Source organism: Methylobacterium symbioticum, assembly GCF_902141845.1.
GTDB lineage: Bacteria > Pseudomonadota > Alphaproteobacteria > Rhizobiales > Beijerinckiaceae > Methylobacterium > Methylobacterium symbioticum.
This window is the reverse complement of sequence record NZ_CABFPH010000036.1, coordinates 1-51754: the sequence shown is the minus strand read 5'-3', so window position 1 is coordinate 51754 and position 51754 is coordinate 1. Positions and strand designations below refer to the sequence as shown.

General features: G+C 71.6%; 49 protein-coding genes, 1 pseudogene and 1 riboswitch. Of the genes and pseudogenes, 32 read left to right on the top strand and 18 right to left on the bottom strand.

All coding sequences use genetic code 11. From position 1 onward, the window contains the following. Positions 1-132 precede the first annotated feature (132 nt). From MET9862_RS14035 to MET9862_RS14020, 4 genes are all read left to right on the top strand, one after another. On the top strand, positions 133-1296 hold the full coding sequence (locus MET9862_RS14035) for a glutathionylspermidine synthase family protein (protein WP_142583558.1): 1164 nt from the start codon (positions 133-135) through the stop codon (positions 1294-1296). 48 nt (positions 1297-1344) lie between these two features. Continuing rightward, entirely contained in the window at positions 1345-1797 is a 453-nt protein-coding gene (locus MET9862_RS14030; RefSeq protein WP_142583562.1) for a DNA polymerase III subunit chi, read from the top strand. Between the two features lie 172 nt (positions 1798-1969). Further along, entirely contained in the window at positions 1970-3607 is a 1638-nt protein-coding gene (locus MET9862_RS14025; protein WP_142583557.1) for a S10 family peptidase, read from the top strand. After that, positions 3604-3972, top strand: a complete 369-nt coding sequence (locus MET9862_RS14020) for a hypothetical protein (RefSeq protein WP_142583556.1) — start codon at positions 3604-3606, stop codon at positions 3970-3972. The genes MET9862_RS14025 and MET9862_RS14020 overlap by 4 nt, the downstream gene beginning before the upstream one ends. A 61-nt stretch (positions 3973-4033) precedes the next feature. Here the strand turns inward: MET9862_RS14020 and MET9862_RS14015 are convergent, their stop codons facing one another. Continuing rightward, complete coding sequence (locus tag MET9862_RS14015) at positions 4034-5818, bottom strand: hypothetical protein (protein ID WP_142583555.1); 1785 nt, start codon at positions 5816-5818, stop codon at positions 4034-4036. 154 nt (positions 5819-5972) lie between these two features. Here MET9862_RS14015 and MET9862_RS14010 point away from each other — a divergent pair, with 154 nt between their 5' ends. From MET9862_RS14010 to MET9862_RS13990, 5 genes are all read left to right on the top strand, one after another. Then, positions 5973-7253 carry a glycosyltransferase family 87 protein gene (locus tag MET9862_RS14010; protein WP_142583554.1) on the top strand — a complete coding sequence of 427 codons (1281 nt, stop codon included), beginning with the start codon at positions 5973-5975 and terminating at the stop codon, positions 7251-7253. Positions 7254-7261: 8 nt separating this feature from the next. After that, positions 7262-8296, top strand: coding sequence for an NAD-dependent epimerase/dehydratase family protein (locus tag MET9862_RS14005; RefSeq protein WP_142583553.1), 1035 nt, complete (start codon positions 7262-7264; stop codon positions 8294-8296). 220 nt (positions 8297-8516) lie between these two features. Further along, positions 8517-10019: an NAD(P)/FAD-dependent oxidoreductase gene (locus MET9862_RS14000; protein WP_142583552.1), complete on the top strand. Its 1503-nt coding sequence runs from the start codon at positions 8517-8519 to the stop codon at positions 10017-10019. 126 nt (positions 10020-10145) lie between these two features. Beyond that, positions 10146-11429 carry a PQQ-dependent sugar dehydrogenase gene (locus MET9862_RS13995; protein ID WP_142583551.1) on the top strand — a complete coding sequence of 428 codons (1284 nt, stop codon included), beginning with the start codon at positions 10146-10148 and terminating at the stop codon, positions 11427-11429. Beyond that, positions 11426-11761 carry a c-type cytochrome gene (locus tag MET9862_RS13990; RefSeq protein WP_142583550.1) on the top strand — a complete coding sequence of 112 codons (336 nt, stop codon included), beginning with the start codon at positions 11426-11428 and terminating at the stop codon, positions 11759-11761. The genes MET9862_RS13995 and MET9862_RS13990 overlap by 4 nt, the downstream gene beginning before the upstream one ends. Here MET9862_RS13990 and MET9862_RS13985 read toward each other — a convergent pair whose 3' ends face one another. Further along, positions 11762-12652: a LysR family transcriptional regulator gene (locus tag MET9862_RS13985; RefSeq protein WP_142583549.1), complete on the bottom strand. Its 891-nt coding sequence runs from the start codon at positions 12650-12652 to the stop codon at positions 11762-11764. A 160-nt stretch (positions 12653-12812) separates the two neighbouring features. Here MET9862_RS13985 and MET9862_RS13980 point away from each other — a divergent pair, with 160 nt between their 5' ends. The 3 genes from MET9862_RS13980 (at position 12813) to MET9862_RS13970 (ending at position 15611) form a co-directional block, all read left to right on the top strand. Continuing rightward, positions 12813-14126 (top strand): dicarboxylate/amino acid:cation symporter, encoded by a 1314-nt coding sequence (locus MET9862_RS13980; protein WP_142583548.1) that lies wholly within the window; start codon positions 12813-12815, stop codon positions 14124-14126. Positions 14127-14274: 148 nt separating this feature from the next. Beyond that, positions 14275-15114, top strand: coding sequence for a bifunctional allantoicase/(S)-ureidoglycine aminohydrolase (locus MET9862_RS13975; RefSeq protein WP_142583561.1), 840 nt, complete (start codon positions 14275-14277; stop codon positions 15112-15114). Next, a complete protein-coding gene (locus tag MET9862_RS13970) occupies positions 15111-15611 on the top strand; it encodes an ureidoglycolate lyase (RefSeq protein ID WP_142583547.1) in 501 nt (166 codons plus the stop codon). The genes MET9862_RS13975 and MET9862_RS13970 overlap by 4 nt, the downstream gene beginning before the upstream one ends. Before the next feature lie 113 nt (positions 15612-15724). Here the strand turns inward: MET9862_RS13970 and MET9862_RS13965 are convergent, their stop codons facing one another. Further along, positions 15725-16471 carry a YebC/PmpR family DNA-binding transcriptional regulator gene (locus MET9862_RS13965; protein ID WP_142583546.1) on the bottom strand — a complete coding sequence of 249 codons (747 nt, stop codon included), beginning with the start codon at positions 16469-16471 and terminating at the stop codon, positions 15725-15727. Positions 16472-16678: 207 nt separating this feature from the next. Here MET9862_RS13965 and MET9862_RS13960 point away from each other — a divergent pair, with 207 nt between their 5' ends. Continuing rightward, positions 16679-17734, top strand: coding sequence for an SDR family oxidoreductase (locus MET9862_RS13960; RefSeq protein ID WP_142583545.1), 1056 nt, complete (start codon positions 16679-16681; stop codon positions 17732-17734). Positions 17735-17850: 116 nt separating this feature from the next. Here the strand turns inward: MET9862_RS13960 and MET9862_RS13955 are convergent, their stop codons facing one another. The 4 genes from MET9862_RS13955 to MET9862_RS13940 form a co-directional block, all read right to left on the bottom strand. Beyond that, the gene (locus MET9862_RS13955; RefSeq protein ID WP_142583544.1) at positions 17851-18600 is read right to left on the bottom strand and encodes an HAD-IA family hydrolase; all 750 of its coding nucleotides are present in this window, start codon (positions 18598-18600) and stop codon (positions 17851-17853) included. After that, positions 18594-19286, bottom strand: a complete 693-nt coding sequence (gene rpe / locus MET9862_RS13950; RefSeq protein WP_142583543.1) for a ribulose-phosphate 3-epimerase — start codon at positions 19284-19286, stop codon at positions 18594-18596. The genes MET9862_RS13955 and rpe overlap by 7 nt, the downstream gene beginning before the upstream one ends. Positions 19287-19570: 284 nt before the next feature. Then, positions 19571-20431 carry a phosphoribulokinase gene (locus MET9862_RS13945; protein ID WP_142583542.1) on the bottom strand — a complete coding sequence of 287 codons (861 nt, stop codon included), beginning with the start codon at positions 20429-20431 and terminating at the stop codon, positions 19571-19573. A 23-nt stretch (positions 20432-20454) separates the two neighbouring features. Continuing rightward, a complete protein-coding gene (locus tag MET9862_RS13940; RefSeq protein WP_142583541.1) occupies positions 20455-21513 on the bottom strand; it encodes a class 1 fructose-bisphosphatase in 1059 nt (352 codons plus the stop codon). A gap of 190 nt (positions 21514-21703) precedes the next feature. Between MET9862_RS13940 and MET9862_RS13935 the strand changes: the two are divergent. From MET9862_RS13935 to MET9862_RS13920, 4 genes and pseudogenes are all read left to right on the top strand, one after another. Continuing rightward, a pseudogene (locus MET9862_RS13935) lies at positions 21704-22612 on the top strand (LysR family transcriptional regulator); the annotation flags it as partial. Positions 22613-22659: 47 nt separating this feature from the next. Beyond that, positions 22660-23904: an NAD(P)/FAD-dependent oxidoreductase gene (locus MET9862_RS13930; RefSeq protein ID WP_142583540.1), complete on the top strand. Its 1245-nt coding sequence runs from the start codon at positions 22660-22662 to the stop codon at positions 23902-23904. 177 nt (positions 23905-24081) lie between these two features. Then, entirely contained in the window at positions 24082-25269 is a 1188-nt protein-coding gene (locus MET9862_RS13925; protein ID WP_142583539.1) for a patatin-like phospholipase family protein, read from the top strand. 84 nt (positions 25270-25353) lie between these two features. Beyond that, positions 25354-26160 (top strand): TetR/AcrR family transcriptional regulator, encoded by an 807-nt coding sequence (locus MET9862_RS13920; RefSeq protein WP_244612712.1) that lies wholly within the window; start codon positions 25354-25356, stop codon positions 26158-26160. A 75-nt stretch (positions 26161-26235) separates the two neighbouring features. On the opposite strand, the gene MET9862_RS13915 is transcribed toward MET9862_RS13920, so the two are convergent. Beyond that, the gene (locus MET9862_RS13915; RefSeq protein ID WP_244612711.1) at positions 26236-26658 is read right to left on the bottom strand and encodes a response regulator; all 423 of its coding nucleotides are present in this window, start codon (positions 26656-26658) and stop codon (positions 26236-26238) included. Between the two features lie 289 nt (positions 26659-26947). Here MET9862_RS13915 and argJ point away from each other — a divergent pair, with 289 nt between their 5' ends. The 3 genes from argJ to MET9862_RS13900 are packed head-to-tail and all read left to right on the top strand — an operon-like array spanning position 26948 to position 29327. Then, positions 26948-28198 (top strand): bifunctional glutamate N-acetyltransferase/amino-acid acetyltransferase ArgJ, encoded by a 1251-nt coding sequence (gene argJ, locus MET9862_RS13910; RefSeq protein ID WP_142583536.1) that lies wholly within the window; start codon positions 26948-26950, stop codon positions 28196-28198. After that, the gene (locus MET9862_RS13905) at positions 28195-28902 is read left to right on the top strand and encodes an SIMPL domain-containing protein (protein ID WP_142583535.1); all 708 of its coding nucleotides are present in this window, start codon (positions 28195-28197) and stop codon (positions 28900-28902) included. The genes argJ and MET9862_RS13905 overlap by 4 nt, the downstream gene beginning before the upstream one ends. After that, a complete protein-coding gene (locus tag MET9862_RS13900; protein WP_142583534.1) occupies positions 28899-29327 on the top strand; it encodes a (deoxy)nucleoside triphosphate pyrophosphohydrolase in 429 nt (142 codons plus the stop codon). Before MET9862_RS13905 ends, MET9862_RS13900 begins: the two co-directional genes overlap by 4 nt. Before the next feature lie 79 nt (positions 29328-29406). Here the strand turns inward: MET9862_RS13900 and MET9862_RS13895 are convergent, their stop codons facing one another. Together MET9862_RS13895 and MET9862_RS13890 are read right to left on the bottom strand one after the other, a co-directional pair. Beyond that, on the bottom strand, positions 29407-29940 hold the full coding sequence (locus tag MET9862_RS13895; protein WP_142583533.1) for a Dps family protein: 534 nt from the start codon (positions 29938-29940) through the stop codon (positions 29407-29409). Positions 29941-30129: 189 nt separating this feature from the next. Then, positions 30130-31821 carry a L,D-transpeptidase family protein gene (locus MET9862_RS13890; protein WP_142583532.1) on the bottom strand — a complete coding sequence of 564 codons (1692 nt, stop codon included), beginning with the start codon at positions 31819-31821 and terminating at the stop codon, positions 30130-30132. Positions 31822-31994: 173 nt separating this feature from the next. Between MET9862_RS13890 and MET9862_RS13885 the strand changes: the two genes are divergently transcribed. Then, positions 31995-32837, top strand: coding sequence for an SDR family NAD(P)-dependent oxidoreductase (locus MET9862_RS13885; RefSeq protein ID WP_142583531.1), 843 nt, complete (start codon positions 31995-31997; stop codon positions 32835-32837). Between the two features lie 133 nt (positions 32838-32970). On the opposite strand, the gene MET9862_RS13880 is transcribed toward MET9862_RS13885, so the two are convergent. Beyond that, positions 32971-33357 (bottom strand): hypothetical protein, encoded by a 387-nt coding sequence (locus MET9862_RS13880; RefSeq protein WP_142583530.1) that lies wholly within the window; start codon positions 33355-33357, stop codon positions 32971-32973. 196 nt (positions 33358-33553) lie between these two features. On the opposite strand from MET9862_RS13880, the gene MET9862_RS13875 reads away from it, so the two are divergent. The 4 genes from MET9862_RS13875 to MET9862_RS13865 all read left to right on the top strand — a co-directional run bounded on the left by MET9862_RS13875 (position 33554) and on the right by MET9862_RS13865 (position 36160). Continuing rightward, complete coding sequence (locus tag MET9862_RS13875) at positions 33554-33796, top strand: hypothetical protein (RefSeq protein ID WP_142583529.1); 243 nt, start codon at positions 33554-33556, stop codon at positions 33794-33796. Next, positions 33786-34106: a contact-dependent growth inhibition system immunity protein gene (locus MET9862_RS29380; RefSeq protein ID WP_185156865.1), complete on the top strand. Its 321-nt coding sequence runs from the start codon at positions 33786-33788 to the stop codon at positions 34104-34106. The genes MET9862_RS13875 and MET9862_RS29380 overlap by 11 nt, the downstream gene beginning before the upstream one ends. A gap of 291 nt (positions 34107-34397) precedes the next feature. After that, entirely contained in the window at positions 34398-35870 is a 1473-nt protein-coding gene (gene zwf / locus MET9862_RS13870; protein WP_142583528.1) for a glucose-6-phosphate dehydrogenase, read from the top strand. After that, complete coding sequence (locus MET9862_RS13865; protein WP_142583527.1) at positions 35867-36160, top strand: hypothetical protein; 294 nt, start codon at positions 35867-35869, stop codon at positions 36158-36160. The genes zwf and MET9862_RS13865 overlap by 4 nt, the downstream gene beginning before the upstream one ends. 13 nt (positions 36161-36173) lie before the next feature. Here the strand turns inward: MET9862_RS13865 and MET9862_RS13860 are convergent, their stop codons facing one another. Beyond that, the gene (locus MET9862_RS13860; RefSeq protein ID WP_142583526.1) at positions 36174-37715 is read right to left on the bottom strand and encodes a sensor domain-containing diguanylate cyclase; all 1542 of its coding nucleotides are present in this window, start codon (positions 37713-37715) and stop codon (positions 36174-36176) included. Between the two features lie 359 nt (positions 37716-38074). On the opposite strand from MET9862_RS13860, the gene MET9862_RS13855 reads away from it, so the two are divergent. Beyond that, positions 38075-38254: a hypothetical protein gene (locus tag MET9862_RS13855; RefSeq protein ID WP_142583525.1), complete on the top strand. Its 180-nt coding sequence runs from the start codon at positions 38075-38077 to the stop codon at positions 38252-38254. Positions 38255-38324: 70 nt separating this feature from the next. Here the strand turns inward: MET9862_RS13855 and MET9862_RS13850 are convergent, their stop codons facing one another. Continuing rightward, positions 38325-39866, bottom strand: coding sequence for an OpgD/OpgG family glucan biosynthesis protein (locus MET9862_RS13850; protein ID WP_142583524.1), 1542 nt, complete (start codon positions 39864-39866; stop codon positions 38325-38327). A 270-nt stretch (positions 39867-40136) separates the two neighbouring features. Here MET9862_RS13850 and mdoH point away from each other — a divergent pair, with 270 nt between their 5' ends. Next, positions 40137-42101 (top strand): glucans biosynthesis glucosyltransferase MdoH, encoded by a 1965-nt coding sequence (mdoH, locus tag MET9862_RS13845; protein ID WP_142583523.1) that lies wholly within the window; start codon positions 40137-40139, stop codon positions 42099-42101. 13 nt (positions 42102-42114) lie between these two features. On the opposite strand, the gene MET9862_RS13840 is transcribed toward mdoH, so the two are convergent. Further along, positions 42115-42603 (bottom strand): hypothetical protein, encoded by a 489-nt coding sequence (locus MET9862_RS13840; protein ID WP_142583522.1) that lies wholly within the window; start codon positions 42601-42603, stop codon positions 42115-42117. Between the two features lie 220 nt (positions 42604-42823). On the opposite strand from MET9862_RS13840, the gene MET9862_RS13835 reads away from it, so the two are divergent. Further along, entirely contained in the window at positions 42824-43165 is a 342-nt protein-coding gene (locus MET9862_RS13835) for a lysozyme inhibitor LprI family protein (RefSeq protein WP_142583521.1), read from the top strand. A gap of 9 nt (positions 43166-43174) precedes the next feature. On the opposite strand, the gene hisG is transcribed toward MET9862_RS13835, so the two are convergent. From hisG to MET9862_RS13820, 3 genes are all read right to left on the bottom strand, one after another. After that, positions 43175-44164, bottom strand: a complete 990-nt coding sequence (hisG, locus tag MET9862_RS13830; RefSeq protein WP_142583520.1) for an ATP phosphoribosyltransferase — start codon at positions 44162-44164, stop codon at positions 43175-43177. Beyond that, complete coding sequence (locus MET9862_RS13825; protein ID WP_142583519.1) at positions 44161-45297, bottom strand: ATP phosphoribosyltransferase regulatory subunit; 1137 nt, start codon at positions 45295-45297, stop codon at positions 44161-44163. Before MET9862_RS13825 ends, hisG begins: the two co-directional genes overlap by 4 nt. 114 nt (positions 45298-45411) lie before the next feature. Further along, positions 45412-46803, bottom strand: a complete 1392-nt coding sequence (locus MET9862_RS13820) for a cytochrome P450 (protein WP_142583518.1) — start codon at positions 46801-46803, stop codon at positions 45412-45414. Between the two features lie 139 nt (positions 46804-46942). Between MET9862_RS13820 and fumC the strand changes: the two genes are divergently transcribed. The 4 genes from fumC to MET9862_RS13800 all read left to right on the top strand — a co-directional run bounded on the left by fumC (position 46943) and on the right by MET9862_RS13800 (position 51304). Beyond that, positions 46943-48355: a class II fumarate hydratase gene (gene fumC, locus MET9862_RS13815; protein ID WP_142583517.1), complete on the top strand. Its 1413-nt coding sequence runs from the start codon at positions 46943-46945 to the stop codon at positions 48353-48355. Positions 48356-48409: 54 nt separating this feature from the next. Continuing rightward, positions 48410-48601, top strand: a complete 192-nt coding sequence (locus MET9862_RS13810) for a DUF4169 family protein (protein ID WP_142583516.1) — start codon at positions 48410-48412, stop codon at positions 48599-48601. Continuing rightward, positions 48598-48858: a ribbon-helix-helix domain-containing protein gene (locus MET9862_RS13805; protein WP_280178968.1), complete on the top strand. Its 261-nt coding sequence runs from the start codon at positions 48598-48600 to the stop codon at positions 48856-48858. The genes MET9862_RS13810 and MET9862_RS13805 overlap by 4 nt, the downstream gene beginning before the upstream one ends. Before the next feature lie 17 nt (positions 48859-48875). Continuing rightward, positions 48876-49072, top strand: a riboswitch (cobalamin riboswitch). A gap of 150 nt (positions 49073-49222) precedes the next feature. Next, positions 49223-51304 (top strand): TonB-dependent receptor, encoded by a 2082-nt coding sequence (locus MET9862_RS13800; protein WP_438616616.1) that lies wholly within the window; start codon positions 49223-49225, stop codon positions 51302-51304. A 70-nt stretch (positions 51305-51374) separates the two neighbouring features. On the opposite strand, the gene MET9862_RS13795 is transcribed toward MET9862_RS13800, so the two are convergent. Then, positions 51375-51754, bottom strand: a 380-nt coding sequence (locus tag MET9862_RS13795) for a tetraacyldisaccharide 4'-kinase (protein ID WP_142583515.1), incomplete at its 5' end; no start/stop codon positions are given.

Below are 51754 nucleotides of genomic sequence, written 5' to 3'. Positions count from 1 at the left end.
CGGGCGCGCCTCGGCCGCGCGCGTCCAGACGGCCTCGCTGCGCGGCACCTCCTTCGGCGGGTTCGGGCAGACCGGGCGCTCCTTCTCCGCCGCCTCGCACGGCACGGCGCACGGCAGCTCCGGGGGCGGCTGATGCGCCGCGTCGCGACCGGCGAGCGGCCGGACTGGCGCGCGACCGCGCAGAGCCACGGCTTCGTCTTCCACACCCTCGACGGCGCGCCCTACTGGGACGAGAGCCACGCCTACGCCTTCAGCCTCGCCGAGATCGAGGACGGCATCGAGGGCCCGAGCGGCGACCTGCACGCCCTCTGCCTCGCCTTCGCGGGTCACGCCGCGGAAGACGAGCGCATCCTCGCCCGGCTCGCGATCCCCGAGACGGCCTGGGACGCGATCCGCACCAGCTGGCGCCGGGGCGATCCGAGCCTCTACGGGCGGCTCGACCTCGCCTATGGCGGGACCGGCCCGGCCAAGCTCCTCGAATACAACGCGGACACGCCCACCGCCCTGTACGAGACCGGGGTGTTCCAGTGGCTCTGGCTGGAAGCGGGTTTGCGCGACGGGCGCCTGCCGCCGGGCGCCGACCAGTACAACGCCGTGCACGAGCGGCTGATCGCGCGGTTCCGGGCGGTCGCCGGCCCGGGCCTCCTCGCCTTCAGCGCGGATGCGCAGGCGCCCGAGGACCGCGGCACCGTGGCCTATCTCGAGGATTGCGCCGTGCAGGCCGGCTGCCGGACCGCCTTCGCGGATCTGCCCGATCTCGGCCTGCGGCCGGATGACAGCCTGTGCACCCGCACGGGCGAGCCAATCGGGACCCTGTTCAAGCTCTACCCCTGGGAATGGGCCTTCCGGGACGTCTTCGGCGGCGCGGTCGGCCGGTCGCCGACCCGCTTCCTGGAACCGCCCTGGAAGGCTCTGCTGTCGAACAAGGGGCTGCTCCCCTGCCTCTGGGCCCTGGAGCCCGGCCACCCGAACCTGCTGCCGGCCTATTTCGAGGACGACCCGCGAGCTGCCGCGCTCGGGACCAGCTACGCCCGCAAGCCGCTGTTCTCGCGCGAGGGCGCCAATGTCAGCCTCGTGCGGGACGGCGCGGTGCTGGTGGCGAGGGACGGCCCCTACGGCGCCGAGGGCTTCATCCGGCAGGCGCTGGCGGATCTCCCGGACTTCGCCGGGCGCCGGCCCCTGGTCGGCTCGTGGATCGTCGGCGATGCGCCGGTTGGCCTGTGCATGCGCGAGGCCTCAGGGCTCGTCACCGGCAACGACGCGCTCTTCGTGCCCCACTTTATCGAGCCGGGCTGACGTGACGCGGTGGCGGCGCGCCGCCGCTGGTCCTATCTCGGAAGCGCCGTGACCGAGATCCTGTTCTACCACATGCAGCGCCAGCCCCTCGAACGGGTGCTGCCCAACCTCGTCGAGCGCTCGCTGGAGCGCGGCTGGCAGGCCGCGATCCAGGCGGTGAGCGAGGAGCGCCTCCAGGCCCTCGACGACGGGCTCTGGAGCTATACGGACGAGAGCTTCCTGCCCCACGGCACCGACCGTGAGCCCGATGCCGGCTCCCAGCCGGTGGTGCTGACGCTCCGCGACCTCAACCCGAACGGGGCCTCGATCCGCTTCCTGGTGGAGGGGGCCGACCTGCCCCCCGACGCCGCCGACTACGCACGCATCTGCATCCTGTTCGACGGCACCGACCAGGACGCCCTGCTGCGCGCCCGCGAGCAGTGGCGCCAGGCCAAGGCGGCGGGCCACGCGGTCGCCTACTGGCAGCAGGACGAATCCGGCCGCTGGAACAAGAAGGCGTAAGCTTTTGAGACACGCATCCCGGCTCCATCCGCGCCTGCCCTTGACCCTCTGCGCCGAAGGAAGGCCCGCGGACCAGCGCGGACCGGAAGAAGGGACCAGCGGTGCCGGAGACGGCGCGGGTCCCCTCTCCCGTTCGGGAGAGGGACAGGGTGAGGGTCGAGAACGTTCAGGAATGAGCAGAACCGGAGCCGCTTCGCCGTCGCGACATCTCCGGACAATTCTCAACCCTCACCCCAACCCACGCCCGAACGGGAGAGGGGGCCTGTCGCGGGTCTGGCTGGTGCTCGCCGCCCTCCTCGTCGGCCTCGCGCCGCTGCACGCCCAGGAGGCCAATCGCCGCCCGCCCGAACGGGCCGCGGCGGAATCCCGCGAGGGCCGCAAGCTGCCGCCCGATTCGGTGACGCAGCAGAGCATCGCCCTACCGGATGGCCGGACCCTCGCCTTCACGGCGACCGCCGGCAGCCTGCCCCTCGTCGACGAATCCGGGAAGCTCCAGGCCGAGATCGCCTTCATCGCCTATACGCGGCCGGCGGAGGCCGGGTCCGAGCGCCCCGTCACCTTCGCGATCAATGGCGGGCCCGGCGCGGCCTCGGCCTACCTGAACATCGGCGCGATCGGGCCCTGGCGCCTGCCCGCGGACGGGCCGAGCATCAGCCCCTCGCAAGGGGTGGCCCTGGTGCCGAACGACGGCACCTGGCTCGACCTCACCGACCTCGTCTTCATCGACCCGGTCGGCACCGGCTACAGCCGCGCGGCGGAGGGGGACGGCAAGTCCTACTGGAACGTCGAGGCGGATGCCTCCGTCCTCTCCGCCGCGATCGCCCGCTACCTGCGCGTCAACGACCGGATGGGAGCGCCGAAATTCTTCGTCGGCGAGAGCTATGGCGGCTTCCGCGGCCCGCTGATCGCGGCGAAGCTCCAGGAGGAGATCGGCGTCGGGCTCTCGGGGCTGGTGCTGCTCTCCCCGGTCCTCGACTTCGCCTGGCTGCAGCAGCCGCGGGCGAATCCCTGGAGCCACGTGCTGCGCCTGCCCTCCTACGCGGCCTCCGCCCTGGAGCGGGCCGGCACGGCGCCGACCGCCGCGCTGATGCGGGACGCGGAGGGCTACGCCACCGGCGACTACCTCGCCGATCTCCTCAAGGGCCCGGGCGACGCGCAGGCGGTCGCGCGCCTGACCGACCGCGTGGCGGCGCTGACCGGGCTCGACGCGGCCGTGGTGAAGGCGCAGGCCGGGCGCCTGTCGATGGGCAGCCTGCAGCGCGAGATCGACCGCAAGGCCGGCCGCGTCGCGAGCGCCTACGACACCGCGGTGAGCGGCTGGGACCCCGACCCCGCCGCCCCGCATGGCGGCTTCGACGACCCCCTGCTCACCGCGCTGCAGGCCCCGCTGACGAGCGCGATGATCGACCTCTACGCCAAGCGCCTGAACTGGCGCGTGCCGAACCTGCGCTACGAGCTCCTGAACGGCGCCGTGAACCGGGCCTGGGGCTGGAATTCCGGCCGCTCGGCACCGGAGGCGCTGGGGCAGCTGCGCAGCGTGCTGGCGCTCGACGGCAACCTGCGGGTGCTGGTGGCGCACGGCTACACCGACCTCGTCACCCCCTACTTCGCCTCGAAGCTGCTGATCGCGCAGATGCCGTCCTACGGGACCGAGCCGCGCCTGAACCTCGCTGTCTATCCGGGCGGGCACATGTTCTATTCCCGGCCCGATTCGCGCGCCGCCTTCAAGCGCGACGCCGCCGCCCTGTTCGCGGCGGCGCTGAAGGCGCGGAACGCCGACCGGGCCTCCGAGCCGAAGGAGACGCGGTGACCCGGTTCCTGATCCTGCTGCTGCCGGCGCTGCTCGCCGGCTGCACCTCCGCCGAGCGGACGCCGCCGGCGCCGAGCGCGATCGCGCCGGTGCCGCCGAAGCCCCCGGCCCCGCCGCAGAGCTTCACCGGCCCGGTCCTCGGGCCCGACGGCGCCTGCACCGGTCCCGTCCCGGGCACGGCCGCCGCGATCGAGCCCGGCATCGGCGAGTGCGATCTGGTGCGCCTGAAGGGCCGGCCGCCCACCGACGTGCTCGTCGGCGAAGGCCGCGCCGGGCGCGAGGTCCAGGTCCTCTATGCCGAGCCCGGCGCGAAGGAGCTGTACTTCTTCGTCAACAATCGGCTCGACCGGGTGGTGAAGTCCTGAAAGCGCCCGCGCGCCGAAGGGGAGGCCGGTTCGGCGTGAGGGCGCCTCACGGCTCTGACCCTCAGCGCACCCGCCAGACCCTGAGCACGCCCGGCAGGCTCACCGGCTCGAGCCAGGGCACGGTCACCTCGCCGCGCGTGAGCCGGGTGGCGAAGGCGGTCTCGGCCTGTAGGTCGTCCCCCGGGCGGGCCGGGCAGGTCACGAGGTAGCGGATCCCGTGCGCCACCACCTGGCGCCGGAGATCCGCCTCGCGACCGCCGAGCCCCTCGATGGCGGCGGTCAGGCCGGGGATCGCGCGGTGATAGGGCGCGGCCACCACGGAATGCGGCGTGCGCAGCAGGATCGACGGCCCGATGAAGATCGGCGCCAGCACCGTGCCGGCCGGCAGGGCGGCCAGCGGCGCCACGGCGGCGTCGGAGTGGCAGGCGATCGCGCCGTCCGGATCGCGGCCATTCGCGGCCGTCGGGGTCAGGGCGCCGGCGAGCAGGGCGAGCACGGTCCAGGTCGAGCTGATCAGGCCGGCCCCCACCGCGACCGCGCCCCAGAGCCGGGGGCCCCGCAGGGCGGGCGCGGCGGTCAGGATGCGGTCGATCGCCGGGCCGGCCACCAGGGGCACGAACCCGACCGCGACGTAGATGCCGCGCAGCTGGACGAAGCCGAGCACCGCCCCCGGCCACAGGAACAGGGCGACGATCCGGAAGATCCGCCGCTCCGGCCCCCGGATCGCGGCCCAGGTCGCCGTGCCCGCCGCGAGGACGAGAACCGGATAGAAGGCCAGGATCTCCCACTGCCCGGCGGCCAGGAACTTCGGCACCGAGGCCATCTCGTTGACGGTGTAGAGCCAGTGCTCCCGCACCAGCGGCGTCATCCCCGGGAAGGGGCCGCGCAGGCAGGCCGGGAACAGGACGGCGAAGCCGCCGAGGAGGAGCGCGCCGCAGGCGGCGGCGAGTGCGAGGCGGGCGCGGGAGGCGGCGAGATGCCGGTCGGCGCAAGCGCAGATCAGGGCGCTGGCGAGGCCGCCGCCCGCGAGCCAGAGCCAGGGCGGCGAGAGCGCGTCGCAATAGGTCGTGCCCCAGAGGGCGGGCGCGGTCTGGCCGGCGAAGAGGGGAAAGGCCGCGAGGCCCAGGCCGAGGCCGAAGCCGAGGAAGCCCGGCAGCGCCGGCTGCCCGCGCAGGATCCACTCGCCCGCCAGGTACAGGCCGGCGAGCGCGATATAGGGCACCGCCTCCAGCCCGATCGCCAGCGAGGCCGCGGCGAGCGCTCCGCCGAGGAGCCCCGCCCGCAACCCGCCGCGGATCATGCAGAGGGCGAGCCCGACCATCGCGATGATCTGCAGGTTGTGATGGTCGACCCGGCCCGCCTGGAACTGGACGATGATGCCGAAGGCCTGCGTCGCCACGAACACGGCGAGCACGGCCGCGCGGGGGCCGAAGCTGCGGCGCACGCCGCGATGGACCATCAGGCAGAACAGGCCGAGCAGCAGGAGCGGCCACAGCACGGCCGCCAGGCCCTCGGCCAGGGGCCGGCCGACGAGCGGGCCGAGCAGCAGGATGAGACCGGCGATCGGCGCGTCCACGAGGCGCGACCAGTGGCTCTGCACGCCCTCGGGCGGCAGGAACCGGTACTGGACAGTGTCGTACCAGCCCTGCCCGGCGAGGAGGTCGCGCACGCCGACGAGGCGCATCGCGTCGTCGGTGTCGGGCACGCGCAGGTGGTCGATCGTGCCCCAGAGGTCGGCGGGCGCGTTCAGGGTGAGCACCGAGAACGCCACGAGGATCCAGAGCAGCGCCTGCGGATCGATCCGCATCGCCGGGGCCGCCTCGGCACCGATCCCCGTCGTCGCCATCTCGGATCCCGCTCCGTGCCGCCGCGGATGCGGGATCCGCGGTGCCGGGACGATGGCGCGTCCGGCTTAACGCCGGGTCAAGCGGGGCCCGGGACGGCGTTAATCGGCCGGCAGGCAGGGCCGATTACGGTCGCGGGCTCGCGGAGCCCCCGTCATGGTCCCCCCTTCCCTCTCGACGCGGCAGCGCCTCATCGTCGCGCTGGGCGCCCTGATCTCGCTGCTGGCCTGGCTGAGCATCAGGCCGTGGGACTTCAAGGCCTGGATGATCGGCGCCCCGTTCGGGCGCGACTTCGTCAATTTCTGGCTGGCACCGCGCCTGTTCCTGGCGGGCCAGGGCGCCGTCGTGGCCGATATCGCCGCCTATCGCGACGCGGTGATGGCCACCTTCGGCATCACCGACGACCCGAAGCTGCTCTTCGTCTACCCGCCGCACGCGCTGCTCTTCCTGGCGCCTTTCGCGCCGCTGCCCTTCCTGCCGGGCGTCCTGGCCTGGACGGCTCTGAACCTCGCCGCGCTCGCCGCCACGACGCGGCTCTGGCTCGGGACGGCGGCGCGGCCGGGCCTCGTCCTCGTGATCTGCACCGCGCCGCCGGCCGGGGCGATGGTACTCTACGGCCATTTCGGCGGCCTCATCGCGCTGGCCTCCACCCTCGCGGTGCTCGAGAGCCGGCGCCGGCCCTGGATCGCCGGGCTCTGCCTCGCCTGCCTCTCGGTGAAGCCGCAATTCGCCCTGGCGCTCGGGCTGATCCTGCTCGGCGCCGGCCGCTGGCGCTGGGTCCCGGCCGCCGCCCTCGGCACGGCGGCCCTGGTGGCGCTCTCGGCCTCGATCTTCGGGATCGAGGCCTGGGAGCGCTTCGTCGGCGTGACCATGCCGATCCAGAGCGCCTTCATCACCGAGTTCCAGGCACGCTGGATCGCCCATTCCGTGACGCCCTATTTCGGGGCGCGCTTCTGGGGCATGCCCGCCGCCGGGGCCTGGGCGCTCCAGGCCGCGACGACCCTCCTCGCCCTGGCCGCGGCGGTCGCCGTGCTGCGCCGGATGGGGCCCGAGGCCGGCCCCGGCCCGGAGGCTGCGCCGCGGATGGACCCGACGGCGCTCCTCGTCGTCCTGCTGGCGCCGATCGTGATGCAGCCCTATGCGAGCCATTACGAGCTCGCCATCGTCGCGCCGGGCCTGACCCTGCTGGCGCTCGGCCGACCCGTCGCCCCCCTCGCGCTCGCCGTGTGGCTGCTGGTCCCGCTCGCGCGGATCCTGATCACCTTCGACCATCCGATCCTGTGCGTGCTCGTTCCTGGCGCCCTGTTCGCCGCCGCATGGCGCCTGCTCGCCCCGGGCGCGCGCGTCGCCGCGGTCGAGGCCGGTTCGGCGCGCGCGCGTGTCGCCCCCCCATCGCGCGCCGTTCCCGCCCCGGCCCGTGGCCCCGCCGCCTGTTGAGGACAGATATGGCCCGACTTCTCGTCACCGGCGGCTCCGGCTTCCTCGGCGGCCTTCTCGTCGAGGATCTCCTCGCTCAGGGACACACCGTCACCAGCATCGATCTGCTGCCCGCCCCGTCGCGCCATCCCCGGCTGCAGGGTGTCGTCGGCGACATCCGCGACCGGGCGCTCCTCGACGGGATCCTGTCCGGCGGCTTCGAGGGCGTGTTCCACTGCGCGGCGCTGCTGGCCCACGGCTCCGTGTCGGAAGCCGAGATGTGGGCCTCGAACGTCGAGGGCACGCGCAGCCTCGCGGCGGCGACCGCCGCGGCGGGCGTGCCGAGCCTCGTCTCCATCTCCAGCAACTGTCTCTGGGGCCGCGGCTTCGACCGGCCCGTGCACGAGGACGATCCGCCGGAGCCCTGCGAACCCTACGGCCTGAGCAAGTGGGAGGGCGAGAAGATCCTGGCAGACCATTCCGACGCCTTCGCGGCGACGGTGATCCGCTCGCCCACCATCATCGAGGAGGGACGCCTCGGTCTCCTGGCGATCCTGTTCGAGTTCATCGCCGAGGGCCGGCGGGTCTGGATGGTCGGCGACGGCTCCCACCGCTACCAGTTCATCTATGCCCGCGATCTCATCGCCGCCATGCTGCTGGCTTGGCGGCAGCGCCGCGCGGGCATCTTCGGCATCGGCTCGGACCGGGTCGACACCATGCGCGAGACCTTCGCCCACGTGATCGCCGAGGCCGGCAGCACCTCGCGGATCGTCGGCCTGCCGAAGGGACCCGCCGTGCTCGCCATGCGCGCGGCGCACGGCCTCAAGCTCTCGCCGCTCGGGCCCTACCACTACCGCATGATCGCGGCCGACTTCACCTTCGACACAACCCGGATCAAGGCGGCGCTGGGCTGGCGTCCGACCCTGTCGAACAGCGAGATGCTGGCACGCGCCTACCGCTACTACGCCGCGAACCAGGCCGAGATCGCCGCGCGGCGCAACGTCTCGGCCCATCGCCGCGCGGCGGATATGGGCGTCATCCGCGCGCTCAAGTGGATCTCCTGACCAGAGGGCGGTTCACCGGCCAAGAGCATCTTCCGCGGACGTGGATGCCGGCTCCGCGAAAGAAAATGCGTCACCCGCAACGCGATAGAGCATGTTCCACGATCCAGGGATCATGGACAATGCTCCAAGGCCCCGGAACAGCGTTCGTTAACCCTTCCCTGCGATCCTCCCGCGCATTCGGGCGTCCCTCGTGGAACGGGCCGCTCCGCCGGAGCCGCGCATGAGTCATCACACCGAGACGCTGGTCATCGGCGCCGGGCCGGCGGGCCTCACGGCCGGATACCTGCTGTCGAAGCACGGCCGCTCCGTCACGGTGCTGGAGCGCGATCCCGTCCAGGTCGGCGGTATCTCGCGCACCGTCTCCCACAACGGCTACCTGTTCGATATCGGCGGGCACCGCTTCTTCTCGAAGTCGAAGGCGGTGGTCGATCTCTGGGACGAGATCCTGCCGGACGACTTCATCGAGCGCCCGCGCCTGTCGCGGATCTATTATCAGGGCAAGTACTACGCCTATCCGCTCAAGGCCTTCGAGGCGCTGCGGAACCTCGGGGTCATCCGCAGCACGGCCTGCGTGCTCTCCTATCTCTACGCCCGCGCCCGGCCGATCGAGCAGCCCAAAAGCTTCCACGACTGGGTGCGCAACCAGTTCGGCGAGCGCCTGTTCTCGATCTTCTTCAAGACCTACACCGAGAAGGTCTGGGGCATGTCCTGCGACGCGATCTCCGCGGACTGGGCGGCCCAGCGCATCAAGGGCCTCGACCTCGGCGCCGCCATCCGCGACGCGCTCGGCCGCTCCCTCGGCCTGAAGCCGAAGCAGAAGGCCGGCGAGCCGGTGATCAAGACGCTGATCGAATCCTTCCGCTATCCCCGCCGCGGCCCCGGCATGATGTGGGAGGCCGCCGCCGCCAAGATCGCCGCCCAGGGCGGACGGATCCTCCACGACCGGAGCGTGGACGGGCTGAGCTTCGACGCCGCCACCGGCATCTGGACGGTGAGCGTGCTCCTCGGCGACGGCAGCCGCGAGACCCACACCGCCCGCCACGTGGTCTCCTCCGCGCCGGTGCGCGAATTGGTGGATTCGATCCGGCCGCGCCCCTTGAGCACCTTCAACGCCCGCGCGCTGCAATACCGCGACTTCCTCACCGTGGCGCTCATCGCCAAGTCGGACCGGACGTTTCCCGACAACTGGATCTACATCCACGATCCGTCCGTGAAGGTCGGCCGCGTGCAGAACTTCCTGTCCTGGTCGCCCGAGATGGTGCCCGACGCCGGCCATACCTGCCTCGGGCTCGAATATTTCTGCTTCGAGGGCGACGGTCTCTGGTCGAGCTCGGATGCCGACCTCGTGGCGCTGGCCAAGGCCGAGATCGGCAAGATCGGCCTGATCGACCCCGCCGACGTGGTCGATGCCTGCGTGGTGCGCCAGCCCAAGGCCTATCCGGTCTACGACGAATCCTACGCCGACAACGTCGCCACCGTGCGGCTGGAGCTGGAGCGGGACTTCCCGACCCTGCACCTCGTCGGCCGCAACGGCATGCACAAGTACAACAACCAGGACCACGCCATGATGACGGCCATGCTGACCGTCGAGAACATCCTGGCCGGGCAGCGCCGCCACGATGTCTGGCGGGTCAACGAGGATGCCGAGTACACCGAGGCCGGCGTCTCGGGTGCCGAGGCCGCGCTCGGCAGCGAGCGCCTGGTGCCGCGCAAGGTGGCCTGAGCGAGAGCGGCGCGGGGCGCGGACAGCCGCGCCCGGCCGTCACCCGGTCGCCTTGCCCGCTTCTCTCTCGCGCGCAACACTTCCCGCAACGCCCGGTCACGGGGCGGCCATCGGGAAGGAACATCCATGCGATCGCAGATCCTCGCCGCGCTCCTCGGGAGCGTGGTCCTCGTCACCGGTGCCCTGGCCCAGGGCGCAGCCCCGGCCGAGACCAAGTCCAAGACGGACGACCTCGAGAAGCTCCAGGCCTTCAAGAGCACCGGCACCGCCCCGGCCCCCGAGATCCCGCAGACGGGCCGGCGCGCGGACGCGATCCGCAAGACGCTCGCCAAGATCAAGCTGCCCGAGGGCTTCAAGATCGATCTCTACGCGGTGGTGCCCGATGCCCGCGCCATCGCGGTCGGCCCCAATGCGGGCGTGCTCTTCGTCGGCACCCGCAAGTCCAAGATCTACACGGTGACCGACCGCGACAAGGACCGCGTCGCCGACGAGGTGCGCGCCTTCGCGCCGGGCATCGACTTCAAGATCCCGAACGGCGTCTGCTTCTCGAAGGACGGCGTGCTCACCGTGGTCGAGCAGAACCGGGTGCTGGCCTTCCCGGCGGCCGAGTTCTTCTACGAGAACCCGGACGTCGCCGCCGGCATCGTGGTCAAGCAGGGTGAGCTGATCCCGCCTGGCGAGGAGAGCTACAACCACACCGCCCGGGTCTGCCGGGTGGGGCCGGACGGCAAGACCTACATCGCCCTCGGCCAGCCCTACAACGTGCCGCCCGCGGACAAGCTCGACCTCTATGCGAAGACCGGCATCGGCGGGATCATCCGCCTCGACGCGGACGGCAAGAACCGCGAGGTCTTCGCCACCGGCATCCGCAACTCGGTCGGGATCGATTTCGCCGCCGACAAGTCGCTCTGGTTCACCGACAACCAAGTCGACGGCATGGGCGACGACACGCCGCCGGGCGAATTGAACCGCGCGACCAAGGCCGGCGAGAATTTCGGCTTCCCCTGGTACGGCGGCGGCAGCGTCCGCACCACCGAGTACAAGGACCAGACCCCGCCCGCCGGCACGGTCGCCCCGCTGGCGGAGCTGCCGCCGCACGCGGCCGATCTCGGCCTGATCGTCTATAACGGCAAGCAGTTCCCCAAGACCTATCGCGGCGGCCTGTTCATCGCCGAGCACGGCTCGTGGAACCGCTCCGAGCCGGTCGGCGCGCGGATCATGTTCGCGAGCCTCGGCGCGGACGGCAAGGTCGCCGCGGTGAAGCCCTTCGCGGAGGGCTGGCTGACCAAGGACGGCGAGTATCTCGGCCGCCCCGTGGATGTGGCGATGCTGCTCGACGGCTCGCTCCTCGTCTCCGACGACACGGCGGGCGCGATCTACCGCATCTCCTACGAGGGCGACGCCCAATGAGGGGACGCGGCGGCGTCGCGGTCGCCCTGGCGGCCGCATCCCTCCTCGCGGGCCTGCCCGCGCGGGCCGGCGGGGACGCGGCGGCCGGGCGCAAGCGCGCGGCCGCCTGCCAGACCTGCCACGGCCTCGACGGGCTCTCGAAGATGCCGGAGGCACCGAACCTCGCCGGTCAGGTCGAGCCCTATCTCGTCAAGGCCCTCAAGGAGTACCGCGACGGCACGCGCAGCAACCCGATCATGAACGTCGTCGCCAAGGAGCTCGGCGACACCGATATCGACAACCTCGCGGCCTATTACGGCGGCCTGCAGATCGAGGTGATCCCGCCCGGCTGATCACGCAGCGGGACGGGGCTGACCGCCGTCCCGCAGCAGCGACAGGAAGTTCGTCACGACCGGACTCGGCGGCGCCCGGTAGAGGGCGCTGACATCGGCGCGCGGCGCGGGCTCGTCGAGGGGCCGGTAGGCGACGCCGGGATGGGGCAGGCGGCCGACCTGCTCGGGCACCAGCGCGACGCCGAGCCCGGCGGAGACCAGGCTCATCAGGGCCTGCGCCTCCACCACCTCGTGCGAGAGCTGCGGCACGAAGCCCTGCGCGAGGCAGGCCTCCCAGAGCAGGTTCGCGAAGCGGGAATCGGCGCGCCGCAGCGAGAGGTAGCGCTCGCCCGCGAGGTCCGTAAGCGACAGGCTCGCCTGGGCCGCGCGCGGATGGTCCTCCGGCAGCGCCACGCCGACCCGCTCGGGCCAGGCCGGCACCACGGTGAGGTCCGGATCCTCCGGCGGGCTGCGCAGGAAGCTGAGATCCGTCCGCCCCGCCCGCAAGGCCGCCTGCTGCGCCTCCGGCGAGGCCTGATGCAGACGGATCTCGACCTCCGGGTAGCGGGCCTCGAACACGCGGATCAGGCGCCCGAGCGGCCCGTTGAGGACCGAGCCGGTCAGGCCGATGGTCAGGATCCCCGTCCGGCCCTCGCCCACGGCGCGGGCGGCCTCGCTGGCTTGGCCGACCTGGGCCAGGATCGCCCGCGCGTGGCCGAGGAAGACCTGCCCCGCCTCGGTGAGCGCGACCCGCCGGCTGGTGCGCCGGAACAGCTCCGTGCGCAGCTCCGTCTCGAGGTCGCGGATCTGCTGGCTCAGCGGCGGCTGCGAGACGCCGAGATCCTCCGCCGCCGCGGTGAAGCTCAGCCGCTCGGCGACGGCCACGAAGTAGCGGAGATGCCGGAGTTCCATGGCCTACCGCTATCATGTCGCCGGGCGTCTTGATTCGAACGAACAAAATATTGGACGTACGAATTCGTGAGGCGCACCCTTCCTGCGAAGGTCCTGCACCCCCGTCGCTGACAGCCGGCCCCATGCCGCGGGAGCGGGGGCGGCGACCCGGGAGGGAGCGATGCCAGGATTCCTCAGATCGCTGTTCGGCCAGGTGGTGCTCGCGCTCGCGGCGGGCGTCGTCCTCGGGATCGTGTGGCCCGAATTCGCCGTGGCGCTGAAGCCGCTCGGCGACGGCTTCATCAAGCTCATCAAGATGGCGATCGCGCCCCTGGTCTTCGGCGTGGTGGTGCACGGCATCGTCGGGGCCGGCGACCTGCGCAAGGTCGGCCGCGTCGGGCTCAAGGCGCTGATCTACTTCGAGGTGGTGACCACCATCGCCCTCGTGCTCGGCATCGTGCTGGCCTACCTGTTCGCGCCGGGCCACGGCATGAACGTCGACACGGCGAGCCTCGATGCCAAGGCGCTCAGCCCCTACACCGACCGCGTCGGGCAGGTGACCGGCACGGTCGACTTCCTGATGAAGCTGATCCCGACCACGGTGGTGGACGCCTTCGCCAAGGGCGACATCCTGCAGGTGCTCCTGATCGCCATCCTGTTCGGCTCCGGCCTCGCACTGCTGGGCGAGCCGGGACGGCCGCTCGCCGAGAGCATCGAGCGCATCACCAACGTCCTGTTCAAGGTGATCGGCTTCATCGTGCGCCTCGCGCCGCTGGGCGTGCTCGGCGCGGTCGCCTTCACGGTGGGCAAGTACGGCGTCGGCTCGCTCAAGCAGCTCGGCCTGCTGGTGGGGCTGTTCTACGCGGGCGTCGCCTTCTTCGTCTTCGTGGTGCTCGGCGCCATCATGCGGGCGGCGGGGTTCAGCATCCTGAAGCTGCTGGCCTACCTGCGCGAGGAGCTGACGGTGGTGGCCGGCACCGCCTCGTCCGACAGCGTGCTGCCCCAGGTGATGCGCAAGCTGGAGCGGCTCGGCATCAAGGATTCGACCGTCGGCCTCGTGATCCCGACCGGCTACTCCTTCAACCTCGACGCCTTCTCGCTCTACCTGACGCTGGCCACCGTGTTCATCGCGCAGGCGACAAACACGCCGCTCTCCTTCGGCCACCTGCTCCTGATCCTCGGCATCGCGCTCCTGACCTCGAAGGGCGCGCACGGCATCCCGGGCTCGGCGATCGTGGTGCTGGCCGCGACCCTCTCGGCGGTGCCGGACATCCCGGTGATCGGCCTCGTCCTCGTCCTGTCGGTGGACTGGTTCGTCGGCATCGCCCGGGCGCTCGGCAACCTGATCGGCAATTGCGTGGCCACCGTGGTGATCGCCGCCTGGGAGGGCGACATCGACCGGGCGCAGGCGCACCGCGTCCTCGACGGCGAGGTCGCCCTCGACACCGAGGCGGCGCTGACCGTACCCGCGGCCGAGGCCCGCCCCGCCCGATGACGCCGCAATCCCGGGTTCCCAAAGGGATCATCCCTTTGGTGGGGTGCAGGGGCAAAGCCCTTGCGAATATCCACGGGCTCCGCCCGGACCCGCAAGAGGGATGATCCCTCTCGACACCCGGAACGCGCCGATGCACGAAGGTCCCGAGATGAGCGCTTCGCCCTACAACCCGCCCTGCGGGGGCCTGCCGCCCCAGACCGCCCTGATGACCGGCCGGGCCGTGTTCACCGAGGCCTACGCGGTCATCCCGAAGGGCGTGATGAGCGACATCGTCACCAGCGTCCTGCCCTTCTGGGAGAAGACCCGCGCCTGGATGCTGTCGCGGCCGCTGTCCGGCTTCTCCGAGACCTTCGCGCAGTACCTGATGGAGGTCGCCCCTGGCGGCGGCAGCGCGCGGCCGGAGCCCGATCCGGAGGCCGAGGGCGTGCTCTTCGTGGTGGAGGGCACTCCAAGCCTCACCCTGGACGGGCGCGAGAGCGCCCTGCGCCCCGGCGCCTATGCCTATCTCGCCCCCGGCGCCACGTGGTCGCTCCGCAACGCGGGCGCGGAGCCGGCCCGCTTCCACTGGATCCGCAAGGCCTACGAGCGGGTGCCGGGCGTCGACGCGCCCGAGTCCTTCCTGGCCCACGAATCCGAGATCGAGCCGGCGCCGATGCCGGGCACGGACGGGGCCTGGGCCACCACCCGCTTCGTCGCCTCGGACGACGTGCGCCACGACATGCACGTCAACCTCGTCACCTTCCGGCCCGGCGCCTCGATCCCCTTCGAGGAGACCCATGTGATGGAGCACGGCCTGTTCGTGCTGGAGGGCAAGGCGGTCTACAAGCTCAACCGCGACTGGGTCGAGGTCGAGGCCGGCGACTTCATGTGGCTGCGCGCCTTCTGCCCGCAGGCCTGCTACGCGGGCGGCCCCGGGCCGTTCCGCTACCTGCTCTACAAGGACGTGAACCGCCACGCCGCGCTGAAGCCCCGCGGGGGCGCCCGGTGAGCGGCCGCAGCGTCACCGCGCAGGCCCTGACGCGGGAGGCCTTCGCGCCCTTCGGGACCGTCATCGACAAGGACGGCGCCGCCCCCCGCCCGATGAATGCCGGCAAGGCCCGCCGCTTCCACGACCTCGCGCGGATCGACGTCGCGGGCGAGGGCGCGCAGGTGGTGATCGGCCTCGTGGAGGCCGAGCCCTATCCGGTGCCGCTGGCCTTGAGCCTGGTCGAGCGCCATCCGCTGGGCGCGCAGGCCTTCCTGCCGCTCGACGACGCGCCCTTCCTCGTCGTGGTCTGCCCGGACGAGGGCGGCCGCCCCGGGCGTCCGCAGGCCTTCGTCACGGCCCCGGGCCAGGGCGTCGCCTACGCCATGAACACCTGGCACGGCGTGCTGACCCCGTTCGGGGCGCCCCAGGCCTTCGCCGTGGTGGACCGGGGCGGCCCAGGCGTGAACCTCGAAGAGTACGTCTTCGAGGAGCCCTGGACGATCCATCTGCCGGGATGATCCGGGAGTCGAGAGGGGTCACCCCTCTCGCGGGTCCGGGCAGAGCCCGGGAAAGCGCCGGGGCGCTGCCCCGGCACCCCGCCAAAGGGATGATCCCTTTGGAAACCCTGAACTCAGTCTCCGAGCTTGGCCACCAGCGCCTCGGAGAGGGCGAAGTTCACGTAGACGTTCTGCACGTCGTCCTGATCCTCGATCACCTCGACCAAACGGACGAGCTTCTCACCGGTCTCGTCATCGACATCGATCGTGTTCTGCGCCTTCCAGACGAGCCCGGTCCGCACGGGCTCGCCGAAGCGGGCCTCCAGCGCCTTGCCGACCTCGCCATAGGCGTCCTGCGCGCAGGTGACCTCGTGGCCGCTCTCGTCCGAGCGCACGTCGTCGGCGCCGGCCTCGATCGCGGCCTCCAGCATGGTGTCGGCATCCGCCACCGAGGCGGGGAAGGCGATGACTCCGACCCGGTCGAACATGAAGGCCACCGCGCCGGTCTCGGCGAGGCTGCCGCCCGACTTGGTGAAGGCCGAGCGCACGTCGGAGGCCGTGCGGTTGCGGTTGTCGGTCTGCGCCTCGACGATGAGGGCCGCGCCGCCCGGACCGTAGCCCTCGTAGCGGATCTCCTCGTAGTTCTCGCCGTCGGCGCCGGCCGCCTTCTTGATGGCGCGCTCGATATTGTCCTTGGGCATGTTCTCGGCGCGCGCCGCGAGGATGGCGGCGCGCAGGCGCGGGTTCATCGCCGGGTCCGGCGTGCCGAGCTTGGCCGCGACCGTGATCTCGCGGGCGAGCTTGCCGAACACCTTGGAGCGGACCGCGTCCACGCGGCCCTTGCGGTGCATGATGTTCTTGAACTGCGAATGGCCGGCCATGGCTCTCGGCTCTGCCCCTGGGCTGTCGTCTGAAACGCGGCGGAGAGCCTACGCCCTCGACGCTGCGATATGCGAATCCGCGCGTTATAGGCCGGCGCTCGCCGGCGAGGCAACGCGGATGCGGCTTCCGTCGCCCGCGCCTGGAAAGATCCGGCCCGACGGGCGTTCACAGCTCCGGAAGCGGCATGCGGGCCGCGGGGAGAGCCGATGTCGCAACGGACCAGAGCGCGCACCGTCGTCGTCACCGGAGCGAGCGCGGGCGTGGGACGCGCCATCGCCTGCGAGTTCGCATCGCATGGCTGGAATGTCGGCCTGATCGCCCGGGGCGAGGCGGGCCTGCACGGCGCGGCGCGGGCGGTGGTGCGGGCCGGCGGCACGCCCCTCGCCTTCGCGGTCGACGTGGCCGACGCGGATCAGGTCGACCAGGCCGCCGACGAGATCGCCGCGTTCTTCGGCGGCATCGATGTCTGGATCAACAACGCGATGGTCACGGTCTACGCGCCCGTGCAGAACACCCGCCCGGAGGAGTTCCGGCGCGTCACCGAGGTGACCTATCTCGGGCAGGTGCACGGCACGCTCGCCGCCCTCCGCCACATGGTGCCGCGCGATGCCGGCACCATCGTGCAGATCGGCTCGGCCCTCGCCTATCGCTCGATCCCGCTCCAGGCCGCCTATTGCGCGGCCAAGGCGGCGGGGCGCGGCTTCGTCGATTCGCTGCGCAGCGAGTTGCTCCATGACGGCAGCCGGGTGCGCCTCACCATGGTGCAGCTGCCCGCCGTCAACACGCCCCAGTTCGACTGGGCCCGCTCGCGGCTGCCGCGCGAGCCGGAGCCCGTGCCGCCGGTCTACCAGCCGGAGGCGATCGCCCGGCACGTCTACCGCGCGGCGCGGGACGCCCCGCGCGAGCTCTGGATCGGCGCCGCGACCTGGAAGGCGATCCTGGGGACCATGCTGATCCCGGGCTGGATCGACGGCTATCTGGCGCGGCACGGCTATCACGGGGAGATGACGGACGTGAGGGCACAGGCGAATCGGTCCGACAACCTCTACGAGCCGGTCGACACCGATCCCGGCGCGCATGGACGCTTCGACAGCCGGTCCAGCGACCGCGTGACGGCCGCCCGCCCGGGCTGGCTCAAGCTCGGGCTCGCCGTCGCGCTCGGCACCGTGGCGGGAGCCACCCTCTTCGCCACCGAGGCGCAGGGACGGGCCGAGGCGCGACGCCGGCTGGAGAACGGGCGGCCTCGAGAGCCGCGCAGCTAGAGCCGTTGTTTGGATGCGCCCTCTTTCGCCGAACCGGCATCCCCTTCGGGCTTACGAGCACGCGAGCGCGCGGCGGCCGGACGGGCACAGGAGATCGGCAGCCCCGTAAAACGGCGTCAGGCCCGCGCCGCGTGCCAATCCTTGAGGGCAGCCAGCGTGACCACGCCGCCGGGCCAGGCCGCGCCGGCGATGTGGCGATGGGGATGGTCCGATTCGCCGAGGTCGGAGACCGCCGAGAAGGCGCCGTCGAGGGGGTGCCGCTCCGTGTAGAGGCTGCGCGTCGCGATCACGGGAAGTCCGGCATCCAGCGCCGAGCGGATGCCGGCGGCGGAATCCTCGACGGCGATCGCCTCGGACGGCTGCACGCCGAGCCGGTCGAGGGCGAGGGTGAACACGTCGGGCGCCGGCTTCTTGCGCGCCGCCTCGTCCCCGGCCGCGATCGCGTCGAAGGGCTGCGCGCCGTCCGGGAAGTTCACCGCGATCAGCCGGTCGACGTTCGGCCGGCTCGTGGTGGTGGCGATGGCGAGCTTCACGCCGGCCGCCTTCGCCTCCGCGATCAGGCGGCGGATGCCGGGGCGCAGGGCGAGGCGGCCGGCATCGACCAGATCGCCGTAGAGCTTCGTCTTGAGCCCGTGGATCTCCGGGCAGCGGGCGAGGAGCGCGGCGGCCTCTCCCGGAAAGCGCGTCTCGATGTAGTGGGCGAGACGCTCCTTGCCGCCCATCACGGTGAGGAGGTCCGCGTAGGTGGCGGGCTCCCAGTGCCAGGGCAGGCCGAGCGCCGCGAAGGCGCGGTTGAAGGCCTGCCGGTGCAGGTCCTCGGTCTCGGCCAGCGTGCCGTCGACGTCGAAGATCAGCGCCTTCAGCATGCGAGCGGACCGGATCCGCCTGCCGCCTCGGCGCCGCTGCGGATCGCGGCGATCCGCTCCGCATAGGAAGCGGGCCCGTCCTTGAACACCGCGTTGCCCGCCACGAACACGTCGGCGCCCGCCCGCGCGGCGGCCTCGACCGTGGTCGCATCGATGCCGCCATCGACCTCGATGCGGATGTCGCGGCCGGCCACCAGCGCGCGCACCCGCGCCACCGTCTCGAGGGCGCTGGCCAGGAAGCTCTGGCCGCCGAAGCCGGGATTGACCGTCATCACCAGGACGAGGTCGGCGATGTCGAGGAGCGGCTCGACCATCGCGGCCGGGGTGCCGGGGTTGAGCGCCACGCCCGCGCGTTTGCCGAGCGCCCGAATGGTCTGGAGCGAGCGGTGGATATGGGGCCCGGCCTCGACATGGACGGTGATGCCGTCGGCGCCCGCTTCCGCGAAGGCCGCGAGATAGGGGTCGGCCGGCGCGATCATCAGGTGCACGTCGAAGAACTTGGTCGTGTGGGGCCGCAGCGCCTTCACCACCGGCGGGCCGAAGGTGATGTTGGGCACGAAATGCCCGTCCATCACGTCGAGGTGGATCCAGTCGCCCCCGGCCTCGGCGACCGCGCGCGTCTCCTCGCCGAGCCGCGAGAAGTCGGCGGAGAGGATCGAGGGGGCGATGAGGGGGCGGATGCTCATGGTCGGTCTTTCAGAGGGTCAGATAGGGCCCGATCCCGCGCGGGCAGGGGCCCGACCGCGCGACCGGTCTCTCGGGATGCGCCTCGACACGCCCGATCCCACCCGAGACCTCATCGTGAGGTGCCCGCGCGAGCGGGCCTCGACGGAGGCCTCCAGAGACCATCGCGATTCCTGGAGGGCTCCGTCGAGGCTCGCTCCGCTCGCACCTCAGGATGAGGTCTTGGGCGGGAGGACCCGACGACGCGTCCCCGATGCACGCGAGAGCCATAGCGACCGGGCCGCCCTCAAGCCAGCCGCCGCCTGCGCTCCACGAGCTGCATGATGATCGGCGTCAGGATCAGCTGCATCGCGAGGTCGAGCTTGCCGCCCGGGATCACGATGGAGTTCGCCCGGCTCATGAAGCTGTCGTGGATCATCGAGACCAGATAGGAGAAGTCGATCCCCTTCGGGTTCTTGAACCGGATCACCACCATCGACTCGTCGGCCGTGGGGATCCAGCGGGCGATGAACGGGTTCGAGGTGTCCACCGTCGGCACGCGCTGGAAGTTGATGTCCGTCCAGGAGAATTGCGGGCAGATCGTCTGCACGTAGTCGGGCATCCGCCGCAGGATCACGTCGGTGACGGCCTCGGTCGAGTAGCCGCGGAACGAGCGGTCGCGGTGCAGCTTCTGGATCCATTCGAGGTTGATCACCGGCACCACGCCGATCTTGAGATCGGGATAGCGGGCGATGTCCACGCTCGAATCGACCACGCAGCCGTGCAGGCCCTCGTAGAACAGCAGGTCCGAGCCCGGCGGGAACTCCTCCCAGGCCGAGAAGGTGCCCTCCGGGGTGCCGTAGCGGGCCGCATCATGCGCGTCGTGCGCGTAGTGCCGCGTGCGGCCGGTGCCGGACTCGCTGTAGCTGCGGAACACCTCCTCCAGCTCCGGCAGGAGGTTGGCCCGCGGCGCGAAGTGGCTCAGCGTCGGCTCGCGGGCCATCATCGCGCGCATGGTCTCGCGGTCGAAGGCGTGGAAGCCGTCGCCCTCGATATAGACCGCGCTGACGTCCTCCCGGCGGAAGATCTGCTCGAAGGTGTTGCGGACCGAGGTCGTCCCGGCCCCCGAGGAGCCGGTGACCGAGATGATGGGGTGACGCGCCGACATTACTGGAACGGATGCTGCCCGGCCTAGCTGCGCATCAGGCCGCGCTGGCCGAAGAGCGGCGAGCGGCCGGCGGCGTGGTTGCGGCCGCCGAAATACTTGGCGACGCACTCGACCTCCTCGACCGAGCCGAAGACCAGCGGCACGCGCTCGTGGATGCCGGTCGCCTCGATATCGAGGATGCGGCGCTCGCCGTCGGTGGCGCCGGCGCCGGCCTGCTCCATCAGCATGGCGATGGGCGCCGCCTCGTAGAGGAGACGCAGGCGCCCCTGCGCGTAGCCCTTGCGCTGGTCGCCCGGATACAGGAACACGCCGCCGCGCAGCAGCACGCGCTGGGCGTCGGCCACCAGCGAGCCGAGCCAGCGCATGTTGAAGTCCTTGTCGCGCGGGCCTTCCGCACCGCGCAGGCAATCCTCGACGAAGGCCTTGATCGGCGGCTCCCAGTGCCGGGCGTTCGAGGCGTTGATCGCGTATTCCTTGGCCGAGACCGGCACGTCGAGCTGCGGATGGGTCAGGCGGAAGGCGCCCTCCGCGCGGTCGAGCACGTAGATCTGGGTGCCCTGCCCGAGGGTGAGGACAAGGGCGGTGGCCGGCCCGTAGGTGACGAAGCCGGCAGCGAGCTGCGCCGTGCCCGGGCTCGTGAAGGAGGCGAGCGGGTTCGCTTGGTCCTGGACCGCCGGGCGGATGCCGAAGATCGTGCCGACGGCCATGTTGACGCCGATATTCGACGAGCCATCGAGCGGGTCGATCGCCACGGCGAGGGGCGCGCCAGGATTGAGGCGCATCACCTCGTCAGCCTCCTCCGAGGCGACCTCGGCCACGGGGGCGGCCTGCAGCGCCTCGGTGACGCGCTGGTGGGCGATCACGTCGAGGGCCTTCTGCACGTCGCCGTCGCTGTTCTGGCCGCCCGCCGCGGCGAGGTCGCCGCCGAGCGCCCCACGGCCGATCACCTCGCTGATCGTGATCGCCGCACCCGCGATCGCGGTCACCACCGCCGCCGTGTCCTTGAGCGCCGGGTTGCCGGCCACGGCCTGCGCGAGGCACGCGTCCAGACGCGATCCGACCTCCAGAGATCCTGCCGCCATCGGCCCGTCCTCGATCCAGCTATCCATTCCGCGCAAGGCCCGCCGGCCCCGCCCACGAGCGAGATGTCTAACCGGAGCCGTCGAAGGATGATACCGCGCGATGCGGCCGGATCGCCAGGGGTGGGAAACGGCCGAGATCAAGAATTCTGAAATAACTTGCGGCTCCTTACAAAAAAACTAGAACCGACGCATGCGCAACCTGTCCCTCAAGCAACTCCAGGCCGTGGCCGCGGTCGCCCGGCTCGGCACCATGACCCGGGCGGCGCAGGAGCTGAACGTGACCTCGGCCGCGCTCTACGCGCGCATCCGCCAGTTGGAGGAGGAGGCGGGGCTCCTCCTGTTCGACCGCACGCCGAACGGCCTGAAGCCGACCGATGCGGGCCGCGAGATGCTCTGGGCCATCGACAGCATCAACACGGTGCTGGAGACCTGCGCCGACCGGCTGCGCACCCTGAAGGGCGGCGCGGGCGGACGCGTCGCGATGGGCGTGGTCTCGACCGCCAAGTACTTCGCGCCGCAGGTGATCGCCGGCTTCGTCGAGCGGCATCCGGGTGTTGAGATCAACCTCTCGGTGCGCAACCGCAGCGAGACGGTCGAGGCCCTGCGCAACTACGAGATCGATTTCGCGATCATGGGCCGGCCGCCCCGGGACTTCGCGATCGAGGCGGAGACCTTCGGGCCGCACCCTCTCGTCCTGATCGCGGCGCCCGGCCATCCCCTGGCCGGCCGGCGCGACATCCCGAAGGCGGAACTCGCCGAGCAGGCCTTCTTCGTCCGCGAGGAGGGTTCGGGCACGCGCACCGTGTTCGAGGAGTTCGTCAGCGGCGTCATCATCCGGCGCGCGAAGCTCGGCATCGATTCCGGCTCGAACGAGACGATCAAGCAGGCGGTGATGGCGGGCCTCGGCATCGCCCTCCTCTCGGCCCATACCGTGGCGGCGGAGGTGGCGAGCGGGCGCCTCGCGCTCCTCGACGTGCAGGGCCTGCCGATCCGGCGCGACTGGTACGTGGTGCGGCGGGCCGGCAAGGGGCTGGGGCCGGCCGCCTCCGCCTTCTGGAGCTACCTCGTCAAGGAAGGCCCGCGCTGCCTGCCCCAGCTCGAGGCGGTCAAGGCGCTGCCGGCGGGAGCGGCGGGGGGAGCGCGGGCATCCCGGCGACGCAAGCTGGCATCGTCGTCCTCGGCGCCGGCCAGGCCGGCTTCCAGGTGGCGGCCTCCTTGCGGGAGGCGGGCCATGCCGGCCCCCTCACCCTCATCGGCGACGAGCCCTACCTCCCCTACCAGCGCCCACCCCTCTCGAAGGCCTATCTCGCGGGCAAGACCGACGCGGCCGGGCTGGCGCTCCGGCCCGCCGCCTTCCTCGCCGAGCACCGCATCGGCTTCCGTCCCGCGCTGCGCGCCGAGGCGATCGACCGGGACGCGCGGCGGCTCCTCACGGCGGAGGGTCCGGTCCCTTACGAGCACCTCGTCCTGGCCACCGGCTCCCGGAACCGGCCGCTGCCGGTCCCGGGCGCGGATCTCGACGGGGTGCGGCAGCTGCGCGGCCTCGCCGATGCCGACATGCTGCAGGCGGATCTCGCGCGGGTGCGTCGGGTCGCCGTGGTGGGAGCGGGCTTCATCGGACTCGAATTCGCTGCGGTCGCCGCTGCGCGGGGCCTGGCGGTGACCGTGGTCGAGGCCGCGGCCCGGCCGATGGCACGGGCGGTCTCGGCCGAGACGGGCGCCTTCTTCCACGCTGCCCACGCGGATGCGGGCGTCGCCTTCGCCTTCGAGGCCGGGGTGACGGAGATCCTCGGCGCGGACGGCCGCACCACCGGCCTGCGCCTCGGCGATGGCCGCACCGTGCCGGCCGACCTCGTGCTCATCGGCATCGGCGTGCTGCCGAACCAGGAGATCGCGGCCGCCGCCGGGCTCGCGGCGGCGGACGGCATCCGGGTCGACCCATGGCTCGCGACCGACGATCCGGCCATCTCGGCGATCGGCGACTGTGCGCGCTTCCCGACGCGCTTCGCCCGCGGCCTCGCTGCGGACGGCACGGTCCGGATCGAATCCGTGCAGAACGCGATCGATCAGGGGCGCTGCCTCGCCGCACGGCTGACCGGCCGGCCGGCCGCCTACGACGCGGTGCCCTGGTTCTGGAGCGATCAGGGCCCGAACAAGCTGCAGATCGCCGGACTCGCCGCGCCCTCCGACCAGGCGGTTCGTCGGGGCGACGGCAACGCCTTCTCGGTCTTCCGCTTCCGCGAGGATCGCCTCGTCGCGGTGGAATCGGTGAACCGGGCCGGCGACCACATGATCGCCCGCCGCCTGATCGCGGCCGACATTCCGCTGACGCCGGATCAGGCGGCGGATACGGGCCTGGACCTCAAGGCCCTGGTGCTGGGACGGCCCTGAAACGGCCGGTTTTCACGTGAAATTAACCCTGCGGCGGCCGTGCACCGGCGAGGTGCGCGCGCAACAGGCGGCCGCGGAACACCGGTGCGCGCGCGCCGTTCATTGACGGTTGCGGGCGCAATGCCCAAGCTTCCCCGAGCCCGGCACGGACCGCGGACAGGCTTCGAGACACGATCGATGACGGTGCGTCGCTCCTGGGGTCTTCGCGCCCTTCTCGCCCTCGGACTCGCGGCACAGGCCGCCGCCTGCTCCTCGCTGCCGCGCACGCCCTACACCGCGAGCCAGGCGGCGCTGGCCACGGTGCCCGGCATCCCCGAGGCGCGGATCTATTCGGACGCCTCCGTCGAGACCTTCACGGCGCTCGCCTCGCGGCCCGAATCGAGGCGCGGCTTCAGCTATCTGGCGCTCTCGGGCGGCGGCGGCGACGGTGCCTACGGTGCCGGCATCCTCAACGGCTGGACCGCCTCGGGCACGCGGCCGGATTTCACCATGGTCTCGGGCGTGAGCACCGGCGCCCTGATCGCGCCCTTCGCCTTCCTCGGCCCCGCCTACGACGCCTATCTGACCGAGTTCTACACGAGCGGCGTCGCGGCGACGCTGGTCCAGTCGCCCGACATCACCAACGTGCTGTTCGGCTCAGGCCTGTTCGGCGACGGACGCCTGCGTGACCTGATCGGCCGCTACGTGACGCCCGACCTGCTGGCCGCCGTGGCGGCCGAGCACGCCAAGGGCCGCCGCCTCCTCGTGGTGACGGCCAATCTCGACGCCCAGCGCGCCGTGATCTGGAACATGGGCGCCATCGCCGCGAGCGGCGCGCCGAACGCGGTGGAGCTGTTCCGCGACGTGCTCACCGCCTCGGCGAGCGTGCCCGCGGTCTTCCCGCCGCAGCTCATCGACGTGACCGCCGGCGACGCGCGCTTCCAGGAGCTTCACGTGGACGGCTCGGTGGTGACGCCGGTCTTCACCTTGCCCCAGGCCCTGCTCGTGCGCGACGGCCGCCTGCGCACCTCCGGCAAGGCGGAGATCTACGTGGTCGTCAACGGGCGCCTGGAGCCCGAATTCGACGTGACCCGGAACAACACGCTGTCGATCGTCGAGCGATCCTTCACCACGGCGAGCCGCGCCCGCAGCCGCGCCACGCTGACGAGCACCTACGCCTTCGCCCGCGCCAACCGCATCGGCTTCAACCTCACCTATATCGATGAGGCGGCGCCGACCACGACCACGGCCCGCGGCTTCGACACCGGCTACATGCGCGCGCTCTACAATGCCGGCTACGAGAAGGGCCGTACCGGCCGCTTCTGGGAGCATACGGTGCCGGCCGCGCCCGTGGTGCGCGCGGCCGTCGCTGCGGCGACGCCCTGACGCGAGGCAGCCAACTCGCAATCCGCCGCCCGCGCCCCTAGATTCCCTCGGAAGCGACCGAGGACCGAAGGAGCGTAGGATCCGATGAGCGACAGCGCGGGCCCCGAGAGCACGGTTCCCAAGAGCGGGAGCGCGAAGGGCCGGAAGACCGCGGGCAAGGACCCGGGCAAGGCGGCAGCCAGGGATGACGGGGCGCCTCGGGACGCGCCGAAGCGCAACCCGCGCGAGGCCGCCGTCGAGGCGCTGATGCGGCTCGCCGCGGAGCAGCCCTGGAACGACATCGAGATCGGCGACGTCGCCCGCGAGGCCGACCTGACGCTGGCGGAGCTGCGCGAGGTCTATCCGTCGAAGGGCGCGATCCTCGGCGGCCTCGCCCGGATCATCGACCGGGCGGTGCTGGCGGAGGACAATTCGGATCTCGCCGATGAGCCGGCCCGCGAGCGCCTGTTCGACGTGCTGATGCGCCGCCTCGATGCGATGACGCCCTACAAGCCGGCCCTGCGCCGCATCTCCTACGCGCTGCGCGGCGATCCGCTCTCCATGCTGGCGCTGAACGGGGTGATGCTGAACTCGCACCGCTACATGCTGGCCGCGGCCGGCATCGATACGGAAGGCCCCCTCGGCCGCCTGAAGCTGCAGGGCCTCGTCATCGCCTTCGCGCGGGTGACCGAGACCTGGCTGGACGACGACGACCCGGCGCTGGCCCGCACCATGGCGCGGCTCGACAAGGAGATCCGCAACGGCGAACGCTTCATGGAGCGGGCGGAGGATGCGCGCCGTCTCACCGCGCCCTTCCGCGCCCTGGGCCGCGCGTTCCTCGACCGCCGCCGGTCCGGACGGCGCGAGGCCGGGAGCCGGGACGAGGATTCGGATCCCGCAGCGGCAATCTGAGGGCCGGCTGGGACCGGGACGGACCGGTCCCCGGCCCGAGCGCTGCGGAAACGCAGGCCAGCCGCCGAGCGCCGCTCAGTTGCTGCGGTTGGCCGGCTGGGGCGTGTGAAGCACCTCGCGCACCGTCTGCGCGACCGAATCGGCGCCCACGCTCTCGGAGACGATCAGGGCGTCGGGCACGAGGTCCGAGACCTCGCGTGACAGCGACTCGGCGGAATCGTTGGTGAGCACGATGTGCAGGCTCGGCCGCAGGGCGCGTGCCTCGACCGCGAGCCGGGCGCAGCAGAGATGGCCCTGTAGCGTGCAATCGATCACCATCACATCGATGGGCAGCCCGAGCACGAGGACGGCGAGCGCGTCGACCCCATTGTCGCAGGCCGTGACCTGATAGCCGGCCCGGCGAATCTCGGAGGAGAGGCCGTACCGCCAGCTCTTGTTCCGTCCGGCAACGAGCACCTGGACCCGGTAGCATCCCCGCGGCGGGATGGCGGGCTTCATGACAGCGGATCCGACGACAGCTTGCGGCATCCCGCGCTCGACTTCGTGTTCACGTTGCATTGCGGCATGCTACGCCCTGTTATTGGAATTAGACAAGTCCCTCTGCCCCGAAGATGCCGCATTTCCTGCCGGGCTTTACGAGGGCCTGGGCAGGACGCGGATTTGGGCCACGGCGCCGGGAGCGGCGCGAGGAGCCGGCGCGCGTCGGCGGGCGGTTGACGGGGGGATCCTGAGCGGGTCAACACCGCGGCGCCGCGAAGGCCCCCGCGACCAGCCGGAGATCGATTCGGTGTCATCCGTTCACACGCCTCCCGTCTCCCCCCTTGCCCCGGCTTCCGCGCCCGACCTGCCGCCGGTCCCGGGTGTCCGGCTCGCCACCGCCCAGGCCGGCATCCGCTATTCCGGACGGACCGACGTGCTCTATGTCGGCCTCGACGCCGGCACGGTCCCGGCCGGGGTGTTCACCCGTTCCAAATGCCCCTCGGCCCCGGTGGATTGGTGCCGGGAGGCCCTGACGGCCGGCTCCGCCCGCGCGCTCGTGGTCAATTCGGGCAATGCCAACGCCTTCACCGGGCAGCGCGGCCGCGACGCGGTGGCGCTCACCGCGCGCATCGCCGCGAAGGCCGGCGCCTGCACGGAGACCGACGTGTTCATCGCCTCGACCGGCGTGATCGGCGAGCCCCTCGATGCGACGAAGTTCGAGGGCGTGCTGGCCGATTGCGCGGCCCGAGCCGAGGACGGCCCCGAGGCCTGGGCGGCGGCGGCCCGGGCGATCATGACCACCGACACCTTCGCCAAGCGCGCGACACGGACGGCCGAGATCGCGGGCACGCCGGTCACGATCAACGGCATCGCCAAGGGCGCGGGCATGATCGCCCCCGACATGGCGACCATGCTGGCCTTCGTCTTCACCGACGCGGCCCTGCCGCAGCCCGTGGCGCAGGCGCTCCTCGCGGAGGGCGCGGACAAGAGCTTCAACTGCGTCACGGTCGACGGCGACACCTCGACCTCCGACACCCTGATGCTGTTCGCCACCGGCAAGGCCGGCAACGCAGCGGTCGGGGAGGCCTCCGACCCGCGGCTTGCCGGCTTCAAGGCGGCCCTCGACGACCTCCTGATCGAGCTGGCCCAGCTGGTCGCCCGCGATGGCGAGGGCGCCCGCAAGTTCGTCACCGTCGAGGTGACGGGCGCCGAGAGCGACCGCTCCGCCCACCGCATCGCCATGTCGATCGCCAACTCGCCCCTGGTGAAGACCGCGGCGGCCGGCGAGGACGCGAACTGGGGCCGCGTGGTGATGGCGGTCGGCAAGGCCGGCGAGCCCGCCGACCGCGACCGGCTCGCGATCTGGTTCGGCGACGTGCGCGTGGCGGTCGGCGGCGCGCGCGACCCTGATTACAGCGAGGACGCGGCGAGCGCCGTGATGCGCGAGTCGGACATCCGCGTCCGGGTCGATCTCGGCCTCGGCACGGGCCGGGCCCGCGTCTGGACCTGCGACCTGACCAAGGCCTACGTCGAGATCAACGGGGATTACCGCTCGTGAGGGCGAGCCTCGTCGCCCTCGTCCTGGCGCTCGCCGTCCTGCCGGCCCGCGCCGAGGACGAGCTCTGCGCCCGCAAGATCACGGTCGTCGGGCGCGCCCAGTCCGTCCGCGCGCCGGACTTCGCCGAGATCACGATCGGGGTCGAGACCAAGGCGCCGGGCGCGGCGGCCGCGCTCGATGCGGCCTCCAAGGCGGTCGAGGGCATCGTCGCCCTCGGGCGCGAGCTCGGCGTGCCGGCGGGCGACATGGGCACTTCGGCGGTGGTCCTGGACGCGGCGACCCGGGTGGTCACGCGGCCGAACGGGACGAGCAGCAGCGAGGCCGACGGCTACCGCGCCACCAACGCGGTCACCGTGCGGCTCGCCGAGATGGGGCGCCTCGGGGACTTCCTGCGCCGGGCCCTCGAAGCGGGCGCCAACCGCATCGATGCGATCGGCTTCGGCTTGACCGACCCGGACAAGGTCGAGGCCGATCTCCAGGTCGCCGCCGCCCAGGACGCCCGGACGCGCGCATCCGCGCTCGCCGAGGCGGTCGGGGCCAAGCTCGGGCCGCTCTGCAGCCTGTCCACGGTCGGCGCGCCTCAAGCCCTGCGCATGGCCGCACCCATGGCCGCCAAGGCCGCGCCGGGCCGCCGCGTTCCGATCGCCGCCGGCTCGATCAGCAGCGGCACCGAGGTCTCGGCGAGCTTCGCGGTCCTGCCGTGAGCGCCCCCGCCACCCCGGCCCTGCGCCTTCTCCTCGTCGTCGCGGTCGCCCTGGTGGACCGCGACGGGCGGGTGCTGGTGAGCCAGCGCCCCCCGGGCAAGCAGCTCGCGGGCCTCTGGGAGTTCCCCGGCGGCAAGGTCGAGCCGGGCGAGCGGCCGGAGGCGACGCTGATCCGCGAACTCGCCGAGGAGATCGCCGTGACCGTCGAGGAGCCGTGCCTCGCGCCGCTCACCTTCGCGAGCCACCCTTACGACGATTTCCACCTCTTGATGCCGCTCTACGTCTGTCGCCGCTGGTCGGGCACGCCCCAGCCGCTGGAGGGGCAGGCCCTGAAATGGGTGCGGCCGGGAGCCCTGCGCGACCTCGCCATGCCGCCGGCCGACGCGCCGCTGATCCCGTTCCTGGTGGACCTGCTCGGCCCCTGAAAGCGGACAGGCTCCGGAAAAGACGAAGGCCCCGCACCGGTCGTGCGGGGCCTCGGATGCCGGTTGCGCGGCGGGTGGCTCAGTGGCCGCCGGCCTCGGCGTTGCGGGTGGCCTCGTAGAGGAACCACGTGCGCTCCTCGGACTGGTCGATCCACTCCTCGAGCTGGCTGGTGGTCGCGACGTCCTTGGCCTCGTCGGTCACCGCGTGCAGCTCGCGCATATGGGCGGTGAGCGCCTTGTTGTCGTCCCGCAGCTCCTTGAGCATCTCGAGGGGGCCGACATACTCGGCATCGTTGTCCTGCACCCGCGACAGGGTCTTCGCCTGACCGATCGAGCGCAGCGTCGTGCCGCCGATCTTACGGGCCCGCTCGCCGACCGCATCGATGATCGCGAAGATCTGCTGCGACTGCTCGTCGAGGAGCAGATGGTAGTCGCGGAAATTCGGACCGCTGACGTGCCAGTGGAAGTTCTTCGTCTTGATATAGAGCGCGAAGAGATCCGACAGCAGAACGGTGAGCCCTTCGGAGATCTGCTTGACGTCGTTCGGGTCGAGATCGGTCGGCGTGTTGAGGCGGTCGCTGCCGATCCGGCTGACGGGCTTGGCCTTGGCCATGGATGTCTCCGTTCGTCTTCGAGGATCTCGTGCCGATGCACGCGTCAACGGACACGCCGATGGACGCCATGGGCATCGTTCCTCGGCAGAATGAACGGTGCGAAGGTTTGTTCCGCCGCGCTTGCCCGCCTGCATGGCGGGGTCGCAGCAGGCGCACAGCCTGGACCCGTTCTAAGCTGACGGGCCGCGTCAGTCGGCCGCGGGAATGGAGGCCGGCGGGCGCAGGGCCGGCGGCCTGACGGAGCGGGCGGGCGCCGGAATCGCGCCCGTGGTCGCGGGCTCCACGGCCTTGAGGCCCGCAGGCTTCGAGTCGGTGGCCCTGGGGCCGGCGGCCCTGGACTCGGAGGGCTTGGCGTCCGAACCCTTGCCGTCCGAACCTTTGGCCACCGAACCTTTGGGTGCCGAAGACTTCGCCTCGGAGGCCTTGACCGCCGACGCCTTGGGCTGCGGGGCGGGCGCGCGTGCCGTGGTTCCGGCTGCGGCGGGAGGCGTGGCAGGAGGCGCGGCGCCGGGCGTGTCGAGGCTGTAGATGTCGTCGCGGAAATGGGCGCGCCCGTCCGGCGTGGCGTAGCCGGTGAGGTAGACGAAGGTCACCGGCACGGGCTTGGGCAGCTTGATGTCGCGGCGCTCGCCGTCGGCGATGCCGGTCTCGATCTCGATCGCGCCCCAGGTCGAGCCGGGCCCGTTCGGCCCCTCCGTGCCCTGCAGCAGCCAGCCCACGAACTCCTTCACCTGGCCGACGCGGACGCAGCCGTGGCTGTGGAAGCGGACGGAGCGGGCGAACAGCGACTTCGAGGGGGTATCGTGCATGTAGACCGCGTGCCGGTTCGGCATGTCGATCCGCACCTGGCCGAGGGAGTTGTCGAAGCCGGGATCCTGCCGCAGCGTGTAGTTCACCGCCTTGTTGGTGTTCCAGTCGATCGTGGTCGGATCGACCTCGGCATTGCCGGGCCCGAGGATGCGGATGTGGTTCTTGGCGAGGTAGCCCGGCTCCTTCCGCATGCGCGGGATGATCTCGTTCTTCACCACCGACATCGGGACGGTCCAGGTCGGGTTGAAGTTGATGTCGGTGATCCGGGTCTCGACGGCGGGCGTCGCCTTGTCGGGGCTGCCGACCACGGCGACGTAGCGGCGCACGACCTGCCCCTTCTCCACGGCCTCGACCACCGCCGAGGGGATGTTCACCACCACGTAGCGCTCGCCGAAGGCGAAGTTCGAGCCGATCAGCCGCTGCGCGGAGGCCGCGAGCTGGCGCTGGCGCGTGGCAGCCGGCACGTTCAGCGCCGCGATGGTCTGGCGGCCGAGATTGCCCGTGGCCGGGAGACCGTGCCGCTCCTGGAAAGCCGTGATCGCCGCCACCAGCGGCGGGTCGAGCCGGTCGCTCGGCGGAGCGTCGGCGGGCAGGTCGCCGGTCAGGGTCAGGTGGTGGCGCAGGGACGGCACGGCCGGATGGCCCGCGCCGGGCTTCAGGGTGAGGTCGACGGGCAGCGGATCCCAGCCGCCGGCCTCGGCATAGGCCTGGTACTGCTCCGCCGCCTTCAGCGTGTCGAGGAAGGTGCGCGCGGTCAGCGTCGGCGTCGGATCGGCCGAGACGCGGGCATAGACGAGGGGCGCGGGCTCCTTCTTCCGCTGCGCCTCCGGCGTCTCCGTCCGGGCGGCGTCCGGGACCGGCTGAACGACCTGCGCCGGAGGGGCGGGCAGCGGGGCCTGGAACGCGGGGGCGGCCGGTGCCGCCGGAGCCGCCTGGATTGCGGGTGCGGGTTGGGCCGCTCCGGCCTCGGGCGGCGTCGGCGGCAGCCCTTGGGCCGTGGCCGGGCCGAGGGCGAGGAGGAGCGCCAGCGGCGGCAGGGCCCCGCGCGGACGGGCGAATGTCGAGACCATACGCAGTACCTCGGCCCCTGGATTGACCCGCACGCGAGAGACGGGCGGATGATGCCGGCGGATGGTTACCAATCCGCTTGCGCGCGCCGCCCGGACCTGTCCCTCTCGACAAGCGCGGCTTGCGCCCCACCCTTCGCCTCAGGGAGCGAGACGGCTTCCGGGAGGATCGGACCATGCAGCACCCCGCGATCAGCCCCGGACGCAGCGCCGTGGTCACCGGCGCGGCGAGCGGCATCGGGCTCGCCGCGGCGCGCGCCTTCGCCCGGGCCGGGATGCATGTCTGGCTCGCGGACCTGCCGGGCGAGGCGCTGGAGGCCGCCCGCGCCGAGGTCGCCGGGCTCGCCGCCGTCGAGGTGCGGGCGGTGCCGACCGATGTCGGCCGGCGCGAGGCGGTCAAGGCCCTGCGCGACGCCGTCCTCCGCTCCGGCCCGCCCGCCCTGGTGATGCTGAACGCCGGCATCGAGGCGGGCGGCCGCCTGTTCTCGGAGGCGGAGGTCTGGTCCCGCATCCTCGACACGAATCTCTGGGGCGTGATCAACGGCGTCCAGGCCTTCGCCCCCGGGATGATCGCGGGGGCCGAGCCCGGCGCGATCGTCGTCACCGGCTCGAAGCAGGGCATCACCACCCCGCCCGGCAACACGCCCTACAACGTCTCGAAGGCGGGGGTGAAGGTGCTCACCGAGGCGCTCGCCCACGATCTGCGCGGGCGGGAGGGCTGCCGCACCAGCGCCCATCTGCTGATTCCGGGCTTCGTCTATACGGGCCTGACCAAGGCCCGCGGCGTCGCCGAGAAGCCGGCCGGCGCCTGGACCCCGGACGAGACCGTCGTCTTCATGCTGGAGCGGCTGGCGCAGGGCGACTTCTACATCCTCTGCCCGGACAACGAGACGACCACCGCGCAGGACCGCGCCCGCATCGCCTGGGGCGCCGGCGACATCACCGAGAACCGTCCCGCCCTGTCGCGCTGGCACCCGGATTATGCGGAGGCGTTCAAGGCGTTCTGCGCCGGGCGCTGACGGGCCGAACGCCTCCCAGGCGATTCGGCTCCGAGCGTCGCTCCCGCCCCACCGGCACCAGGGCGACCGGTCCTGATCCGGGGCGGCGCTGCCGACCTGCGCGGACCTGCGCTCAAGAATATTATCCGGGCGATCAAGCGGCATGGCCGGTCGAATTAGGAGGATCATATTGATAATTGAGGTATAATAGGCTATTGCGGGAGCCTTGTCCTGTCAGGAGATTGCCATGCGTGACAGTCTGCCAGTGACCACCCTGCATGCGCTTCGCTGGCAGTTCGCCGCACTCGATGTCGAGGCGAAGCTCGTCCGACTGCGCCTCGCTCTCAAGCTGTTCAACCCGCTTCAGCCGCGTGTTCCGGCCGGCAATCCGGACGGCGGACGATGGACCAGGGGCAACGCGTCGGATCAGACCGACGACGGTTCCTTGATACAGCCTGCCGCGGGCCGGGAACGGGATCGGATCTCCGGAGCGGAGCTTGCCAAGGATCCCTACCTCAACCGCCATATCGTCGATCGCCATGTGGGGAAGACCGACGCCGAGATGATCGAATGCGTCGCGGACAGCTACAGGCGGAAGGTGTTAGGTCTATTGCCACCGACCTTCCCGTTAATAAGGGACGGATCCTTCGACTCGATCGAGTCTGCGAGAACCTTCATCAGGGAGACTTTGGAAAAGAATAGAGACGCGGTTCAACGGGTCGCGGAAGGGTTGGAGGTTGGAAGGCGGCGCCTGGCTCAAGTCGCGCTTCGGCTATCCGACCGGTCGAGAGGCCGTGAGCATCCCGAAGGATACCCCCATCCGCATGCGGACGACCTATGGCGTCGGCGTCTTTATAGCCCGGGATCGCTCGGCGGAAAGGGGATTTCGCATCGTCACGGCCCACCCGATGAATGATGATGCTGAGAATGAAAATAAATCGGATGCCTTTATACACATAGGGGACATCAATGAATATTGATTGGAGAGAATTCTGCGGGCGTTTCCATCAAGACGCCGATATACTTGGAGATAGCTGGGAGGAAATCGTAGCGTTCGTTGTATCCTATCGTAGCAGAGAAAATGCTCTCAAGATCAGAGATTTTCTGGACGATCTGCTTGCCAGAGATCTGAGCGATCAGGAACTTATGGATATCTGGCTCGAATCGCCCGCGGATGTATATCATATAGATAAAGAATCCTATCGGAACTTCTACACAATGATCCGGGATACGGCAGACCGGCATGTGCAAGGCCTGCTGCCGAGAAGCCCGCTGCCGAAGGACGTGTAAGGCCGGCTCCGAGGAGATCCGGTTTTCAAGGTCTCATCCTTTGGCGGGTCCGGGGCGGAGCCCGTCGCGCCTGGCGCAGCACCTTCAGGGGTCTCGCCTCTGAAGACCCCAGACAAGGGACCGGGTCCCTGGGGATCCCCGGATGAGCCGCTCAGAGGGGCCGACGCACGCGAGGCGCGGCATCGCCGATCCGCCTTGGCGAGGTTCCTGCAGGGGTATAATCCCGTCGGCGGCGAACCGGTCGGCTCGGGTGTCGGCGCCGTCGCCCCTCAAGGATACCGGGAGCCGCCCTTGGCCACCATCATCCCCGTCGCCTCCTTCGACTGCGTCGTGTTCGGCGCCACCGGCGACCTGACGACCCGCAAGCTGCTGCCGGCCCTGTTCTACCGCTTCCAGGACGAACAGATCCCGGAGACGAGCCGCATCATCGGCGCCTCGCGCACCGAGATCTCGGCGGAGGAATTCCGCGAGCGGGCGCGCGACGCGATCAAGCGCTTCGTGCCGCCGCAGGACATCCGCGAGGGCGCCCTGGACGGCTTCATCGCACATCTCGACTACGTGCACGTGGACGGCGCGGGCGAGGAGGGCTGGAGCGCGCTGGCCGCGCTGCTGGCCGAGCGGCCGGACCAGGTGCGGCCCTACTACCTCGCCACCTCGCCCGACCTCTACGGCCCGATCTGCCGCAACCTCGCCAAGCACGGGCTGATCGGCGAGAAGTCCCGCGTCGTGCTGGAGAAGCCGATCGGCAAGGACCTGACATCGGCCCGCGCCATCAACGACGCGGTCGGCGAGGTCTTCCCCGAGCACCAGATCTTCCGCATCGACCACTATCTCGGCAAGGAGACGGTGCAGAACCTGCTGGCGCTGCGCTTCGCCAACACGATCTTCGAGCGGCTCTGGACCGCGGACGTGATCGACCACGTCCAGATCACGGTGGCCGAGACGGTGGGCGTCGAGGGACGCGCCGGCTACTATGACAGATCGGGCGCGTTGCGCGACATGCTGCAGAACCACCTGCTGCAGCTCCTCTGCCTCACCGCGATGGAGAGCCCGCTCAACCTCGACGCCAACGCGGTGCGCGACGAGAAGCTGAAGGTGCTGCGCGCCCTCAAGCCCATCACCGCCAACGACGTGCATCAGGTCACCGTGCGCGGCCAGTACGGCGCCGGCGCCGTCAACGGCCAGCCGGTCGAGGGCTATCTCAAGGAACTGGACGGACCGAGCCGGACGGAAACCTTCGTCGCCATGAAGGTCGAGGTGCAGTCCTGGCGCTGGGCCGGCGTGCCCTTCTACCTGCGCACCGGCAAGCGCATGCCGCAGAAGCTGTCCGAGATCGTGGTGCAGTTCCGCGCCTCGCCGTTCTCGATCTTCCCGGAGGAATCCTTCGGGCGCGAGCCGAACCGCCTCGTCATCCGCCTGCAGCCGCAGGAGGGCATGAAGCTCGAGGTGATGACGAAGGATCCGGGCCCGGGCGGCATGCGGCTCAGGCCGACCAACCTCGACATCTCCTTCGAGGAGACCTTCAAGCAGCGCTATCCGGACGCCTACGAGCGCCTGCTGATGGACGTGGTGCGCGGCAACGCCACCCTGTTCATGCGCCGCGACGAGGTCGAGGCGGCCTGGGCCTGGGCGGACGGCGTCCTCAAGGCCTGGGCGGACCGGCCGGAGACGCCGCGCCCCTACCCCGCCGGCACCTGGGGGCCGACCGCGGCGATCGCCCTGATCGAGCGCGACGGCCGCACCTGGCACGAGGAGCTGCGATGAGACGGAGGCTCGGCCTCGCCCTGCTGCTGGCCGCAGGCCCGGCCGCGGCCCAGCCGCGCCCGGACGTGACCGCGATGACCTGTGCCGCGGCCCAGGCCCTCGTCGCCCGTGCCGGCGCCGTCGTCGTCACCACCGGGCCCGCCACCTATTCCCGCATCGTCCGGGATATCGGCTTCTGCACGATCGAGGCCTCGACCCGGCCCGATTTCGAGCGCACCCGCGACGTGGCGGATTGCTTCGTCGGCTATCGCTGCGTCGACCGGTTCTCGGAAGGGCGCGACGGACCCTGAGACCGGAACGGCCTCAGGGCGCCTCCACGAGCCGGAGCTGCGGCATCTGCCGGGGCGGAGCATCCGGGGCCTGCGGCGCGCAGCGGGTCCGGTTGCGGCCCGCCGCCTTCGCCTCGTAGAGGGCGGCATCCGCCTGCGCGTACAGGAGGTCCGGCACCGCGGGCCCGCATGAACCGGGCGGCGCGGCCGCCATCCCGATGCTCACCGTCACCGATCCGGCCGCGATCCCGGCGGAGGCGACGGCGATCCCCAGGGCGGCCTGATGGATCCGCTCGGCGACCTGGAACGCGCCCGCCGCGTCGGTCGCCGGCAGGAGCACGGCGAATTCCTCGCCGCCGATGCGGCAGACGAGATCCTCGGGCCGGTGGACGGTGGCGGCGAGGCCCCGGGCCAGCGCCTTCAGCACGGCATCGCCGGCCGCGTGGCCGTGGCGATCGTTGACGCGCTTGAAATGGTCCGCATCGACCAGCAGCAGGGTGAACGGGGCCGCACCGGGATGGTCGCAGACGCGGGCGAGCTCCGCGTCGAAGCGGCGCCGGTTCGGCAGGCCGGTCAGCCCGTCCGTGAGCGAGAGCCGGGCGAGCTCGGCCTCCACCGCCGCGCGGCGGCGCAGCTCGCGGCCGAACAGGACGGCGAGGCCGGCGGTCAGGCCGCTGAGGAGCAGCATGGTGGCGCCGATCACCACGGCCTTGCCGCGCCATTCCGCCTCGACGTCGTCCGCGCCGCGGGCGACGGTGGCGACGAGCGGCAGGTCGCCGACCGGCCGGAAGGCGTAGTAGCGCCGGATGCCGTCGCGGACGCCGGTCGCGGTGAAGCCGCCCTGACGCTCCCGCAGGACGCGATCGAAATTCTCGGTGCCGCCGAGATTCGCGTTGATGTCGCTCTCGACGAAGGGATGGCGCATCAGGCGGATCCCGTCCTTGCGCAGGAGACTGATCGCCCCGTCCGCGCCGAGATCGACCGACTCGACCAGGGCCGCGAAGTAGGACAGCTTCAGCGTGGCCAGGACGATGCCGCCGAAGGAGCCGTCCGGCTTGTCCACGCGCCGGCTCAGCCCGATCATGTCGGCCCCGGAGAGCCGCGAGCGGAAGGTCCGGCTGATGAAGAGGCCGGCATCGGATCGGTCGCGATGGACCCGGAAATAGTCGCGGTCGGCGAAGTTGGCGCGCTGGGCCGGGCGGTCGAGGGAATCGGCGATGAGGTCGCCGTGCTCGTCGAGCACCACGATCATGCCGAGGCTGCGGGCCGTCGAGGTCCGGTGGAACAGGAGGTGATGGCGCATCGTGGCATCGGCCCGCGCGATGCCCGCCAGGCGCAGGTTCTCGATCACCCCCTGCAGCGAGAGATCCAGGATCTCGACATTGCGGCCGATGTCGTTCGCCACGAGGCGCAGGAGGTTCTGCGCGTTCTGCTCCGCCTTCTCCCAGGCTTCCTGCCGCAGTTGCAGAAGCATCGCCCCCGACAGGATCAGCATGCCGAGGGGCGCCAGGATGCCCAGCAGGACATAGATGCGTGGCGTTGGCAGGCCGCCGACGAGGCGGCGCGGGAGATGCATCGGAAACCCTTTCGCGGGCATTCGGACCGCAGCGCAGCTCCGACGGAGCAGCGCTTGGGCAGCGTTAGCTACGCGATGACCCTAGGGCGCCGATCGACTTAACAAAATGCATACGCAAGCGGGTCCGATCCGCGCTCGATTGCCTAACAGAAGCTTAATTCTACTCTGTCAGATCGAAGTCCATCCAGCCGCACGAGGTCCTGGCGCGGCCTCGTCGCGGGCCCGCCGCCCTACGGCCAAGCTGCCCGATTCCGGCCCGTCCGTCTCCTTGTTGCGGCCCCCTCCGGCCCCGATCCTGCCGATGCGGGCCATCGCCCCCGGCGAGAGATCGGGTGGCGCCCGCGCGAAGGGGCCTGTCCATGTCCGATCCAGACGCCGTCCGCCTGCAGCTCTCGGTCGCCGCGACCCTGTGGGAGATCGCGGCCGCGCGCAGCGAGCGCGAGGCGCCGCGGGTCAACGCCGCCCGCCGCTATCTCGGTGCGATCCACGGTGCCACGCGCCTGCGCAAGCGCCTGGCGGGGGACGACCGCGCGGCCTGATCGTCGAACGGCTCGGACGGCCCGGGGCCCTGGCGCAAGCCAGCCCTGGCGAGACCGGGGCGAGACGCCCTCAGGCCGCCGCGTCCCAGGTCTCGCTGATCGGGCGCCCGTCCTTCTCGAGATGGGCGCGCAGCACCACGTCGCCGGCCGGCAGCGGCTCGGGCGGGCGCCACTCCACGTAGATCCGCCAGCCGCCGGTCTGGGGCACGAAGGCCGCCACCGGCTCGACCATCGTGCCGGCGCCGGCCGAAACGACCGCGGTCACGCCGTCATCCTGCGCCTTCGGCAGGTTCGGCCCCTCGAAATCGATGGCATAGAGCCGCCGCTGCGGGCTCGGCGGCTCGGTCGGGCGCAGGCGCTCCGCCGACCCGGCCCGGGTCGAGACGACGCGGGCGAGATCGCCGGGCAGGGCCTCGGTCGGCTCGGCGCCCACCGTGGTCAGGCGATAGGCGACGCGCAGCGCCGTGCCGGGCTCCGCGGGCACGGCGGGCACGAAGGCCGCCACGATGTTGTCCATGTACTCTTCCCGCGAGGGGATCTCGAAGAGCTGCACCGCCCCGTCGGCGAAGGGAGCAGCCGGCCGCGGCGAGGCCCCGCTCGCCACCATTTCCGGCCGGGGCGCATCCGTGAGCGGCTCGATCCAGAGACCCGGGCGCGCCTCGTGCCGCGCCTCGACATCGAGATAGGCGGCGAAGGTCCGCTCGCGCTGCATCAGGCCGAAGCCCTGCAGCGGCTGCGCCCGGAAGGCCGAGATCTGCGGGCTCGGCCGCCCGTTGACGAGGGGGCGCCAGAGCCGATCCGTGCCGGTGCGGACCACGAGCCCGTCCGAATCGTGCACCTGCGGGCGGAAATCGTCGAAGGCCTGCGCGTTGCGGGCGCCCGGCCCGCTCTGTCCATGCAGGAACATGCTGGTCAGCGGCGCGAGGCCGAGCCGGTCGATCCGGCGCCGCGGATGCAGCGAGGCCGTGACCGTGACGCGCGCCGGGTCGCCGGGCTCGATCGCGAAGCGGTAGGCGCCGGCGACGCTCGGGGAATCGAGGAGTGAGACCACGGTGATGCGGCGCGCCTCCGGCTCCGGCTCGCAGATCCAATGCGCCACGAAGTCCGGAAACTCCTCGCCCTCCGGCGCGCCGGTGCCGATGGCGAGGCCGCGGGCGGAGAGGCCGTATTCCTGGCCGTCCCCGCGCAGGCGGAAATAGGAGGCGCCGAGGAAGACCAGGAACTCCTCCTGGAATCCGGGCACGCGGCCCTTCGGGGCGTCCGAGAAGGCATAGTGCAGACGGAAGCCCGCGAAGCCGAGATCGGGCGCGAAGCTCCTGCCGGCGAGGTCCTTGCCGAGGTCGAACAGGCGCGACTCGTAGGACACGGGACGCGGCGCCCCGGTGCGCGGCTGCACGAAGAGCCGCACGCGCTTCTTCTGCAGGAAGCCGCGGTGGAACAGCTGCGCGCTGAAATGCCGCCCGAGCCGCAGGGCCTCGGCGGGACGGAAGACGATGCGGCGGTAGCCGTCGTAGGAGAGACCCGCGAGCGCCGGAGGCAGGTCGTCCGGCGGCGGCGCGTAGGGGGCCGCCGCGAGGCGCTCGGCCTGGGCGACCACGCCCTCGAACGTCATGGCCGCGTCCGGCCGATCTCCGTGCGGCGTCTCCTGCGCCATCGTTCTGGCGGTATTCAGGTCGATGGCGCTAGGAACAAACGTACCGGCAATAGCGGTCGCGGCCGTCCGAAGAACCGATCGACGGGAGGGGGAACCCGAACTGCTTAGGTGTGGCGCCTCGCGCCGCTCCGATCCCAGCCCTTCGCCTCGTTCAACGGCGTCCTCGTTCATGCGGTCCCTCGATCCTCGATGGCGGCCGGATTGTCTCCACGTCGAGTTCCACGCGCCATGTCCATCACACCGATGCCGCAGGAGACACAGGCGGTCGAGGCTCGCGCGGCGGACCGCGCCGCAGGAGCCGCTGTCGTTGCCGGCGCCTCTATCGAGGCTTGGCACGCCGAGGACAAGGGTCCCGGCGCGGGGAATGCCGGACCAGCCCGTCGCACCCTCCTGCGCCGCCGCCTCGCCCTGGCGCTGCCGACGCTGGCCACCGCGGCTGTCATCGCGGCGCTCGCGGCCTCCGCCTATCCGGCCGCCGGCTGGCTCGGCGGCGCGGTGCTCGGCCTGTTCTGCGTGCTGATGGCGTGGCAGTCCTTCACCGCCTGGCAGTACCTCTACGGACTCGTCGCGACCCTCCTCGGCGACCGCGCCAAGTCGGCGCTGGAGCGGCGCTCGGAAGGGACGGTCCCCGCCCCGAGCGGGCGCTCGCGCACCGCAGCGGTGGTGGCGATCCACGCCGAGGACGCGGTCGCGGTCTTCGCCGCCCTGCGCGTGATGGCCCGCTCGCTCGCCCGCGAGGGCGCCGAGGACATCGACCTCTTCGTCCTCTCCGACACCCGGGACGGCGCCATCGCCGCGGTGGAGGAGCACGAATTCGCCCGCATCCTGGCCTGGCGCGCGAGCGCGGGGCCGGGCCTGCCGCAGGTGCGCTACCGCCGCCGCCGCGAGAATCTCGGCCGCAAGGCCGGCAACATCGCCGAGTTCTGCGAGACCTACGGGCACGAATACGACTTCATGATCGTGCTCGACGCCGACAGCCTGATGACCGGCGCCGCCATGCGCCGCCTGGTCGGGCTGATGGAGGAGAGCCCGCGCGTCGGCCTGATCCAGACCGTGTCCTACGCGGCCGGCCGCGACACCCTGTTCGCGCGCATCCAGCAATTCGCGGTGCGCCTCTACGCGCCGCTGGCCCTGCGCTGCCTCGAGACCTGGCAGGGGCCCGACGGCAGCTACTGGGGCCACAACGCGATCCTGCGGGTCGAGGCCTTCGCGAACAACGCCGCCCTGCCCGTCCTGCCGGGGCGGGCGCCGCTTGGCGGCGAGATCCTCTGCCACGACATCGTGGAGGGCGCCCTCCTGCGCCGCGCGGGCTGGGAGGTACGCCTGCTGCCCGAGATGGGCGGCACCTGGGAGGAGATGCCGACGAACCTCGTCGATCTGCTCGGCCGCGAGCGGCGCTGGTGCCAGGGCAACCTGCAGCACCTCTCGGTCCTGCCCTGGACCGGGCTGCGGGCGGCCAGCCGCTGGCACCTCGCCACCGGCATCCTCGCCTACCTGATGCTGCCGCTGTGGATCGCCTTCCTCGGCCTCGGCACCTGGCTCACCGCGCGCACCGGCGATCTCGGGCTCCTCGGCTACGGGCTCACCGGCACCACGCCCGCCGCCCACGCGCTCGCCGCCCTCACCGTCCTGGTGCTCGCCCTGCCGAAGGTCCTGAGCCTCGGCTACGTGCTCGCCTCGCCCCGGCGCCGGGCCGAGTTCGGCGGCAGCGGCCGGCTCCTCGCGAGCGCCGCCCTGGAACAGGCGATCTGGGTGGTGCTCTGGCCGGTGATGACCCTGTTCACGGCCGCCGCCGTGGTCTCGACCTTCTTCGGCCGGGTGGTGCGCTGGGACACGCAGGCGCGCGACGACCGCCGCGTGCCCTGGTCCGAGGCCCTCCGCCTCCAGGCGGATGCCGTGGTGGTCGGCGCGGTGCTGACTCTCGGCCTCATCCTCGCCGGCGATCTCGTGCTGGCCCTCTGGATGGCGCCCCTCGCCATCGCGCTGATCACCAGCCCGGCGCAGAGCGTGCTGACGAGCAGCGCCGGCCTCGGCCGGATCGCGCGGCTGCGCGGCCTGTTTCTCACCGTGGACGACACCATCCAGGCCCCGGAACTCGCCGAGTTGCATCAGACCCGCCTGCCGGCCCCCGCCCCGCAGGCCGCCGCCCGCGTGGGCCAGGGGGCGGTCTGGCTCGCCGCCGACGAGGCATGAGGGGACGCCCGCCTTACTTCTTCTCCAGAACCTGGATCGGGTTGGTGCGCTGGCTCGCCGCGGGCTCCTGCGTGAGCGAGCTCGCCCCGCCCGACCGTTCCTGCGGCGCCTGGGTCGCACCCTTCGGCGAGCCCGGGCCGCCAACCGCGGTGCCGTCCGAACCGGTCTGCGTCGGTACCGTCCCGCTCGCCAGTTCGAGGCAGGTCACCATCTCGACATAGGACGGGTAGCCGCCGGCCTTGAACTGGCTCTGGCACTGCGACTTGGCCGCGGCGCTGTAATCGCCCCAGCGGCGCTCGGCCTCCTTCTTGGCCTCGCGTTCCGAGCGGAGGCAGCCGTTGCGGCTCTCCTCCTCCGTCGCGCTGGAGCCGATATTGACCCGGCCCGCCGAGGCGCAGGTCTTCTCGACATCGAGCTGCGGCACCGCATCGGCGCGGGCGGCGACGCTGCCGAGAAGGGCGAGCAGGAGAGCTGCCGGCAGGAGGGTTCGGATCTGAGTCATGGTCGGGCTCCGGCAGAGAAGGGCGTCCGGTCGCAGAGCCGGAGCGGGATTCTGCCGGCACAACGCGCCTGAGGCCCGATCGTCGCCGGATCCGGTGAAATTCCGCTGCCGCTGCTTCCGCTCCGCATCCTGCGATCACAGGATCCTGTCGGAATTAACCCTGGCCGCCTCCTTCCGGGCCTCAGCGGGGAGCCTTCGCGCACCTGCGCCGTTGTCGCGCATGCCCAAGCTGACGACGCTGTCCCTGCTGACCCTCCTTGCGACCACCATGCCCGCCGCTGCGGCGAGCTTCCCCTGCGACAAGGCCGAGACGCCCGACGAGAAGGCGGTCTGCGCGAACCTCGCCCTCAACGACCGCGACGTCGAGATGGCCACCCGATTCGACATCCTGAAGGAGGTGCTGCCGATGGGTGGCCGCTCCAAGATGCAGGACGATCAGGAGATCTGGCTGAAGGAGCGCCGCAGCTGCGGCGGCGAGACCGCCTGCCTGCGCGACCTCTACGACGCGCGGCTCAAGACCCTGCGCGGCCTGCTCTCGGAATTCGCCAAGCAGGGGCCGTAGCGAATCCGCTCAGCCCGAGAGCCGCGCCAGCAACCGCTCGGCGAGCGGGTTCTCGGCGGCGAAGGCGTAGTCGATCCGGCGCACGCTCACGGCCCGGGCGCCCGCCCGGACCAGTGCGTCGGCGAGGTCGAACACGGCGGCCTCGGGACAGCGCAGCACGATCTCGCCGTCGATCCCGCGGGGAGCGCCGTAGGGCAGCTCGGCCTCGTGCTCCGCCGCGATCGTCGCGAGGTCGATCTCGCCCGCCTCCGGCAGGCCTGCCCGCACCTCGCGAGTGGTGCGCGCGCGCTCCTCGGCGCTGATCCGGCCCATCACCGCCCGGAAGGCCGCGCGCTGCGCCTCGCCCCAGGGCGCGTTGAGGGAGGCGACGAGATTGGCCTCCGAGCGCAGGATGATGCCGTCGTCGAGGATCTTGAGGGCGTTGGCGGCCAGCGTCGCGCCGGTGGTGGTGATGTCCACGATGATCTCGGCCGAGCCCGCCGCCGGCGCGCCCTCGGTGGCGCCCAGGCTCTCCACGATGCGGTAATCGGCGACCCCCTTCTCGGCGAAGAAGCGCCGGGTCAGGTTCACGTATTTGGTGGCGATGCGCAGGCGCCTGCCGTGGCGCGTCCGCATCTCGGCCGCCACCTCGTCGAGATCGCCCATGGCCCGCACATCGATCCAGGCCTGCGGCACGGCGACGACGACCGTGGCGTTGCCGAAGCCCAGCGGCGTCAGCAGCTCGACCTGACCCTTCGCGTCGGGCAGCGTCTCCCGGATCAGGTCCTCGCCGGTGATGCCGAGATGGGCAGCGCCCGAGGCGAGCTGGCTGGCGATCTCCGAGGCCGAGAGGTAGCGCACCTCGACGTTCGGCACGCCCACGAGCTTGCCGCGGTAGTCGCGCGCGCCCGAGCCTTGCGCGAGCTTCAGGCCCGCCCGGGCGAAGAAGGCGTTGGCGTTCTCCTGCAGCCGGCCCTTCGAGGGCACGGCGAGGACGAGGGGACCTTCGGACGCGCTCACCGGCCCGCTCCTACCACGCGATCGACCCAGAAGGTGCAGCCGACGGCGGGCTGCGGCTCGGCGCTGCCGAGATGGGTGAGAAGCCCGTCGTAGCGCCCGCCGCCAACGAGGGTCGGCCGGCCCTCCCCGCCGGTGATCTCGAAGATGAAGCCCGTATAGTAGTCGAGGTTGCGCGCGAAGGCGCCGCTGAAGCGGAAGCGGTCGAGCGGCAGGCCGCGGGCGGCGATGAAGCCGTTGCGCTCCTCGAACAGGTCGAGGGCGGCGTCGAGGGCGGCGTGGCGGAGGCCGGCCTCCCGGACGAGGCTGCGCAGGTCGCGCGCGGCCGTGTCGGGATCGCCCGCGATCGCCCGGTAGCGGTCGATCAGGGCGCGGTTCTCGGTGTTGAGCCCGGCCCCGCCGCTCGCCTGCGCCGCGGCCTTGGCGAGGAAGCGCTCGGCGATCTCGCCGGCGCTGCGCCCGCCCACCGCCGAGATGCCGGCGATGGCGAGCACATCCTCCACGAAGGCGCGCACCCCGCGCGGGTCCTGGCCCTGGATCGCCGCGAGCAGACCCGCATGCGGATCCTCGGGCAGGGCCGCGTTGGTGATGCCGTCGAGGGGCCGGCCGGCGGCCAGCGCCCGCAGCGTCCGGCGCTTGGCGGCCGGCGGCACGGCGAGCCCGTCGAGGAGGGCCACCGTCAGGCCCATGTCGCCGAGGCGAACCTGGGGCGCGGCATGGCCGAACAGGGCGAGCCCTTCGAGGGCGAGCCCGAGAACCTCGGCATCGGCCGCTGGAATGTCGGGACGGCCGATCGATTCGATGCCGGCCTGGAGAAACTCGTCGGGCTCGTCCGCCGCGAGGCGGAAGACCGGTCCGAGATAGCTGTAATCGGCGCTGCCGCCCTGGCCCCGCGCCCGGTGCAGGCGGCAGACCGGAATCGTGAATTCCGGCCGCAGGCACATCTCGGCGCCGGCCACGTCCTGCGTGACGAAGATGCGCCGCCGGATGTCCTCGCCGGACAATTCCAGGAACGGCTCGACCGGCTGGAGCACGGGCGGGGTGACGCTGGCATAGCCGGCCGCCGTCAGATGCGCGAGGAGCCGCGCCTGCGCGCCGCCATCGGCCCCCGTAGTCTCTGCCTCCGGTCGTGTCATGCGCTCCACTCGCCCGTTTCCGGCGGCTCTGTAGCAACCGGGGGGCGGCTTGGCGACTGCCAACGCGTGCGCGGGTGGCGCTGATCGCGAAAGCCGGTCAACGGCTTCGGGCGATCAGCGGCGCATCGCGTCCATGCGCAGGCCGTGCTGCGGCCGCACGGTGACCCGCTGGACCGGGATCACCGGCGGATGGTCGCCGGGCAGCGCGAGGCGGACGGCGCGGACGACATGGGCCAGCACGATCACCGCCTCCTGCAGCGAGAAGCTCTGGCCGATGCAGACGCGCGGGCCCGCCCCGAAGGGCAGGTAGGCGAAGCGCGGGATCGCCTCGCGGGCGGCGCCGAGGAAGCGCTCCGGCACGAAGGCCGCCGGATCCTCCCAGAGGGCTCGGTGACGGTGCAGCACGTAGGGCGACACCATCACCACGGAGCCCTGCGGCACCTTCACCCGCCCCAGCCTGTCCGGCTTCAGGGCCTGGCGACTGAGGATAGCCGCGGGCGGGAAGAGGCGCAGGGTCTCCTCGATCACCGCCTTGGCGAAGGGCAGGCGCTCGATCGTGAAGCGGCCCTCCGCATCGGCCGCCGCCTCCACCTCCGCCTCCAGCCGCGCCAGGGCGCCGGGGTCCTGCGACAGGCAGTAGAGCGTCCAGGTCAGCGCGTTGGCGGTGGTCTCGTGGCCGGCGGCGATGAAGGTGACGATGTTGGCGCTGACGTCGAGGTCCGACAGGCCCTCGCCGGTCTCCGGATCCTGGGCGGCGAGCAGCAGCGTGAGCAGGTCCTGGGGCGCCTCACCCGCCGCCATCACCGCGCGGCGGCGCGCGATCAGCGCCTCCACGATCTCGGCGAAGTAGCGGATCGCCGGCCGCGCCCGCAGCCGGCCGAGGCGCGGCACGAAATCGGGCACGCCGAACACGTCGAGCGGGTCGATCGGCCCGACCGATTCAAGGAAGCGGGTGATGGCCCGGGCCAGCGCGTCCGGGTCGTTCTGCGGCCCGTTCGTGAAGATCGTCCGCTCCAGCACGTCAAGGGTGACGCGGGTCATCTCCTGGGCCACGTCGATCCGGGTGCCGGCGCGACGGACGAGGCGCCGGGCCAGGCGCTCGCCGGCCGCGTTCATCGCCGCCTCGAAGCCGCGCACGGTGCGCAGGGAGAAGATCGGCGCAAGGGTGCGCCGCTGCAGGCGCCACGCCTCCCCCTCCGCCGTCAGCAGGCCCTCGCCGAGGCCCGGGGCCAGCACGCGGCGCTGCAGGTCGTCCTTGCGGTAGCCGGCCGCGTTCTCGACGAGCACGTGCCGGATGAGGGCGGGCTCGCTCACCACGGTGATGCGGCCGAGCACGCCCTCGCCGGCCATCACCGAGGCGGTGAAATGCTCCTCCATCCAAGTGGCAAGGGGATTGGCGCGCACCGTCCTCAGGAATTCGAACAGGCCCTGCGGCCGGCGCAGGGGCGGAGGCACCGGCGGGCGGAAGCGGGCGGTCGTCGGGGTCTGCGGCGCGGATGCGAGCATCGGCTGGCGGCTCCGGGGCGGTCCTTACCGGGGCGACCTACAGGTCGCGGCATTTGTCAGGGCGGCCGCGCGGCGCGTTCGCGTTTCCGTCCCGCCTTCGCTAAGTAGGTGCCGCACTGCACCAGACGTAGAGGCCACGATGTCGCCCACCGAGACCGCCACCCGCACGGAATCCGACACGTTCGGCCCGATCGAGGTCCCGGCCCACCGGTACTGGGGCGCGCAGACCCAGCGCTCGATCCAGAACTTCAAGATCGGCACGGACCGGATGCCGGCCCCGCTGGTGCACGCGCTCGGCCTCGTGAAGCAGGCGGCGGCGCTGGTGAACAAGGATCTCGGCGGCCTCGACGCCAAGATCGCCGCGGCCATCGCCGAATCGGCCGCCGAGGTGGTGGCGGGGCGCCACGACGACGAGTTCCCGCTGGTCATCTACCAGACCGGCTCGGGCACCCAGTCCAACATGAACGCCAACGAGGTGATCGCGAGCCTCGCCAACGAGCGGCTCGGCGGCAAGCGCGGCGGCAAGTCGCCGGTCCACCCGAACGACCATTGCAACCGCGGCCAGTCCTCGAACGACGTGTTCCCGACGGCGATGCACATCGCGGTGGCCCGCGAGATCCAGGAGCGCCTGCTGCCGGCGCTCTCCCACCTGCACGGTGCTCTGGATTCCAAGGCCAAGGCCTTCGCGTCGATCGTCAAGATCGGCCGCACCCACCTGCAGGACGCGACCCCGGTCTCGCTCGGCCAGGAATTCTCCGGCTATGCCGCACAGGTCGCGCTCGGCGGCTCCCGCGTCGCCGCGACGCTGCCCGGCGTGCTGGCGCTGGCCCAGGGCGGCACCGCCGTCGGCACCGGCCTCAACGCGCATCCGGAATTCGCCGAGCGGTTCGCGGCCAAGGTCGCGGAGCTGACGGGGCTGCCCTTCACCTCGGCCGAGAACAAGTTCGAGGCGCTCGCCACCCACGACGCGCTGGTGTTCACGCAAGGCGCGCTTCAGGCGCTCGCCGCCGGCCTGTTCAAGATCGCGCAGGACATCCGCTTCCTGGGTTCCGGCCCGCGCTCGGGGCTGGGCGAATTGTCGCTGCCGGAGAACGAGCCCGGCTCCTCGATCATGCCGGGCAAGGTCAACCCGACCCAGTGCGAGGCGCTGACCATGGTCTGCGCCCAGGTGATCGGCAACGGCACCACGGTGAGCTTCGCCGGCTCCCAGGGCAATTTCGAGCTCAACGTGTTCAAGCCGGTGATCGCCAACGCCGTGCTGCAATCGGTGCGGCTGCTGGCCGACGCCGCGATCAGCTTCACCGACAACTGTGTGGTCGGCATCAAGGCCAACGAGGACAAGATCGCCGACCTGATGAGCCGGTCTTTGATGCTCGTCACGGCGCTCGCCCCCTCGATCGGCTACGACAAGGCCGCGGAGATCGCCAAGACCGCGCACAAGAACGGCACCACCCTCAAGCAGGAGGCGCTCCGCCTCGGATACGTCACCGAAGCGGAGTTCGAGCGTGTGGTACGCCCGGAGACCATGCTGGCCCCGAGCGCGGAGGCGTGAGGACCCGGCCGGCGCGGACGGTCCGCGCCGGCCCTCGAACAGGAGGCGGATGCGATGGGTGAGGTCATCAACCTGCGCCAGGCCCGCAAGGCGCGCGAGCGCGCCGCGAAGGAGGCCCTGGCCACCGAGAACCGCATCGCCTTCGGCCGTCCGAAGAAGGCCAGGACCCTGCAGGAGAAGCGCAAGGTGCTCGAAGAGACGCGCCACGAAGGCCATCGCCTCGAACGGGACGAACCCGAGGCGTGAGCGGCATCCGCAAGCGCTCGGTCATGATCGCCGGGCACCCGACCAGCGTCTCCCTGGAGGAGCCGTTCTGGGAGGCCCTGCGTGGGGTCGCCTCCGCCCGCAGCCAGTCGGTCCAGGCCCTGATCGGGACGATCGATGCGGGGCGCGGGCCGCAGAACCTGTCCTCGGCAATCCGGGTCTTCGTGCTGGAGGCGGTGCGCGCGCCCAGCGTGGCCGCGGCGCCGCAGGTCGCCGGAGACTACGCGCGGGCCGATTGACCCGCGCCGTCCCGGGCCGTTAGCTCGCGGCGACGGTTCCCCTCGGGGATCAAAAGGGAACGCGGTGGGAGCGTACGCTCGATGCCGCGGCTGCCCCCGCAACTGTGAGCGGCGAGCCTTCCGCCACCATGTCACTGGATGAGCCTCATCCGGGAAGACGGTGAGAGGGCAGCGACCCGCGAGCCAGGAGACCTGCCGTCAGCCGTGGTCACACGCGAGGCGCGTCGGGCGGGGTGTCCTGACGGGTGTCGAGGCGCCGTCATTCCCGCGTAGGAAGACGGCAGCCCTCGGCTTCGTTCGCGGTGACGTGCCACTGCCGTTGCCCCGAGGCTGTCCCGTGCGCCCCTTGCTCTCGACCCTGGCGATCCTGCTCGCTGCCGGACCCGCGCTCGCCCGCGCGGAGGCCGACGAGGCGACGCTCGCCGAACTCTCCGTCAGCGCCGAGCGCGTACCCGGTCCGGATCCGGCCGCGAGCGCAGGCTTCGTGGGCGGCGTCAGCGGGATCGGAGGCGCCCTACGGCCGGTCGAGGCGGCGAGCGCCGGGGTGATCTCCGGCGCGCAGCTCAACAGCCGGCCGATCACGCGGCCCGGCGAGGTGCTGGAAGCGGTGCCGGGCCTCATCGTCACCCAGCATTCCGGGGAGGGCAAGGCCAACCAGTTCTTCCTGCGCGGCTTCAACCTCGACCACGGCACCGACATCGCCCTCTTCGTCGACGGCATGCCCGTGAACATGCGCAGCCACGCCCACGGTCAGGGCTATGCCGACCTCAACTTCCTGATCCCCGAGCTCGTCGGCGGCGTGGAATTCCACAAGGGGCCCTACTTCGTGCGCGACGGCGACTTCGCCTCCGCCGGCTCGGTGCGGATCGACTATCTCGACACGGTCGCGCAGAACCTCGCCCTCACCACGATCGGCTCCTTCGGCTACAGGCGCGCCCTGACCATCGCCTCGGCGCCGCTCGGAGCGGGCAACCTGCTCGTGGCCGGCGAGGCGCAGACCTATGACGGCCCCTGGGACGTTCCCGACCGCCTGAGGAAGTTCAACGGCGTGCTGCGCTACAGCCAGGGCACCGCGCTCGACGGCTTCGCCGTCACCGGCATGGCCTACTGGGCCAAGTGGAACGCCACCAACCAGATCCCCGAGCGGGCAGTGGCGGAGGGAATCATCGGGCGCTACGGCACGCTGAATCCGACCGATGGCGGCGATACCGGCCGCTTCTCCCTCTCGGGCCGCTGGAGCCGGACGGACGAGACCGGGGTCACCCGGGCGAGCGCCTACGTCAACCGCTACCGGATGAACCTGTTCAACGACTTCACCTATGTCCTCACCGACCCCGTCAACGGCGACCAGTTCCGCCAGCGCGACGACCGGGTGCTCGGCGGCGGCGAGATCTCCCACGTCTTCCAGGGCGATCTCACCGGGCTGCCGATGGAGAACGAGATCGGCGTGCAGACTCGCACCGATTCGATGCGCGTCGGGCTCTTCAACACCGCGAACCGCCTCTATCGCGCGACGGTGCTCGACGACCGCGTGCTGGAGGCGAGCGCGGCCTTCTACTACGAGAACCGCCTGCGCTGGACCGACTGGCTGCGCACGAGCGTCGGCTTTCGGGCAGACGGCTATTACGCCGACGTCCGCTCCGACACGCCGGCCAATTCCGGCAAAGCGCGCGACGGCATCGTCAACCCGAAGCTCGGCCTCGTGCTCGGGCCGTGGTCGGAGACCGAGCTCTACCTGAACTATGGCGGCGGCTTCCACTCGAACGACGTGCGCGGCGTGACCGCCACGGTCGATCCGGCGAGCCCGCTCTTCACCGTCGCGCGCGCGCCCTTCCTCGTGCCCTCGACCGGCTACGAGATCGGCATCCGCAACCGCTCGATCGCGGGTCTTGAGACGGCCGTGGCCTTGTTCCGGCTCGACTTCGCCTCCGAGAACCTGTTCCAGGGCGATACCGGCACCACCGAGCCGAGCCGGCCGACCCGGCGCTACGGCATCGAGTGGACGAACCGCTACGCGGTGACGCCCTGGCTGCGGCTCGAAGGCGACCTCACGGTGACGAATGCCCGCTTCGCGGACCGCGATCCGGCCGGCCGCCGGGTGCCCGATGCGCCGACCACCATCGCCTCGGCGGGCGTGACCTTCGGTGAAGGCCTCGGCTGGTTCGGCGCCCTGCGGGTGCGCTATTTCGGTCCGCGTCCGCTGATCGAGGACAATTCGGTGCGCTCGCGGCCGACCGCGCTGCTGAACGGCCGGGTCGGCTACACGTTCGAGAGCGGGGTCAGCCTTTCCCTCGACATCCTGAACCTGACGAACGCAAAGGCCGACCAGATCGCCTATTTCTACACCTCGCGCCTTCCGGGCGAGGCAGCGGACGGCGTCGCGGACCGGCACACCCATCCCGTCGAGCCGACCGCTGTGCGCCTCACCCTGGCGGGGCGCTTCTGACCCCGCTCGGCGTCTGAGCGGCAGCGGCATCCGCCATCCCGAAGGGATCAAGCGGATGTCGGATGCACCGTCAGGGCGCGAGGACGGCCGCGATCTGCGCCTGGATCGCCTCCGGATCGGCGAAGCGCAGGCGCACGGGCAGGACCTGGGCGCCGAACCCGGCGGGCAGGCGCACGGCATCCTTCTCGGTGGTGACGAGGTCCGCGCCGAGCCTCTCCGCCTCGGCCGTCAGCGCCGCGAGGTCGCCCGCGCCGTAGGGGTGGTGATCGGGGAAGGACCGGGTGGCGGCGATCTCCGCGCCGCAGGCGGACAAGGTCGCGAAGAACTTCCGCGGCCGGCCGATCCCGGCGAACGCCAGCACGCGGCGGCCGGCGAAGCCGGCGCCCTCGGGCTCCAGCGCGGCCCGGTGCACCGGCAAGCCCCGCGCCTGCGCCGCCCCGGCGACCCGCG

Coding starts and splice junctions, on each gene's coding strand:
- MET9862_RS14035 (WP_142583558.1), top strand. CDS start 133: ATGCGCCGCGTCGCGACCGGCGAGCGGCCGGACTGGCGCGCGACCGCG.
- MET9862_RS14025 (WP_142583557.1), top strand. CDS start 1,970: ATGAGCAGAACCGGAGCCGCTTCGCCGTCGCGACATCTCCGGACAATT.
- MET9862_RS14015 (WP_142583555.1), bottom strand. CDS start 5,818: ATGGCGACGACGGGGATCGGTGCCGAGGCGGCCCCGGCGATGCGGATC.
- MET9862_RS14010 (WP_142583554.1), top strand. CDS start 5,973: ATGGTCCCCCCTTCCCTCTCGACGCGGCAGCGCCTCATCGTCGCGCTG.
- MET9862_RS14005 (WP_142583553.1), top strand. CDS start 7,262: ATGGCCCGACTTCTCGTCACCGGCGGCTCCGGCTTCCTCGGCGGCCTT.
- MET9862_RS14000 (WP_142583552.1), top strand. CDS start 8,517: ATGAGTCATCACACCGAGACGCTGGTCATCGGCGCCGGGCCGGCGGGC.
- MET9862_RS13995 (WP_142583551.1), top strand. CDS start 10,146: ATGCGATCGCAGATCCTCGCCGCGCTCCTCGGGAGCGTGGTCCTCGTC.
- MET9862_RS13990 (WP_142583550.1), top strand. CDS start 11,426: ATGAGGGGACGCGGCGGCGTCGCGGTCGCCCTGGCGGCCGCATCCCTC.
- MET9862_RS13985 (WP_142583549.1), bottom strand. CDS start 12,652: ATGGAACTCCGGCATCTCCGCTACTTCGTGGCCGTCGCCGAGCGGCTG.
- MET9862_RS13980 (WP_142583548.1), top strand. CDS start 12,813: ATGCCAGGATTCCTCAGATCGCTGTTCGGCCAGGTGGTGCTCGCGCTC.
- MET9862_RS13975 (WP_142583561.1), top strand. CDS start 14,275: ATGAGCGCTTCGCCCTACAACCCGCCCTGCGGGGGCCTGCCGCCCCAG.
- MET9862_RS13965 (WP_142583546.1), bottom strand. CDS start 16,471: ATGGCCGGCCATTCGCAGTTCAAGAACATCATGCACCGCAAGGGCCGC.
- MET9862_RS13960 (WP_142583545.1), top strand. CDS start 16,679: ATGTCGCAACGGACCAGAGCGCGCACCGTCGTCGTCACCGGAGCGAGC.
- MET9862_RS13955 (WP_142583544.1), bottom strand. CDS start 18,600: ATGCTGAAGGCGCTGATCTTCGACGTCGACGGCACGCTGGCCGAGACC.
- rpe (WP_142583543.1), bottom strand. CDS start 19,286: ATGAGCATCCGCCCCCTCATCGCCCCCTCGATCCTCTCCGCCGACTTC.
- MET9862_RS13945 (WP_142583542.1), bottom strand. CDS start 20,431: ATGTCGGCGCGTCACCCCATCATCTCGGTCACCGGCTCCTCGGGGGCC.
- MET9862_RS13940 (WP_142583541.1), bottom strand. CDS start 21,513: ATGGCGGCAGGATCTCTGGAGGTCGGATCGCGTCTGGACGCGTGCCTC.
- MET9862_RS13925 (WP_142583539.1), top strand. CDS start 24,082: ATGACGGTGCGTCGCTCCTGGGGTCTTCGCGCCCTTCTCGCCCTCGGA.
- MET9862_RS13920 (WP_244612712.1), top strand. CDS start 25,354: ATGAGCGACAGCGCGGGCCCCGAGAGCACGGTTCCCAAGAGCGGGAGC.
- MET9862_RS13915 (WP_244612711.1), bottom strand. CDS start 26,658: ATGAAGCCCGCCATCCCGCCGCGGGGATGCTACCGGGTCCAGGTGCTC.
- MET9862_RS13895 (WP_142583533.1), bottom strand. CDS start 29,940: ATGGCCAAGGCCAAGCCCGTCAGCCGGATCGGCAGCGACCGCCTCAAC.
- MET9862_RS13890 (WP_142583532.1), bottom strand. CDS start 31,821: ATGGTCTCGACATTCGCCCGTCCGCGCGGGGCCCTGCCGCCGCTGGCG.
- MET9862_RS13885 (WP_142583531.1), top strand. CDS start 31,995: ATGCAGCACCCCGCGATCAGCCCCGGACGCAGCGCCGTGGTCACCGGC.
- MET9862_RS13880 (WP_142583530.1), bottom strand. CDS start 33,357: ATGGCGATCGACGATATGGCGGTTGAGGTAGGGATCCTTGGCAAGCTC.
- MET9862_RS29380 (WP_185156865.1), top strand. CDS start 33,786: ATGAATATTGATTGGAGAGAATTCTGCGGGCGTTTCCATCAAGACGCC.
- MET9862_RS13865 (WP_142583527.1), top strand. CDS start 35,867: ATGAGACGGAGGCTCGGCCTCGCCCTGCTGCTGGCCGCAGGCCCGGCC.
- MET9862_RS13860 (WP_142583526.1), bottom strand. CDS start 37,715: ATGCATCTCCCGCGCCGCCTCGTCGGCGGCCTGCCAACGCCACGCATC.
- MET9862_RS13855 (WP_142583525.1), top strand. CDS start 38,075: ATGTCCGATCCAGACGCCGTCCGCCTGCAGCTCTCGGTCGCCGCGACC.
- MET9862_RS13850 (WP_142583524.1), bottom strand. CDS start 39,866: ATGACGTTCGAGGGCGTGGTCGCCCAGGCCGAGCGCCTCGCGGCGGCC.
- mdoH (WP_142583523.1), top strand. CDS start 40,137: ATGTCCATCACACCGATGCCGCAGGAGACACAGGCGGTCGAGGCTCGC.
- MET9862_RS13840 (WP_142583522.1), bottom strand. CDS start 42,603: ATGACTCAGATCCGAACCCTCCTGCCGGCAGCTCTCCTGCTCGCCCTT.
- MET9862_RS13835 (WP_142583521.1), top strand. CDS start 42,824: ATGCCCAAGCTGACGACGCTGTCCCTGCTGACCCTCCTTGCGACCACC.
- MET9862_RS13825 (WP_142583519.1), bottom strand. CDS start 45,297: ATGACACGACCGGAGGCAGAGACTACGGGGGCCGATGGCGGCGCGCAG.
- MET9862_RS13820 (WP_142583518.1), bottom strand. CDS start 46,803: ATGCTCGCATCCGCGCCGCAGACCCCGACGACCGCCCGCTTCCGCCCG.
- fumC (WP_142583517.1), top strand. CDS start 46,943: ATGTCGCCCACCGAGACCGCCACCCGCACGGAATCCGACACGTTCGGC.
- MET9862_RS13810 (WP_142583516.1), top strand. CDS start 48,410: ATGGGTGAGGTCATCAACCTGCGCCAGGCCCGCAAGGCGCGCGAGCGC.